At 71.2% G+C, this 44,374-nt stretch carries 35 protein-coding genes; 18 read left to right on the top strand and 17 right to left on the bottom strand.

The genetic code is table 11. The features are described 5' to 3' along the window. The 4 genes from AC08OV_RS00985 to AC08OV_RS00970 all read right to left on the bottom strand — a co-directional run. On the bottom strand, positions 1 to 1,096 hold a 1,096-nt coding region (locus AC08OV_RS00985), incomplete at its 3' end, for a SulP family inorganic anion transporter (RefSeq protein ID WP_476619145.1). A 459-nt stretch (positions 1,097 to 1,555) separates the two neighbouring features. Continuing rightward, positions 1,556 to 2,125 carry a hypothetical protein gene (locus AC08OV_RS00980; protein WP_462186637.1) on the bottom strand — a complete coding sequence of 190 codons (570 nt, stop codon included), beginning with the start codon at positions 2,123 to 2,125 and terminating at the stop codon, positions 1,556 to 1,558. Positions 2,126 to 2,232: 107 nt separating this feature from the next. Continuing rightward, entirely contained in the window at positions 2,233 to 2,427 is a 195-nt protein-coding gene (locus tag AC08OV_RS00975) for a hypothetical protein (RefSeq protein ID WP_476615457.1), read from the bottom strand. Positions 2,428 to 2,496: 69 nt separating this feature from the next. Further along, the gene (locus AC08OV_RS00970; RefSeq protein WP_476615458.1) at positions 2,497 to 3,381 is read right to left on the bottom strand and encodes an LLM class F420-dependent oxidoreductase; all 885 of its coding nucleotides are present in this window, start codon (positions 3,379 to 3,381) and stop codon (positions 2,497 to 2,499) included. 604 nt (positions 3,382 to 3,985) lie between these two features. Here AC08OV_RS00970 and AC08OV_RS00965 point away from each other — a divergent pair. Together AC08OV_RS00965 and aat are read left to right on the top strand one after the other, a co-directional pair. Beyond that, complete coding sequence (locus tag AC08OV_RS00965; RefSeq protein WP_476615459.1) at positions 3,986 to 6,367, top strand: putative bifunctional diguanylate cyclase/phosphodiesterase; 2,382 nt, start codon at positions 3,986 to 3,988, stop codon at positions 6,365 to 6,367. Then, the gene (gene aat, locus AC08OV_RS00960) at positions 6,358 to 7,236 is read left to right on the top strand and encodes a leucyl/phenylalanyl-tRNA--protein transferase (RefSeq protein ID WP_476619144.1); all 879 of its coding nucleotides are present in this window, start codon (positions 6,358 to 6,360) and stop codon (positions 7,234 to 7,236) included. The genes AC08OV_RS00965 and aat overlap by 10 nt, the downstream gene beginning before the upstream one ends. Before the next feature lie 46 nt (positions 7,237 to 7,282). Here the strand turns inward: aat and AC08OV_RS00955 are convergent, their stop codons facing one another. Next, a complete protein-coding gene (locus tag AC08OV_RS00955) occupies positions 7,283 to 8,596 on the bottom strand; it encodes an aminotransferase class I/II-fold pyridoxal phosphate-dependent enzyme (RefSeq protein ID WP_476615138.1) in 1,314 nt (437 codons plus the stop codon). 583 nt (positions 8,597 to 9,179) lie between these two features. Here AC08OV_RS00955 and AC08OV_RS00950 point away from each other — a divergent pair. Beyond that, on the top strand, positions 9,180 to 9,917 hold the full coding sequence (locus AC08OV_RS00950) for a class I SAM-dependent methyltransferase (RefSeq protein WP_462186638.1): 738 nt from the start codon (positions 9,180 to 9,182) through the stop codon (positions 9,915 to 9,917). Positions 9,918 to 9,964: 47 nt separating this feature from the next. Here the strand turns inward: AC08OV_RS00950 and AC08OV_RS00945 are convergent, their stop codons facing one another. Continuing rightward, positions 9,965 to 13,348, bottom strand: a complete 3,384-nt coding sequence (locus AC08OV_RS00945) for a UvrD-helicase domain-containing protein (RefSeq protein ID WP_476615137.1) — start codon at positions 13,346 to 13,348, stop codon at positions 9,965 to 9,967. Between the two features lie 322 nt (positions 13,349 to 13,670). Between AC08OV_RS00945 and AC08OV_RS00940 the strand changes: the two genes are divergently transcribed. Next, positions 13,671 to 18,779 (top strand): AAA domain-containing protein, encoded by a 5,109-nt coding sequence (locus tag AC08OV_RS00940; protein ID WP_476619143.1) that lies wholly within the window; start codon positions 13,671 to 13,673, stop codon positions 18,777 to 18,779. On the opposite strand, the gene AC08OV_RS00935 is transcribed toward AC08OV_RS00940, so the two are convergent. After that, positions 18,716 to 20,032 carry an acetamidase/formamidase family protein gene (locus AC08OV_RS00935; RefSeq protein WP_476614240.1) on the bottom strand — a complete coding sequence of 439 codons (1,317 nt, stop codon included), beginning with the start codon at positions 20,030 to 20,032 and terminating at the stop codon, positions 18,716 to 18,718. The genes AC08OV_RS00940 and AC08OV_RS00935 overlap by 64 nt on opposite strands. Before the next feature lie 386 nt (positions 20,033 to 20,418). Between AC08OV_RS00935 and AC08OV_RS00930 the strand changes: the two genes are divergently transcribed. Then, positions 20,419 to 21,453: a thiamine-phosphate kinase gene (locus tag AC08OV_RS00930; RefSeq protein WP_476614241.1), complete on the top strand. Its 1,035-nt coding sequence runs from the start codon at positions 20,419 to 20,421 to the stop codon at positions 21,451 to 21,453. Between the two features lie 438 nt (positions 21,454 to 21,891). Further along, entirely contained in the window at positions 21,892 to 25,653 is a 3,762-nt protein-coding gene (locus AC08OV_RS00925; protein WP_476614242.1) for a multifunctional oxoglutarate decarboxylase/oxoglutarate dehydrogenase thiamine pyrophosphate-binding subunit/dihydrolipoyllysine-residue succinyltransferase subunit, read from the top strand. A gap of 171 nt (positions 25,654 to 25,824) precedes the next feature. Here AC08OV_RS00925 and AC08OV_RS00920 read toward each other — a convergent pair whose 3' ends face one another. Then, positions 25,825 to 26,805 (bottom strand): zinc-binding dehydrogenase, encoded by a 981-nt coding sequence (locus AC08OV_RS00920; protein ID WP_476619142.1) that lies wholly within the window; start codon positions 26,803 to 26,805, stop codon positions 25,825 to 25,827. 190 nt (positions 26,806 to 26,995) lie between these two features. Between AC08OV_RS00920 and AC08OV_RS00915 the strand changes: the two genes are divergently transcribed. Then, on the top strand, positions 26,996 to 27,241 hold the full coding sequence (locus tag AC08OV_RS00915) for a hypothetical protein (RefSeq protein ID WP_462186625.1): 246 nt from the start codon (positions 26,996 to 26,998) through the stop codon (positions 27,239 to 27,241). 195 nt (positions 27,242 to 27,436) lie between these two features. On the opposite strand, the gene AC08OV_RS00910 is transcribed toward AC08OV_RS00915, so the two are convergent. Beyond that, positions 27,437 to 28,663: an NAD(P)-dependent malic enzyme gene (locus AC08OV_RS00910; RefSeq protein ID WP_476615125.1), complete on the bottom strand. Its 1,227-nt coding sequence runs from the start codon at positions 28,661 to 28,663 to the stop codon at positions 27,437 to 27,439. Between the two features lie 954 nt (positions 28,664 to 29,617). Between AC08OV_RS00910 and AC08OV_RS00905 the strand changes: the two genes are divergently transcribed. The 4 genes from AC08OV_RS00905 to AC08OV_RS00890 all read left to right on the top strand — a co-directional run bounded on the left by AC08OV_RS00905 (position 29,618) and on the right by AC08OV_RS00890 (position 32,637). Then, on the top strand, positions 29,618 to 30,241 hold the full coding sequence (locus AC08OV_RS00905; protein WP_476615130.1) for a dTDP-4-dehydrorhamnose 3,5-epimerase family protein: 624 nt from the start codon (positions 29,618 to 29,620) through the stop codon (positions 30,239 to 30,241). Further along, a complete protein-coding gene (locus tag AC08OV_RS00900) occupies positions 30,238 to 30,792 on the top strand; it encodes an N-acetyltransferase family protein (RefSeq protein ID WP_476615126.1) in 555 nt (184 codons plus the stop codon). The genes AC08OV_RS00905 and AC08OV_RS00900 overlap by 4 nt, the downstream gene beginning before the upstream one ends. Positions 30,793 to 31,087: 295 nt before the next feature. Further along, a complete protein-coding gene (locus AC08OV_RS00895) occupies positions 31,088 to 31,624 on the top strand; it encodes an ATP-binding protein (protein WP_476591624.1) in 537 nt (178 codons plus the stop codon). Next, a complete protein-coding gene (locus AC08OV_RS00890; RefSeq protein WP_476615127.1) occupies positions 31,621 to 32,637 on the top strand; it encodes an RNA polymerase sigma factor SigF in 1,017 nt (338 codons plus the stop codon). The genes AC08OV_RS00895 and AC08OV_RS00890 overlap by 4 nt, the downstream gene beginning before the upstream one ends. 9 nt (positions 32,638 to 32,646) lie before the next feature. Here the strand turns inward: AC08OV_RS00890 and AC08OV_RS00885 are convergent, their stop codons facing one another. Then, entirely contained in the window at positions 32,647 to 33,108 is a 462-nt protein-coding gene (locus tag AC08OV_RS00885) for a hypothetical protein (RefSeq protein WP_476615128.1), read from the bottom strand. Positions 33,109 to 33,296: 188 nt separating this feature from the next. Here AC08OV_RS00885 and AC08OV_RS00880 point away from each other — a divergent pair, with 188 nt between their 5' ends. Beyond that, positions 33,297 to 34,304: a diacylglycerol/lipid kinase family protein gene (locus tag AC08OV_RS00880; protein ID WP_476619141.1), complete on the top strand. Its 1,008-nt coding sequence runs from the start codon at positions 33,297 to 33,299 to the stop codon at positions 34,302 to 34,304. Between the two features lie 27 nt (positions 34,305 to 34,331). On the opposite strand, the gene AC08OV_RS00875 is transcribed toward AC08OV_RS00880, so the two are convergent. Further along, on the bottom strand, positions 34,332 to 35,105 hold the full coding sequence (locus AC08OV_RS00875; protein ID WP_476615353.1) for a glycerophosphodiester phosphodiesterase: 774 nt from the start codon (positions 35,103 to 35,105) through the stop codon (positions 34,332 to 34,334). 558 nt (positions 35,106 to 35,663) lie between these two features. Between AC08OV_RS00875 and AC08OV_RS00870 the strand changes: the two genes are divergently transcribed. Next, positions 35,664 to 35,912, top strand: a complete 249-nt coding sequence (locus AC08OV_RS00870) for a WhiB family transcriptional regulator (protein ID WP_011438134.1) — start codon at positions 35,664 to 35,666, stop codon at positions 35,910 to 35,912. 434 nt (positions 35,913 to 36,346) lie between these two features. On the opposite strand, the gene AC08OV_RS00865 is transcribed toward AC08OV_RS00870, so the two are convergent. Continuing rightward, the gene (locus AC08OV_RS00865) at positions 36,347 to 37,810 is read right to left on the bottom strand and encodes a sensor histidine kinase (RefSeq protein ID WP_476615355.1); all 1,464 of its coding nucleotides are present in this window, start codon (positions 37,808 to 37,810) and stop codon (positions 36,347 to 36,349) included. A 100-nt stretch (positions 37,811 to 37,910) separates the two neighbouring features. On the opposite strand from AC08OV_RS00865, the gene AC08OV_RS00860 reads away from it, so the two are divergent. The 3 genes from AC08OV_RS00860 (at position 37,911) to bioB (ending at position 41,129) form a co-directional block, all read left to right on the top strand. Beyond that, complete coding sequence (locus AC08OV_RS00860; protein WP_476615352.1) at positions 37,911 to 39,077, top strand: 8-amino-7-oxononanoate synthase; 1,167 nt, start codon at positions 37,911 to 37,913, stop codon at positions 39,075 to 39,077. 30 nt (positions 39,078 to 39,107) lie between these two features. Continuing rightward, positions 39,108 to 39,824, top strand: a complete 717-nt coding sequence (bioD, locus tag AC08OV_RS00855) for a dethiobiotin synthase (protein WP_476615351.1) — start codon at positions 39,108 to 39,110, stop codon at positions 39,822 to 39,824. Positions 39,825 to 40,046: 222 nt separating this feature from the next. Continuing rightward, on the top strand, positions 40,047 to 41,129 hold the full coding sequence (bioB, locus tag AC08OV_RS00850; RefSeq protein ID WP_476616182.1) for a biotin synthase BioB: 1,083 nt from the start codon (positions 40,047 to 40,049) through the stop codon (positions 41,127 to 41,129). A 114-nt stretch (positions 41,130 to 41,243) separates the two neighbouring features. Here the strand turns inward: bioB and bsaP are convergent, their stop codons facing one another. Together bsaP and AC08OV_RS00840 are read right to left on the bottom strand one after the other, a co-directional pair. After that, positions 41,244 to 41,429 carry a biotin synthase auxiliary protein BsaP gene (bsaP, locus tag AC08OV_RS00845; protein ID WP_076806814.1) on the bottom strand — a complete coding sequence of 62 codons (186 nt, stop codon included), beginning with the start codon at positions 41,427 to 41,429 and terminating at the stop codon, positions 41,244 to 41,246. Between the two features lie 68 nt (positions 41,430 to 41,497). Continuing rightward, positions 41,498 to 41,728, bottom strand: a complete 231-nt coding sequence (locus AC08OV_RS00840) for a biotin/lipoyl-binding carrier protein (RefSeq protein WP_476616183.1) — start codon at positions 41,726 to 41,728, stop codon at positions 41,498 to 41,500. A 118-nt stretch (positions 41,729 to 41,846) separates the two neighbouring features. Between AC08OV_RS00840 and AC08OV_RS00835 the strand changes: the two genes are divergently transcribed. Continuing rightward, the gene (locus AC08OV_RS00835; RefSeq protein ID WP_476619140.1) at positions 41,847 to 42,593 is read left to right on the top strand and encodes a DUF5317 domain-containing protein; all 747 of its coding nucleotides are present in this window, start codon (positions 41,847 to 41,849) and stop codon (positions 42,591 to 42,593) included. After that, positions 42,593 to 42,667, top strand: coding sequence for a 50S ribosomal protein bL37 (locus AC08OV_RS00830; RefSeq protein WP_369807823.1), 75 nt, complete (start codon positions 42,593 to 42,595; stop codon positions 42,665 to 42,667). The genes AC08OV_RS00835 and AC08OV_RS00830 overlap by 1 nt, the downstream gene beginning before the upstream one ends. Before the next feature lie 123 nt (positions 42,668 to 42,790). Here the strand turns inward: AC08OV_RS00830 and rsrA are convergent, their stop codons facing one another. The 3 genes from rsrA to AC08OV_RS00815 all read right to left on the bottom strand — a co-directional run. Beyond that, positions 42,791 to 43,075, bottom strand: coding sequence for a mycothiol system anti-sigma-R factor (gene rsrA / locus AC08OV_RS00825; RefSeq protein WP_011438142.1), 285 nt, complete (start codon positions 43,073 to 43,075; stop codon positions 42,791 to 42,793). Continuing rightward, positions 43,072 to 43,878 carry a sigma-70 family RNA polymerase sigma factor gene (locus tag AC08OV_RS00820; RefSeq protein WP_462186217.1) on the bottom strand — a complete coding sequence of 269 codons (807 nt, stop codon included), beginning with the start codon at positions 43,876 to 43,878 and terminating at the stop codon, positions 43,072 to 43,074. The genes rsrA and AC08OV_RS00820 overlap by 4 nt, the downstream gene beginning before the upstream one ends. Positions 43,879 to 43,940: 62 nt before the next feature. After that, positions 43,941 to 44,374: alpha/beta family hydrolase (locus AC08OV_RS00815; protein ID WP_476619139.1), on the bottom strand; the 434-nt coding region annotated here is incomplete at its 5' end.

Here is a 44,374-nt window from a genome sequence, read left to right as displayed (position 1 = left end):
TGACCACCATGACCAGGGTCTCGCTGCGCGGCACACTCCGTAGTACCCGCGGGCTGATACTCGCCCAGTCGAACGTGCTGATCGACACCATGATCATGACGGCGACGAGCGCCGCCATCGGGATGATGGAGACGACGTCACCGAGCGCGGTGACAAGGATCAGCAGGAACAGGCCCGCGCTGAAGGTGGACAGTCTCGTCCGTCCCCCGGACTTCACATTGATGATCGATTGCCCGATCATGGCGCAGCCCGCCATGCCGCCAAGGAAACCGGTGCCGATGTTCGCCAGTCCCTGGCCGCGGCACTCGGCGTCCTTGTCTGATCGGGTGTCGGTCATGTCGTCCACGATCTGCGCGGTCAGCAACGACTCCAGCAGACCCACCGCGGCAAGCGTGAACGCGTAGGGCGCGACGATGCGAAACGTTTCGAACGTGAACGGCACGTCGGGTAGCCTCAGGACGGGCAACACATCCGGGAGATCTCCCATGTCGCCCACGGTCGGTACCTCGATGTGGCAGACCGTCGCGACCACCGCGATGCCGATGATGGCGACCAGCGGTGCTGGCACGACATGAGTGATCCGGGGGAAGAGGTAGATCACCGCCAGACCGGCGGCGATCATTGAATAGACCACCCAGGTCTCACCCGCAATATGAGGAAGCTGCGCGAGAAAGATGAGGATCGCGAGCGCGTTGACGAATCCGACCATGACCGGACGCGGCACGAAACGCATCAGCCGGCCTGCCCCGACCAGCCCGAGAATTATCTGTACGACGCCGGTCACGACCGTCGTCGCGAAGAGGTACTCGACCCCGTGATCCCGGACGAGCGGCACCATGACGAGCGCCATCGACGCTGTTGCCGCCGAGATCATCGCTGGGCGACCGCCCGCGATCGCAATGATCACTGCCATCGAGAACGAAGCGTAAAGACCCACCTTGGGATCCACCCCGGCGATGACCGAGAACGAGATCGCCTCAGGAATCAGGGCCAGGGCGACCACCAGACCAGCCAGCAGATCCGCGGTGGGACCCGCCAGCCATGCCGCTTTGAAACGTCCCCAGACTGCGTCCCGACTAAAGCCAAAAAACGGCACGATTACTCCTCGCCTGCAAGGGGGCACTCGTCGGCAGGCGAAGCCGGATGATGGCGGGTTGCCGACCAGGGCAGTGGGGATCGGTTCCGTTGGCGACGTGACTCCATCCACATACATCCAACTCTAACGTAACGGTAGGGTTGGCCGAATTGTCGGCTCGCACGACGTCGCGGACACCGACACCCTCGACCTGCCCGCAGCACGCCGGGCCGTCATCGACGCCCCGCCGTCTCTCCACCGATCCGGCCGCCTTCTCACACCAGCAGCCGAGTTTGGTCGCGGGTTGCCGGAGAACGAGACGTGGGTAGAGTCCCTCGCCGTCCTCGACCGCCCGGTGACTGCCAAGCCCCGGCTGGAGCGCCTGTTCGCCGAAGAATCCATCTTCGAGTGAGCGGCTACTCGGCCCCCAGACCAATCACTGCCTCCGACGACCTGTCGGCCTTCGACAGCGGTGAGCCCTCACTCGACGACTGGCTGCGCCGACGCGCTCTGGGTAACCAGGAGGGGAGTCCGGCTGAAGCTGCCGTGCCAGACAGCCTGGGCACCACTGTCGCCGATCCGGTAGACCTGCACGACCGAACCGGCGGCGGCGACAAGGCTGAGCACGGCGAGAACCGCCACGAGCAGCGTCCGGCCGGAACCGGTCGCGGTGCGCGCCGGAGCTGTTTCCGTTCCGGTGGCGGCCGAGCGGCGTGCAAGCACCCACGGCACCACGGCCGCGACGAACAGCCCGGCGGCCCAGGGCAGCAGGGTGTCGCCGAGTTCGGCGTGCCGGCGGACCAGCTCGTTCGAGGGCACGCGTGCCTCGAGCCACTCCCCCGCATGGGTGGTGAGCGGCACGCTCACCAGCGCGACCAGAGCAACTAGCGGGGTGATGACGCCCAGCCGGCGCCGCGCCGCCGGCCACACCGCGGACAACACCACCAGCATCGCCGCCAGCGGCACGAGGATGACAACCACATGCACGAGCAAGACGTGCGCCGGCAGTCCGTTGATCTCCGTTGGCCCCACGGTCGCCCCGATCGTCATCTCGCGATGTCCGCACCACGAGCCGTCACAGACAGAGAAATCCACCCCGGATTACGACAGAGGTAGTAGAAATATTACTGCTACCAGAAATATTACTGCTACCTCTGTCATAGACGAAACGGGGCGGCTAGGTACGCACCGCGCCCAGGGCGAGGCCTGAACGCCGGGGTGCCGGGGGCCGGGGCGGTCTCCCGCAGGGTGCGATAGACCTCGTCGAACTCGCGCACCGCCCGGACGCGCCGGTGCGGCGCGAGCATCCGGTGCAGCAGCCACCGCCGCTCGGCTGTGCGCGCGGAGTTCACCCTGGCATCCAGCCGGGCCGTCGGTGGCCCCCGGTGCCGGGCCGGCCGACGGGCCGGCCACCCAGAGGGTCAGGAGATCTCGGCGAGCCCGGCGACCCGCGGAATCACCTTTTCACCGAGTATGTGCAGAGGCTCGACGTGCCAGACGTCGCGCACGCCACCGAGAACCGCCTGGACACCGAGTTCGGCCAGGTCGTTCAGCTCGTCGAGAATCCTCTCCACATTCTCCCCCCTCGCTCCGACGTCAAAGGAGAAGACCACGGTCTTGAGGATGTCGTCGTAGTTCCGACCCTCGCGTTCACAGTGTTCGCGCAGCACCTGGAGCTTGCGCGCCAGATCGGGACCGGGAAAGAGGTTGCACGCCTGTGCGTACCGGGCGACGAGACGCAGCGTCTTCTTTTCGCCACCCCCACCGATCAGGATGGGTGGATGCGGCCGCGTCAGCGGCCGCGGCGAATTCAGTGGACGGGCCAACTGGTAGTACCGGCCGGAGAAGGGGCTCTCGTCACCGCTCCACATCCGCAGGCAGATCTGCAGCGTCTCCTCGAGCCGTTCGAACCGCTCGGCCAGCGGCGGGAACGGCAGACCGAGACCGACCGCCTCCTGTTCGTACCAGGCGGCGCCGATGCCCAGCCAGGCTCGCCCGCCGGAGAGCACGTCCAGCGTCGCGACGATCTTCGCCAGGGCGCCGGGCTCCCGGTAGACCGTCCCGGTGACCAGGGTCAGCAGCTTCGCGCGGCGGCTGTGGGCGGCCAGGAAACCCAGCGTCGGGTACGCCTCCAGCATATCGTTCTCGGCCGGACCGACCATCGCGATCTGGAAGAAGTGGTCCATGACGGCCAGGTAGTCGAATCCGACCGTGTCCGCCACGCGGACCACCTCGGCCAGATCCTCCCCGAGCCGCCCGGAACCGTGCGGGGAGGTGAAGTCGGGTAGTTGCAGACCGATCCGCATGTGCGCTCCTCCCCCGCCTCCAGCGCGGGAAGTGGGACATGACCGACATTTTCCTACCATGTCTCGCGACGGCAGCCTCCCGCCGCAGTGACCACGATCGGGCCGCCCTGACGTGATGAGTCGACGACACGGCCACGCCTGCGCACGGTCACCCCACCTGAACCCAACGCCACACCAGCAAATCGCGACAAATTTTTGCATATAAATGACAAGAGACCAAGATGTACGAGAATGTAGGCATGCCCGGCCAAGCCTCCGTCATGATGGTCACATGAGGCCCGAGTGGCGGGACCTCCGGGGTGTCCGTACCCTTTCCCTCGACGGAGGTAGCCCTGTCCCTCCCGCACGACCGGTCGCCACCGGCGGTGGTCGATTACCGGGCCTGCGGGGTCGGCACCATGGCCGCACCGGAGAGGGGCCGGAGGGGGAGCCGCCACCATCGCCCGCCCACGGCACACCCATGAAAGATCATCTTTTTCGGCGAACCGGCCGGCAAGGCGGCCGCCGGTGCCGCGGGTGTCGTCGCCGCGGCACCGGGCGATGGCCGTCGGCACGATGCCGGGCACGTGCGCAGGCTCCCACCACTCTGCGGGGGGATGACCGGTTGACCGCCTCTCCCCCTCCCCCGCGCCGGTTCCGTCTGATCCGGGCCGCCCAGCTCGTCCTGATCGTCGCCACGGTCTACCTGTCCGTCTCCGCGTTCGTCACCGTGCCCCGCATCGGCAACGAGACCGGGTCGCTGCGTTACGGCGTCGCCCTCGGCTCGGGCCTGATCTGCCTGTCGCGGGCGGTGTTGATCCGCGGCGAACGCCTGCCCTGGGCGCTGCTCGGCACCGGGCTCGTCAGCTACGGATGCGCGACGATCTACTACAACACGGCGGTCGCCGGCCGGCAGGACGACGACCTCGGGCCGTCGCTGGCCGATCTCGGCTGGCTGCTCTTCTATCCGGCGTGCTATGTCGCCGTCATCCTCCTGCTACGCAGAAGAGTGCTCCGGCTGCACACGAGCGTCTGGATGGACGCGCTCGTCGGCCTGCTCGGCGTAGCCGCGCTGACCAGCGGCATCGGCGTGGCGATGGCGAACTCGTATCCGCGCTACAGCGCGTGGACGATGACGGTGAACCTGATCTATCCGCTCGCCGACCTGCTGCTGATCCTGCTGATCGTCACAGTGTTCAGTCTGCTGGGCTGGCATCCCGGCCGGATGTGGTGGCTGCTGGGCATCGGGCTGGTGGGCTTCGCGATAGCCGACTCGCTCCTACTGGTCAGCGTCACCACGGACAGGGACCCCGGGTCCGGCCTCCTCAGCACGCTGTGGCTGTTCTCGGTGCTCATGCCGGCCCTGGCCGCCTGGCAGCGACCGCGCTGGCACCCACCGGCCAAGATGTCCGGCTGGGGCGTCATCGCGGTCCCGCTGGTGCTCACCGTGATCGCGCTCGGTCTGCTCGTCCTCGGCGCCGCGGTCCAGCTGCCAAAGATCACCGTTGGGCTCGCCGCGGCCACGGTGCTGACGGCACTGGCCCGCGCCGCGTTCACCTTCATCGAGGTCCAGCAGCTCGCCGAGAGCAAAGCGCTGGCCCGCACCGACGAGCTGACGGGCCTGGCGAACCGGCGTGGCTTCATCGAACGGCTGACGAAGGCCGAGCAGCACGCCACCGGGGTGGACACCTTCGCACTCCTCCTGCTGGACCTTGACCGGTTTAAGGAGATCAACGACTCGCTGGGGCATCAGGTGGGCGACGCGCTGCTGGCGCAGGTCGGAACCCGTATCTCCGACGCCCTGCGTCCCGGCGACCTGCATGCCCGCCTGGGCGGCGACGAGTTCGCGGTCCTGCTCGAACACTCGGACATCGAGGCCGCGAAACGCGTCGCCGACCGGGTGCTGGCCGTGCTCGACGATCCCTTCGACGTCGGCGGGGTGACCCTGCACGTCGGCGCGAGCATCGGCGCCGCCGTGTACCCCGACCACGCCGAGGACGCCCACACCCTGCTGCAGCGCGCCGATGTGGCCATGTATGCCGCGAAGTCGGGCCGCACCGGCGTGGAGTCCTACCGTCCCGGGTCCGACGTGAACAGCCTCGTCCGCCTCGACATGATCGAGTCCCTACGCGCGGCGCTCGGCACCGGCCAGCTGGAGGTGCACTACCAGGTCAAGGTCGACCTCGATTCCGGGCAGGCGAACGCCGTAGAGGCCCTGGTCCGCTGGCGGCATCCCCGCCGCGGCCTGCTCGGGCCAGAGGAGTTCGTCCCCCTGGCCGAACAGGCCGGTTTCATCCGGATGCTGACCATCGAGGTGCTGGAGACCGCCCTGGGCCAGTGCCGGCAGTGGCACTCCGCCGGATTCGACGTCGCGGTGGCGGTGAACCTGTCCGCCTCGGACCTGCTGGACCGTGGCTTTCCCGAACAGGTCAGCGGCATGCTCTCCGGCTTCGGGCTGAGCCCGACGGCACTCGAGCTGGAGATCACCGAGACCACGTTGATGCTCGACCGGGTCCGCACGGCCGCCGTACTCGGGGAGCTGCGCGACCTGGGGATCGGAATCGCCGTCGACGACTACGGCACCGGGTACTCCTCCCTGGCCAGGCTCTGGGAGCTGCCCGTCGACGTGCTGAAGCTGGACAAATCATTCATCCAACGCATGGAGGTCGACGGCCGGGCCGAGGCGATCGTCCGTTCGACGGTTGGACTCGCCCACGCGCTCGGCCTGCGCATCGTCGTCGAGGGCGTGGAGACCGCCGGGGCGATGCGGATGCTGCGGGATTTCGGCTGCGACCTGGCTCAGGGCTATTTCCTCGGCCATCCGGGCCCATCCGAGCAGGTGACCGAGCAACTGCGGCGACGGGCGCCGTCGGCTGGCATGATCGATCCGGAGACGATCGGCCGGACGGAGGAATGTCCCGGCGATCTCTCCCCGACGATGGAGAGTGCCGTGCTGAACGCCCCAGTCACCCCGGATCGGACGCCGGCGGTCAAGTCGTGGCGCTGACGGCGCCGCCCCGCGATCTCGGCCCCACCGTATGGGACGGGCTCTCGCTGCTGACCAGCCCACGCCAGGCCCCGGTCGCCGTCGGCGGTGAGCTGGATCCGGCGACGTTGATCGGCGCCTACCGGGCCGGTGCCTTCCCTTGGCCGGCGAGCGAGGCCGACGGCGGCGGCGAGGCTCACGGGGACGACGAGAGCGGCGGGACCCGCGGGGGCGGGGGGTGGCTGCGCGAGATCCTGCGGGCGGCGGTGGCCGCCCGACGCATCCCCCATCTGCCCCCGCACCGCCCCGGTGGGCTGGACCTGCCCTGGTGGAGCCCCGACCCCCGGGCAGTGATCCCGATCGGCCGGCTGCGGGTCAACCGGACACTGCGCAAGCGGCTACGTAACTGTGGGTGGACCACCACCGTCGACGAGCGCTTCGTCGACGTCGTCCGTGGCTGCCGCCGCGGCGGCACCTCCGAGTGGATCACTCCCCAACTGGTCGAGGGCTACGCCGAGCTGCACGCCCTGGGCTGGGCGCACAGCATCGAGGTCTGGGAGGGCGACGAGCTGGTCGGCGGCATGTACGGAGTGGGCGTCGGCGGCGTGTTCGTCGGTGAATCGATGTTCCGTACCCGGACCGACGCCTCCAAAGTAGCTCTGGCCGACTTCGACGCCCGGTTCACCGCGGCCGGCGGGATGCTGCTGGACGTGCAAATCGCGACCCCGCATCTGATCGACCTGGGTGCGGTGGAGATTCCGCGGGCCGATTTCCTCGCCGTTCTGGCCCGCGTCCGGGATGCCGACGTCCGCCTCAACCGGGACCGGTACCCGGTCGCCCGCCTTGCCCCGCATGGCGCCTCCGGCGCAATGCGGGGACCCCTGGCCTAGGGCGCCGTCCGGGGTCTCCGTCACCTCACCTCCGGCGAGCTGGGGTTCAGTCGCCGGCGCGGGCCTGCGGGACCGATACCAGGGGAAACCGCTCGACCGCCTCGGCCAGGACGGCCAGCAGATGATCGATCTCGACGTCGGTGTTGGCCGCGGTGACCTGGATGCGCACCCCGACCTGCTCGCGGGGAACGACCGGGAACGGCACCACACTCGCGAAGATCCCCCGTTCGAACAGAAACCGGCCCAACGGCTCGGCCTGCGCGGCGTCGACCAGGGGAAGCTCTATGATCGGAAAGCCGCTGGCGTTGAGCGTGAACAGGCCGAGCCCGCGCAGGCCGTCGAGGAACCGGCTGGTCAGGCGGTACAGCCGGGCACGGATGGCGTCCCCGCGTTCCGCGTTGACCCGCAGCCCGACCAGCCCGGTCGCCAGGGACGCCACCGGCGACGGGCCGGAGAAGACGTACGGGCCCGCGGTGGACTTCAGATACTCCTTCACCTCCGTGGGGCAGGCGACGAAGGCGAGCAGCGACGAATACGCCTTCGAGAAACCGCCGACCAGGACGAGATCGTCGTAGGTCTCGCCGAGATGGCGGACGATTCCGTTGCCGCGGCTGCCGTAGGGGCTCGACGCGGCGGCATCACGCTCGCCGACGACACCGAACCCGTGGGCGTCGTCGACGTAGAGCAGGGCGTCGTGCGCACGGGTGAGCGCCGCGAGTTCGGCGAGCGGCGGGCCGTTTCCGGTCATGCTGTGGACGCCGTCGACGCACACCACCCGGGGGTGGGGGCTCGCCCGCAGCCGGCGTTCCAGCCGGTCGAGCCGGTCCTCGCGGAAGCGCGCCACGACGGCGCCGTGGGCCGCGGCCACGACCGCGCCGTCATGCGCCGTCTGATGGGCGTGCACCTCGACGAAGAGGGCCCCCTTGCCCACGAGGGCGGGCAGCACCGACAGCTGGATGTGGGTGATGGTCGGGAGCAGCAGCGCGTCCTCGGCACCGAGGAGAGCGGCGAGCGTGCGCTCGATGTCGTCGTACATCTGCGGGCTGGCGATCAGCCTCGACCAGCTCGGGTGGGTGCCCCAGCGGTCCAGGTACTCCGGGACCGCCTCGATGATCTCCCGGTCGAGATCGAGGCCAAGGTAGTTGCACGACGCGAAATCGGCGAGCCAGTGATCACCGATCCGTATCCGGCGGCCGTCGATCTCGTCCACCGTCGCGTCGTAAAAGGGCGCGTGGCGGCGCAGGCGGTCCAGTTCGGCCCGCATCCCCATAGGCTGATCAAGAACGTGTCGCCAGGCCGGAGATAACGCCCCCGAGACGGGAGGCGAAGGCAAGTCGGGACTTTCATAGATCTGCGGCATCCCCGCGGCCTAGTCGCCCATGCCCTGAGCCGCGGCGATCGGCCAGGCGGGCGGAATAATCACTAATATCCCGGAAAGTCCAAATGGTCCAGTTTCTCGGAAGATAGTCGGGCCTGCCAGCGGAACCGGGTGCGCTACCACCATCACCAGTCCTCAGGATCGCCGGGAACACACGTCGCCGGGTTCAGGGAACGAAGAAGTACCAACGGGCCAAAGGAGCATCCAACACGTAAACAATAAACCTCGGAACCTGGATAATTCCACAACAAGCGCGATATGTTCCTGCTCTGCGCATCGGAGCCGGGAGACCGGGCGGACGTCGGGGCCACTCCGGACCGGGGGTCCACGCCACGCCACGGCCGAGGCGGATCCGACTGGCGGCCCGGGCGGCTCCCGCCGCCCGCCGAAGGCCCGCAGCCGTGGTGTTATCGTCCCCAGCATGTCTGACACGGCGGCATCCGCGGCGACCTCCACCGCGTCCACGGCTGCGGCTTCCACGGCTCCCCCCGCGGGCTCGAGGCAGGCCCCGACGCCCTCCGCGGCGGCCACTCCCCGCCAGCGGACCAAGGAGGAGGGTCCGCTGGTGCGCGCCCTGCCCTATTCCGGGTTCGGACTGTCGCGCTCGAAGACGCTGTTCCTCGCGCACCGCAAGGAGCCCGTCGACCCGGCCGGCTTCTACTCGCTGATCGCCGCGGACTCCGTGCGCCAGCTGATGCGGTACACCTCCCTGACCGGCCAGCTCGTCCTCGACGTCGGCGGCGGCCCAGGTTACTTCCGCTCAGCCTTCCTCGACGCCGGCGCCCGGTATGTGTGGGTCGAGCCGGACGTCTCGGAGATGGAGGCCGGTGGCCTCGAGGTTCCCGGCCGGGTCCGGGGCAGCGCCTTGGACCTACCGTTCCTCTCCGGAAGCGTTGATCTCTGCTACACGTCAAACGTGCTCGAACACGTTCCCGACCCATGGCGGATGTGCTCCGAGCTGGCCCGGGTGACCCGCCCCGGCGGGCTCATCTTCCTGAGCTACACGAACTGGCTGTCCCCTTGGGGCGGCCACGAGACCGCACCCTGGCACTATCTGGGTGGCGACCGGGCGGCGGCAAGGTTCGAACGCCGCAAGGGCAAGGCGCCGAAGAACATCTACGGCAAGACTCTGTTCCCGGTGTCGGTGGCCGACACCCTCGCCTGGGCGAAGCGGCGGCCCGACGTCGAGATCCTCGACGCGATGCCGCGCTATCTACCCGACTGGGCGAAGGTGATTCTCAGGATTCCCGGTGCCCGCGAGATTGTGACCTGGAACCTCGCGATGGTGTTGCGCAAGCGCTGAGCCGCCGGGCCGCGCGAGTGCCGGCCCGGTGGCTCCGGCCCAGCGGCTCAGAGGAGTCGCAGCTGCTTGCCCGGTGCCGGCCGGCGCGGCCGACGCCGCCCGCCCTCGGCCGGGACGCCCTCGGCCGGGGCAGAGGACAGCAAAGCCGGCCTGATATCCGCAAGAAACGGTGAGGGACGGGTCGTCACGACCGACCCGGCGCGCCGCCGGCTGGCCGCCGAGGTGAGGACCAACCGATGCCTGGCCCGGGTGACGCCGACGAAGAAGAGCCGGCGCTCCTCCGCCTCGGCGTCCTTCGTGCCGGCGTCGGCGGTTCCGCCGACGCCACCGCCCGGCGCCTCACCGCCCGGAATCCCACCGGCCGGACCGAACCGCATCGGCAGCAGCCCGTCCTCACAACCGACGATGATGACCAGGCCGTATTCCAGGCCCTTGCTCGCGTGCAGGGTCAGCAGCGAGATCCGGTCCGCCCTCGGGTCCAGCCCGTCGACCTCGGCGGCGAGCGTGACCGACGTGAGGAAACCCGCCAGGTCGTTGCCGGCCGCTGCGGCGGCCGGTGCGAGCAGCTCCACCGCCAGGCGCAGCTCGGCCTCGGTCGGCACCCGCCCGCCGGAGAAGCCGGGGAACCCGTCGGACGGCACGGCGCCGAGCTCGCTTCTCCTCGCCTCGGCAAGATCGGTGGCCCGTGCCGCCGCGTCGCGCAGTAGACCCGATACCGGACGCGGGACGCCGGGACCCGACGGACCCGTGGTCGTCAGGTCCTGCAGCAGGGCGAGCAGGCCGGCGACCGCGGGAGCGTCCGCGAGCGGGAGATGAGAGCGCCGCTGGAACGGGAAACCGCGGGTGGCCAGCGCTTCCATGATCGGCTCGGCCTGGCGGGCGGTCCGGTAGAGCACGGCGATGTCCGCGAAGGAGAACCCCGCGTCGACCGATCCGTCCACCCCCGAGTCCAACGCGTGGAACGAGGTACCGCCGAGCGCCGCGTCGATCGTGCCGACGACGGCGATCGCCTCCTCGGCCTCACTGCGGTAGCGCCGCAGCAGCACCGGGCCGTCGCCCTCGGCGCCCCGCACGGCGGTCAGGGTCCGGTCCGGGACCAGACTCGCGGGCGCGATCACATCGAGCGCCGTCCGCACGATGGTGCGGGTGGATCGGTAGCCGCGGGTCAGGGCGACCGGGCGGGCACTCGGGTAGTCCTGCTCGAACCGCAGGAAGAACCGGACGTCCGCACCCCGGAAGCTGTAGATAGCCTGGTCCGGGTCGCCGATCACGCACAGGTTGGCCGTGGGGGGACACAACAGCCCCAGCAGGCGGTACTGGAGTTCGTCGGTGTCCTGGTACTCGTCGACCCAGACGTGGCGCCACCGCCGCTGGTAGTGCTCGGCGAGATCCGGGGACGACTGCAGCAGGGTCAGCGGCAGGGTGATCAGATCGTCGAGGTCGACCATGTCCCGATCGCGCAGCGCGGCGTCGTAACGGGCGAGCGCCCCGACCAGGTCGTGGTCGCGGATCGCCTCGCCGAGCGCTCGGTGCCGCTTGAGCTCGGCGACACCGGCCGCCACCCGCCGGCGCATCCGGGCGTCGCCCTCACCGTGCAGCGCCGCGGCGATTAGCTCCACGCGCACCGCGTCGTCCGCTACCTGGACCTGCGGGCCCCGGGCGAGTTTCGCGTGCTGCTCACGGATGATCGTGAGCCCGAGGCCGTGGAAGGTCGTCGCGAGCACCCGTCCGGCGGCGTCACCCAGCAGGCCGGCGAGCCGTTCGGCGAGCTCCCCGGCCGCACGCCGGGTGAAGGTGACCGCCAGGCACTCCCCGGCCGGCACCCCGTGCTCAGCGACCCGGTGTGCGATCGCGTGGACCAGCGTACGGGTCTTGCCCGTTCCCGGTCCGGCGAGGACGAGCAGCGGACCGGACAGGTGCGAGGCGGCCAGCCGCTGCTCGGGATCCAGCCCGTCGAGTACCGACGGGGTCTCGCCGGAAACCGGCGTGAACAGCTGGCTGCCGGCCACCGCGGCGTCCCCCGGCACCACCGTGGCGTCCCCCGGCACCACCGTGGCATCAGAGGCCGGGCGCGCCCGCGCCGCGAGCGCCTCGTCGAGGGAGGGTCCCGTATCGATCCGGTCCTGCCCACCGGCCGCGCCGGATCCCAGGTCGAACAGGGTGCCACCGTCCCGGGCGAGCTCCCGGGGCTCGAACAACCGGATGACGCCGTACTCGCCGTCGAATCCGGCCTGCCTGATCACCTCCCCGCGGCGCAGGCGACTGATTGCCTCGACCAGCTCCGGCGATCCGGCCTCGGCGATGTCCGTGAGCGGTACGTCGCCGAGGATGTCGAGCTCCGGGCCCAGACGGGAGACCAACGACGTCACCTGACCCGCGACCGCCTTGCTCTTCGGACCCACGCCGAGGACCTCCCCGACGACCTCCGGCAGCGGAACCAGCGAGGTGACGCCGGGCGCCGTGACGGGGCGGTGGCCGGGCCGCCGGTCGGCCAGCGCCTCGACCCGGTTGAGGACCCCGACGGTGAGGCCACCGCCGCAGGTGGGGCAGCGTCCGCCGACCTCCCGGGTCTGGTCCGGCGTGAGGACCACCCCACACTTGCGATGCCCGTCGAGGTGGTACTTGCCCTCCTCCGGGAAGAACTCGACGGTCCCCGCGAAGCCCTCCCCGCCGCGCAGCGCGGCCTCGATGGAGAAGTAGTCGAGGTCGCAGGTGAACGCGGTCGCCTCCCGGCCGAGCATCGGCGGGGAGTGGGCGTCAGAGTTGCTCACCAGCCGGTAACGGTCGAGACCGGAGATCCGCCAGAACATCTCCGGGTCCGCCGAAAGCCCCGTCTCCAGGGCGAAGACCTCATCGGCGAGGTCGCCGTAGCAGTCCTCGACGGCGTCGAACCCGGACTTCGAACCGAGAACCGCGAACCAGGGCGTCCACACGTGCGCCGGGACCAGATAGCAGCCCGCCCCGCCACCAAGGGTGATCTCCAGCAGATCGCGGGAGTCCAGGCCCAGGATGGGACGCCCGTCCGCGGCGAGGTTGCCGATTCGGGCCAACGCCGCCGTGATCCGTCCGGCGGCCTCCCGATCGGGAGCGTAGAGAAGATGATGGACCTTACGGGTCCGGTCGCCCCTCTTGTAGATCGTCGAGATCTCACTGGAGATCATGAAGCGGGTCGCCGTCCGGCAGGAGGCCGGCAACGTGCGCAGCACCTCATGCTCGAGATCGGACCGCAGCCGGAACAGGCCGGGCTCGGCCGGGACCAGCTTCGTCGCGATCTCCTGGGACCAGGCCGGATGGGTGAAGTCGCCGGTGCCGACGACGGCGATGCCCTTGCGTGCCGCCCACCAGGCCAGGTGCTCCAGATCGCAGTCACGACTGCAGGCACGCGAGTACCGGGAGTGAATGTGCACATCAGTGTAGAACCGTGACCTCACGGATGCGTATGTTGCCGCACCCGCCTCGCCGTGCCGTCGGCGGCACGCCGAACCCGCACCCGGCGCACCCGAACCCGCACCCGGCGCACCCCGCGGACGGGCTACCCCCTCCTGTCGCTCCGCCGGAGAGGGGGACGTCATTATGCGTAGGATGCCGGCATCCTGCCGACCTCGCGGACGTGGCGTCACAGATCGGTGGCCCCGCGGATCGGGCGAGCGGATCGGGAGAACAGCGCCGACGGGAGGAAAGTCACGTGGCGACAACCGACGGATGTCGTTTCCCTCCCGGCGCGGGCGCCGGGATCTCCAGAGCGAGGTCCTGATGACGACGGAGACCGCCGGCCCCGAGCGGCATGCCGCCCTCGCCGACCGCTGTCACCGGCTGGTGCGGTTCCTCCATGAGGTCGCGGCGGCCCGGTCGGGCCGGATCCGGACCATCGAGGAGCATCCGCTCACGGTGTGGCTCGCTAGCATCCCGGCCGGCGTGCCGCTGTCCGAGCACGCCGGGGCCGGCGAGGTGCTGCTGACCGCCCCCGCCGCCACCGTCCTGCCCCCACCGCCGCCACCGCCCGCGATCCTCGACGGCCAGATCGTGCTGCCCGACGCGGCCGGCGCCGATCCCGACCAGCCGCCGGTGTGGAACGGCGCCGCCGCCGAGCAGACCGCCGCCGAGCAGACCGCCGCCGCGGCGGCCTACCAGGCCTGGTTGCCGCGATGGCAGCTCTGGGCGACACGCGCGCGCGTTGACGCGGAGCGGCGCAATCTGCACAACACGCTGCACGCGGTCGCGGCCCGGGTCGCCCAGGAGGGTGACGCGCTGGAACTCGTGCTGGCGACCGGCCTGCTGACCTGGCAGCCACCGGGCGGCCCCACCGTCCGCGAGCACCTGCTGACCACCCGACTGACCTGCGACATCGACCCGGTCACCTCCGACATCAGGGTGCGGGTCCCGGCGGGAGCCACGACGCGCCTCGCCGACGGCCCGCTGCTCGACGGCATCGCCGGCTTCCGCCGGGAACGGACGAACGCGCTGCACGAGCGCCTGCGGGGACGACCGTCGGCGCCACTGGGCCCGGACGACATCCGGTTGCTGCGGGACTGGCTGGCGCTGGCGCTCGACGTGCCGACGGACGGCTTCGAACCCGACCTCGCGCCGCCCGCGCCGCCGCCGCCCGACAGCGCGTCACGCCCGCGGGTGACCTTCGCCCCGGCCCTCGTCCTGCGCACCCGTGACCAAGCCGCCCTGCTGACCTACTACGAGCGGATGCTCGACGTCCTGCGGGGTGACGGACCTCCGCCGCTCGGCCTCGTCCAGCTGGTGGAGACCCTCGGCGCCGCCGACCGGCTGGCCTGGCTCGAGGCGGAGGGGGCGACGAGCGGCGCCGAGCTCGGTGCGGACCCGCTGCTCCCGCTCCCGGCCAGTCCCGAGCAGGCCCGGGTGCTGGAACGGCTTCGCCACGACAACGGCGTCGTCGTCGAGGGCCCGCCCGGCACCGGCAAGACGCACACGATCGCCAACCTGGTCTGCGCCCTGCTGGCGGAGGGGCAACGGGTTCTGGTCACCAGCCAGAAGTCGCAAGCCCTGCGGGTCCTGCGGGAGAAACTGCCCCCGGACCTGCAGCGGCTGTGCGTGTCGTTCACCGACACCGAGGAGGCACGCGGCGCTCCGGTCGACCAGGCCGAGAACGCGGGGGCGGGCCTGGACGGCCGGCCCGACCCGGTCTTCGACCCCGCCCCGGCCGGGGCTGAAGACGGAGCGGACGAGCTCGGCGGCATCGGCGTGGGTTCCCCCGAGCTCGCCGCGAGCGTGAGCGCCCTGGCCGCGGAGAAGGCCACCTATCACCCCGAGGCGCTCGACCGGCGGATCGCGCGGGCCGCCGCGCGTCGGCGGGAGGCGATCCGCGCCCGCGATGTCCTGGCGGACCGGGCCCGCGCCCTGCGGTTGGCCGAGCACACGGTGCATCCGGACAGCGAGGTGGCTCCGGGCTGGGGCGGGACGCGGGCGAGCATCGCGGCGCGGGTCCGGGCCGAGGCCGACGCGTCGCGGTGGCTGCCGCGGCCCGTGCCCCGGGCCACCGCGACCACCGCGACCACCGCGACCACCGCAGCCACCACGACGACGGGGTCCGGGCCTGTCGGGCCTGCGCCGGTTCCCCCGCCGTTGACCGGCGCCGAGGCACTGGAGCTCCACGCCCTGCTGCGATCCGGTCAGATGCGATCTGGTCAGGACGCCGGCGCGGACCGGTCCGCCAGCCCGGTGGTCGAGATGAGCCGGTTCCTACCCGCCGAGCGGTTCGCGGACCTGGTGGCCGCCGCCCGCGCGGCCGACGAGGCGGTCCGCCTTGCCCGCGCGGCCGTCCGTCCCGCGACCCGAAGTCTCCTCGACACGCTCGCCGCCGTCGATCCCGCGGTGGTCTCCCTCGATCCGCTACAGCAGGCGGTCGCCAGGCTCTCCCGCACACTCGAGGAGCTCGACGGGCGCGGGCAGCGGTCGCACAGACGGCACTGGGTTCCGGCGGCCCTCGACGACGCCCTCGCCGGCCGGGACCGGGTCCTCTGGGCGAAGGTGGCCGCGGCCACGCCGATGATCGCCGAAGCGACACGGCACGTGACCGAGCTCGGTCTGCACGCGGTCGCCCTTCCGACCTCCGCGTCCCCGGACGGCTCCGCCTCGGCGGCCGACGCCGGCTCCCCGGCGGATCCGGGCTTCGACCCCGCCGCTCTGCTCGCCCGGGGGGAGGCACTGCGCGAGCACCTCGACGCCGGGGGCGAGCTGCGGCGCAGGTTCCGGCCGAAGGTCCAGAAGGAGGCGGACGCGCTGCTGACCCGGACGCTGGTGGACGGCGTCGCGCCGACCACCCCGGAGCTGCTCGATCTCGTGCTCGTCCGGCTCCGGGCGGAGGTCGCGGTCGAGGCCGCGACCCGCGGGTGGGCCCTGGTCGGGATCGCGCCGCGGCCCACCGATCCCTTCGAGGTACGCCTGTCCCGACTGGTTGAGGCGCAGGAGGCCGTCACCGAGATCCAGGCGGTCGTGGCGGCGCGGGACCGGGTCGTGGCGATCCTGGAGGACATCGTGCCCGGCCGGGCACCGGCGGTGGACTCCGCCGAGCGCGTCCGGGATCTCGCGGCCGTCATGGCCGCGCTGCGCCCGATGGCAGCCGCCGCCGACGCCGAGCAGGCGCTGGGGGAACTGCGGGAGGGCTACGCCGAGCTTGCCACCGCGGCGGGCGCGCCGTCCGAGGTCGCCGAGCTGGCCGGCGCGGTGGCGGCCCGCAATGTGGCCGCGTACACGCGGACCCGGGCCGCGCTCGCCACCACCATGGCTGCCCGGGAGGTGGCGCTGCGCCGGGACGAGCTGCTCGGCCGGCTGCGCGCGGCGCATCCCGACCTCGCCGATCTTCTCGTCTCGACGGCCGGCGCGACCCGGCCCAATGGAGCTGAGATCTGGCCGGCCAGGCTCGCGGCGTTCACGACCGCCTGGTCCTGGGCGGTGGCCGCGAGCTGGCTGACCGCCACGGCCGCCGGCGCCGCCACGGCCGCCGGCGCCGGCGCGGCTCCCGGCGGCCCGGCTGGACCACCCGTCGATCTGGACGCCGAGCTGGACGCGGCGGAGGACATGGTCGCCGCGGCCACCGCGGAGCTGGCCGGCGCCCGCGCGTGGAAACACTGCCTCGAACGGATGGGCGCCGAGCAGTCGGCCGCACTGCGCGCCTATGCCGACGCGGTGGCGGCCAGCGGCACCTTCGGCGGCCGCCACGCCGAACGTTTCCGCCAGGCCGCCCGGGAGGCGATGGAGATCGCCCAGACGGCGGTGCCGGCCTGGGTCATGCCGATCCGGGAGGTGCTGTCGACGATCCCGGCAGTGCGCGACAGCTTCGACGTCGTGATCGTCGACGAAGGCAGTCAGGCCGGGCTCGACAGCCTGTTCCTGCTCTGGCTCGCCCCACGGGTGATCGTCGTGGGCGACGACCGGCAGTGCACGCCGCCGGTGGAGGTCACGGACGAGCTCGACCGGGTCTTCGACCGGCTGGAGGCCCTGCTGCCGGAGGTGCCGGCGTGGCTGCGCGTCGGGTTCACCCCCCGGTCTAGCCTGTTCACGCTGTTGCGGACCCGCTTCGGCGAGGTGATCCGGCTGCGGGAGCACTTCCGGTGCATGCCGGAAATCATCGAGTGGTCGTCGGCCATGTTCTACCGGGACGCGCCGCTGCTTCCCCTGCGCCAGTTCGGCGCCGACCGGCTGCCGCCGCTGGTCGCCCGGTTCGTTCCCCATGGTTTCACCACAGACGCGGGCCTCGGTCCACGCAATCCGGCCGAGGCCGATGCCCTGGTCGCGCAGGTGCTCTCCTGCGCCGAGGATCCCCGGTACGCCCGGCTCTCCTTCGGCGTCGTCGTCCCGCAGGGCACCGCGCAGGCGGCGCTGATCCGCGACCAGCTGGCCGACCGGATGTCCGCCGCCGAGCACCAGCGTCGACGGCTGCGGGTGGGCGTCCCCGCCGACTTCCAGGGCGACGAGCGCGACGTCGTCTTCCTGTCCCTGGTGGTGGCGCCCGACTCGCGCATCACCCCGCTGACCCGACTGGAGTACCAGCGGCGGTTCAACGTCGCGGCCTCCCGGGCCCGCGACCAGGTCTGGCTGTTCCACTCCGTACCGGTTACCGATCTTGACCCCCGCGATCTGCGGCACAACTATCTGAGCTACGTGCTGTCCACGACGCACCCGGCGACCGCCGGCCGCGGCGAGGAGCCCCCGGCGCTCGCCGAGGTGCCGGCCAACCGTCCGCATCCGGCCTTCGGATCCCTGTTCGAACAGCGGGTCTTCCGGGAGATCGCCGGCCGCGGCTACCTGGTCACCCCGCAGGTGGAGGTCAACGGTCGGCGGGTCGACCTGGTCGTCTCCGGCGGTCGGGCCCGGCTCGCCGTCGAGTGCGACGGGGACGTCGGCTCCGGTCCGGACGAGATCGCGCACGAGTTCGCCCGGGAGCGCGAGCTGCGCCGGGCGGGCTGGCGGTTCTGGCGGGTCCGCCAGTCCGAGTTCGAGCTCGACACCGACGCCGCGTTGGCCTCGTTGTGGCCGCGGCTGGCGAGGGCCGGCATCGCGCCCGTGAACACCGGGGCGCGACGACCGCGGGACGATGCCGCCATCGGCCTCCCCCGCGTCGAACACTCCACCGTCCGGGCGAGCGCCGACGAGGCGCTGCACCGGTGGCGGCCCATCGCCCTATCCGATCTGGAGGGCCTCGACGACGCACCGCCGGACGCCGATCCGCACGATCCGGCCCGTGATCCGGCCCCTGCCCCCCGGCGAGGCGCGGGCGCGGCCCTGGGCGCCGGTGGGGGCGACCGCTCCCCGCGGGCCGAACGGGTCGGTCAGGCCGGCGGCCCGGCCACCCCGCCCGGTTCGAACGGCGCCGGCAGGACGTCGGGACCGTGATCGTCGTGGGGATGCCTCGACGCCTGCTCCGGCGTCTTCTCCGCGGCGTGTCCCGGATCCGTCGGGTCCTCGGTCTCCGAGTCGCCCACGCCGGCGATCCGCACGAGTCCGGGTCGCGGCAGTCGCGGCTTCACGGTCGGCAGTTCGGTGAAATCCGCCCGGCGGATGCGGCAGAACGCGCTCTGGGTTCCGGTGCCGAGCTGGCACGCCCCGAAGTCGGCTGCGGCGGACAGGTAGGCAAGCGCCTCGGTCCGGTCGAGCCCGACCCGGCTCTGTAGGAAGACCACCGCCGACCGCGCCGCGCGGCGGACGGACTCGGCGAGGTCAACGTCGAGCCCCAGGGTGACCCAGGCCGTGTCGGTCTCGATGAACGGTTCCCGCAGCGCGCCGAGAACCGACCGGGCCGCCGTGTCACGCAGCACGGTCAGCCGCAGCGTCGCCCGCAGCGGGCCATCCAGGGCGGTGGCACCGATCTTCCCGTCTCCGAGGGCGTAATGCGGATCGCCGACGGCGAACAACGCGCCGCTCACCTGGACCGGCAGGAACAGCCGCGCGCCCGCGCCGAGTTCCCGGCAGTCCAGGGCGCCGCCGTGCGGACCGATCGAGGTGGAGGGGACAATCTCGATCGTAGTGTCCACGCCGACCGCCATGATTCCCAGGAACGGCGCCAACGGAAACCGGGTCCTGCTGCCGTTCACACTGGTCAGGGCGCCGAACAGGCGGCCCCGCCGGCGCTCCACAGCGCAGAAGGTGGTAACGGTGCGGAAGCGTTGCCAATGGCGGGCGTCGGCGTCCGAGTCCGGTGGCCCCCCCGCGGGGAACTCCCCGGCGAGCAGGCCCGCGCCATGGCGGGTCGAGACGATCCCATACCGTGCGCGGGGATGCAGCGAGACCATCTCAACCCGCAGCATGTCCCCCGGTTCCGCGCCCCGGACGAACACCGGTCCGGTGACGATGTGGGTGCCGTCCACCCCGAACCGGTGCGGGATACCCGAAGCGGCGATCGCCCGGGCGTCGGCCAGCACCTCCGACGGCGCGACCCCAAAACCGGCGAAGAAGGCGTCGGGATCGCGCCCCTGGTCGCAGAGGATCCCCTCCTGGCTGACCGTATCGAAGGTGACCGTGGCGCCGGAGTCGACACTGAGAACCGGCCTGGTCAGGGCGTTCGGCAGCTCACCCCATCTGATGGTCTCGGGGGTGGAGGGCAGGTAGTGCCTTCCCTCGATCCTTCCTCGGCCAGGCTGCAGCGCCACCCGGCCCTACCTGGACCGATGCCTGGTCAGCGGACCTCCGCTGGGCCGAATCGCCTGGGCGCGCGGCTGACCGGCCCCACGGATCACGGCAGGCCGCGGACGACATACACGCGGACAGGTCTGGCTTCGCACGCGCGTCAGATTTCCAGTGACATATGTCGGGAAGGTGACGCGGACGTTGCGATCACGGTCATTCCGCTGTTTCCGGGTACCCGGTGCGGTCAGGGCCGCGTCCACCCGTCGGTGCCGCCTCCGGCCGGGGGTCCCGGGTCCGGCCGGTCGGTCCGGCCGGTCGGTCCGGCCAGTCGGTCCGGGAGTCGGCGGGGTCGGGAAACTCCGACGAGGATGAAATATCCAGATCAGTAGGGTATTGGAGGATATGGCGAGTGGGAAGTCACGGGAAACCCCCGGCGGGCGCAACGCTGCGTGATCTGGGTGAGTTCGGCTTGATCGAGGCTGTGACGGCGCGTTTCTCCCATGGACGGGACGTGCTGGTCGGCCCCGGGGACGATGCGGCGGTGCTGGCCGCCCCGGACGGTCGGGTGGTCGTCACCACCGACCTGCTGCTCGAAGGACGCCACTTCCGCCGGGACTGGTCGTCCGCGGTGGATGTCGGGCACAAGGCCGCCGCGCAGAACCTCGCCGACGTGGCGTCGATGGGGGCGAGGCCCACCGGCCTGTTCCTCGGATTCGCCGCACCCGGCGACCTCGCGGTCGACTGGGCCCTGGCGATGGCCGACGGAATGGCCGAGGAATGCGCGTATGCCGGTGCCTCCGTGTCCGGCGGGGACGTCAGCTCCGCGGATTCGATCATGCTCGGGGTGACCGCGCTCGGTGACCTGCAGGGCCGGCCGCCGGTCCTGCGCTCGGGCGCCCGGCCCGGTGATGCCGTGGTGCTCGCTGGTCGTCTCGGGTGGGCCCAGGCGGGGCTGGCCCTACTCACGGCGGGTTCGGCAGCCGGCGACTCCCGATGGGTCGACGACCCGCGATGGAAGGAGCTGATCGCGGCGCATCGCCGGCCCCGGCCACCCTACGCGCTCGGGCCGGTGCTCGCCGCCGCGGGCGCGCACGCCATGTGCGACGTCTCGGACGGTCTCGTGGCGGATCTCGGCCACATCGCCGTGGCATCGGGGGTGTCCATCAATCTCGCGCCGGAAGCCTTCCTGATCGACGAGGCGATGCGGTCGGCCGGGGCCGCCCTTGATGTGGACCCGTTGCGCTGGGTACTCGACGGCGGCGAGGATCACGCGCTGGTCGCCTGCCTTCCCCCAGGAGTGACCCCGCCGGCCGGGTGCGTAATGATCGGTTCGGTCCTGAGCGGCGCGGGACCGGTCGGCGCGGGGGTGACAGTGGACGGGGAGCGTCCCGTAGGCAGCGGCGGGTGGGACCACTACGGACAGTCCGTGACGGACGCACTCTGACCCCGGGCAAACCAAGGGACAACGACACCAAGGGAGAAAGGGCACCAAGGAGCAGAAACATCAAGAGGAAGACGCCGGCCCGCCAGGTCGCCTCACGGGCGTAGGTCGCTCGAAGCGACATTTATTGGGTCCGGGGGCCATGATGCGGGCCGGCGTCACCGAGCATAACCGACGGCCCGCCCAGGAGTATCCCCACCGTGCGGTGAACGATCGAACGATCTCACTCTCGCCCTGATTGGCTGTAGCTGCCGGCCGTTCCCGGCGCCGGTCCGCGTATCCCGGAGAACACGCCGAGCAAGCTACTCGTAACCGATCGGAGGACAGATCGGGGGGAGCAGGTCGAACCAGGATGCCCAGAGCGGGTAGGATGGGGAGACGGTGGCGGAAGGGCCTTTCGGAGGCCGAGAAGCGAGACCGTGGATAGAGGCGAATGGCCCCGTGACAGCACCAACGGTACCTGCGTCAGGACCTGACTTCGGACCCAACGAATGGCTGGTCTTCGAGATCTACCAGCAGTTTCTCGAAGATCCGCAGAGCGTATCGCCGGAGTGGCGCGAGTTCCTCTCCGATTACCACCCCGGCACGCCGCCCGCCTCCGCGGGCGCAGCCGAGCAGGCCGCCACGGCGGCCCCTAACGGAGAGGTCTCGCCGGATGGTGAGGTCTTCCACACTACGCCTGTTCCGGTGAAGCCGAGCGAGGCCGTCCCGTCGGTTCCGCCCGCCGCGTCTGTTCCGGCCGCCGCGACCGCGCCGGTCCCGGCGTCGGCGCAGCCCGCCGGGCCCCCGAAGCAGGCGGCACCCGCCGACCGGCAGGTTCCGGAGGCGGCCACGCCGCTGCGCGGCGCCGCCGCCCGCGTGGTCAGCAACATGGAGACCTCGCTGCACGTCCCGACGGCGACCTCGGTGCGGGCGGTGCCGGCCAAGCTGCTCGCGGACAACCGCATCGTGATCAACCGGCACCTGGCCCGCTCCAGCGGCGGCAAGGCGTCCTTCACGCACATCATCGGCTACGCGATGGTCAAGGCGCTGGCCGCGCATCCCGTCATGAACGCCTCCTACACGGAGGTGGGCGGCAAGCCGGCCATCGTCCAGCCTGAGCACGTCAACCTGGGCCTCGCCATCGACCTGGTGACCCCGAAGGGCCGCCAGCTCGTCGTCGCCGCCGTCAAGAAGGCCGAGACGCTGGACTTCACCCAGTTCTGGCAGGCCTACGAGGACCTCGTGCGCCGGGCTCGGGCGAACAAGCTGACCACCGACGACTTCACCGGCGTCACCATCAGCCTGACCAACCCCGGCGGCATCGGCACCGTGCACTCGGTGCCCCGCCTGATGGAGGGCCAGGGCACGATCATCGGCGTCGGGGCGATGGAGTACCCGGCCGAGTTCTCCGGCGCGTCGGCGAACACCCTGGCGAAGCTCGCGATCTCCAAGATCATCACACTGACCAGCACCTACGACCACCGCATCATCCAGGGCGCCCAGTCGGGTGAGTACCTGCGCCGGATGCACCAGCTGCTCCTCGGCGAGGACGGCTTCTACGACGAGATCTTCCAGTCGCTGCGGGTGCCCTACGAGCCCGTGCGCTGGGTCACCGACATGCCGGTCGTGCACGAGGGCGACCTCGACCACAACGCCCGGGTGCTGGAACTGATCCACGCCTACCGGGTGCGCGGCCACCTCATGGCGGACACGAACCCGCTCGAGTTCGCCATCCGCAGCCATCCCGATCTCGACATCATCAGCCACGGGCTGACCCTGTGGGACCTCGACCGCGAGTTCGCCGTCGGCGGCTTCGCCGGGCACCGGACGATGTCCCTGCGCGACGTCCTGGGGGTCCTGCGCGACTCGTACTGCCGTCGGATCGGCATCGAGTACATGCACATCCAGGAGCCGGACGAGCGCGCCTGGATCCAGGCCCGGGTCGAGCGGGCCGCGGAGCGGCCGGACCCGGCCGAGCAGCTGCACGTGCTGGAGCGGCTCGGGGCCGCGGAGGCGTTCGAATCGTTCTTGCAGACCAAGTACGTCGGCCAGCGCCGGTTCTCCCTCGAGGGCGCCGAGTCGACGATCCCCGCCCTCGACGAAGTTCTCTCGCGCGCCGCCGGCGCGGGGATGGACGAGGTCGTCATCGGCATGGCCCATCGCGGCCGGCTGAACGTGCTCGCCAACATCGTCGGCAAGTCCTACCGGCAGATCTTCGCCGAGTTCGAGGGCTACCTCGACCCGCAGACCGCGCACGGCTCCGGCGACGTCAAGTACCACCTCGGCGCCGAGGGCGTCTACACCGGCCAGGACGGCCGCACGGTACCGGTCTCGGTGGTCGCGAACCCGTCGCACCTCGAGGCGGTCGACCCGGTCACCGAGGGCGTCGTCCGCGCCAAGCAGGACATCCTGGACAAGGGCTCGACGGGTTTCACCGTCCTGCCGGTACTCGTCCACGGCGATGCCGCGTTCGCCGGTCAGGGGGTCGTCGCCGAGACCCTCAACCTGTCCCAGCTGCGCGGATACCGCACCGGCGGCACCGTGCACCTGGTCATCAACAACCAGGTCGGATTCACCACCTCGCCGGACTCCGGCCGGTCGTCGGTGTACGCCACCGACGTCGCCCGGATGGTCCAGGCACCGATCTTCCACGTGAACGGGGACGACCCGGAGGCGTGTGTCCGGGTCGCGGCGCTGGCGTTCGAGTACCGCCAGGCGTTCCACAAGGACGTCGTCATCGACCTGGTCTGCTACCGGCGGCGCGGGCACAACGAGATGGACGAGCCCTCGTTCACCCAGCCGTTGATGTACGACACCATCGCCAGCAAGCGTTCGGTGCGCAAGCTCTACACCGAGGCGCTGATCGGCCGCGGGGACATCACCCGCGAGGAGGCCGAGCAAGCGATGAAGAGCTACCGCGCGGAGCTCGAGAAGGCCTTCGCGCAGACCCGGGACACCACCCCGGCGGGCTCGTCGCCGCAGCCACGCATCATCACCACCCCGGAGGAGGCCGCCGCGGCGGCCGCGGTGAGCACCGCCGTGTCCGACGAGGCCGTGAAGAAGGTCATCGAGACCCAGGTCAACCTGCCGGAGGGCTTCACCGTCCATCCACGGCTGCGTCCCCAGGTCGAGCGGCGGGCCCAGATGGTGAAGACCGGCTCGATCGACTGGGCGCTGGCGGAGACCTTGGCCTTCGGAACGCTCCTACTCGACGGCCGCTCGGTGCGGCTGACCGGTCAGGACAGCCGGCGGGGCACCTTCGGCCAGCGGCACGCCGTGCTGGTCGACCGGCACAGCGCCGCGGACCACACCCCGCTGCGGACCCTGCGCTACGGCCTCGACGGCACCATCGTGAACGACGGTGTCGGCACCTTCTACGTCTACGACTCGCTGTTGAGCGAGTTCGCGGCGATGGGCTTCGAGTACGGCTACGCGGTCGCCCGGCCGGACATGCTGGTGCTCTGGGAGGCGCAGTTCGGCGACTTCGCCAACGGCGCCCAGTCGATCATTGACGAGTTCATCACCGCCGGTGAGGCCAAGTGGGGCCAGCGGTCGGCAGTCACCCTGCTGCTGCCGCACGGCTACGAGGGTCAGGGTCCCGACCACTCCTCCGCCCGCATCGAGCGCTTCCTGTCGCTGTGCGCGGACAACAACATGACGGTCTCCGCACCCTCGTCCCCCGCCAGCTACTTCCACCTGCTGCGCCGGCAGGCCCTCTCGCCGGTCCGGCGCCCGTTGGTGGTCTTCACCCCCAAGTCGATGCTGCGGCTGAAGGCCGCGACGTCCACCGTGGCGGAGCTGACCGGCAGCGGCTGGCAGCCGGTGATTGACGACGGGTCCGTGACGGACCCGTCGGCCGTGCGCCGGGTACTGCTCACGGGCGGCAAGGTCTACTACGATCTCGCCGCCGCCCGGGGGAAGCACGATGACGCCGAGCGGTTCGCCCTGCTGCGCGTCGAACAGCTCTACCCGACGCCCGGACCGGAGCTCGCGCAGGTCCTGGAGCGTTACCCGAACGTGACGGACATTGTCTGGCTCCAGGAGGAGCCAGCGAACCAGGGCGCCTACCCGCACATGGCCCTCAACCTGACCGAGTTCCTGCCCGGCGGCATCCGGCTGCGTCGCATCTCCCGGCGCGCCGCCGCGGCCCCGGCCTCGGGGTCGTCGAAGGTGCACGAGCGCGAGCAGCAGGCCCTGGTCGAGGCGGCGTTCGAGAACTGAGCGCGCGGCTGGCGGGGCGTGCCCGATCCGAGGACCGGGTCCCGCCCCGCCAGTGGTGTTCCCGGGCCGCCGTGCCCGGCAGCGCCACCGGCGTGCGGCGGCCGGTCCGGCTCGCCACCTGGCTGGCCCGCCCAGCCCCGAGCCAGGAGTCCCCGCATCGCACCAAAGAGGCTAGGCGGGGGGGCGGAGTATCAGCTTGCCGAAGAACTCACCGCCGAGCAGCTGCTCGAAGGCGGCCCGGGCATCGGCCAGCGGGCGCACCTCGTGGATCAGCGGCCGCACCCCGGTCCGTTCCGCGAACGCGACGAGGTCGACCAGCTCGTCCCGGCTCCCCATGGTGGAACCGATCACCGACAGCTGGAGGAAGAAGATCCGGGTGAGGTCCGCCGGCGGGTTCGGACCACTGGTGGCGCCCGAGACCACGATGCGCCCGCCGGGGCGCAATGCCTTCACCGAGTGACCCCAGGTGGCGGCGCCGACGGTCTCGATGACCGCGTCGACCCGGCGCGGCAGCCGGGCACCGGGTTCGAGAACCTCGTCGGCGCCGAGGGCGGCCACCCGCTTCCGCTTGGTCTCGTCCCGCGAGGTCACGAAGACGGTGTGCCCGGCGGCCTTGGCGATCAACAGCGCCGCGGTGGCCACCCCCCCACCGGCTCCCTGGATGAGCACGGTGCCGCCGCCCCCGGCGGGCAGCCCCGCCCGGGAGACGACCATCCGGTAGGCAGTGAGCCAGGCGGTCGGCAGGCAGGCGGCCTCCTCCCACGACAACCCGGCGGGCTTCGGGATCAGGTTGCGCCGCGGCACGGCGACCCGCTCGGCAAGGGTTCCCGGGTACAGCTCGGACAACAGGGTCCGCTTCGGGTCCAGCGTCTCGTCCCCCCCGCCCGCTGCCGGATCACCGATCACGCTGTGGACGATGACCTCCTGCCCGTCGGGGGTCACCCCGGCGGCGTCACAGCCGAGAATCATCGGGAGCCGATCCGCCGGCAGGCCCACTCCACGCAGGCTGAACAGGTCGTGATGGTTGAGCGAGGCGGCCCGCACCGTGACGGTGACCCACCCGTCGAGCGGCGCGGGTTCGGGCTGCTCCCCGATGGCCAGGCCGTCGAGCGGAGAATCGGGGTGGAGGGACACGGCCGCGGCGGCTAGCACCCTTCGAACCTACGGCTACCGGCGTGCAGACGCGAGCGAGGCCGACCGGCGCGGATCCGCTCAGGACAACCGACAGGCGACGCCACGGACGAAGGGGACCATCCGGGCCGGCAACCGCGCCTGCCACGCCGGTGTGCTGAACTCGACACCGTGGGAACAACAAGGGTGGACGTCCAATGGTAAACGGGCCGTGGTGACCCACGAGGACATGCCCGACTCGCCGCGCAGAAACGGGTCGAGCCGGCGGCTGGGCTGGCGCCGCCGACACCCCGCGCCCATCCCGGAGGCACCCGCGACGGTCATCGTGGACGGCATACCGGTCATCACGGTGGCTCCCGCCGACTTCGTGTGCTGCTCGTACAAGGGATGTGGGACCCTGCGCCCGCTCGCGGAGGCGGCGGAGAACCGGCCCTGCCCGGGATGCGGCCGGGTCTGAGAGCACGCGGTCTCGCAAACGGCCCGGGAACGCGGCTCAGGGACCCGCAGCGGGACGCGGGGCCTCGACCGTCTAGGGGGGAGACCCCGCGTGGCACGGGCCCCGTGGAGACGAGCAGGGACCCCGGAGAAGGTGCACCGGGATCCCTGGACGTCCTTGGCCGGCACGCCGACGATCAGCCGGCGCCGGCCCTCGTCAGCGGCGGGCCACCCCGTCCGCCCGCGCGGCCGCGGCCGTCGCCGCGGCAACGGCCGGGGCGACCCGGTCGTCGAACACGCTCGGGATGATGAGATCCTCGGCCAGCTCGTCCGCGATCACCCCGGCGAGCGCCCTCGCGGCGGCGAGCTTCATGCCCTCCGTCACGCGGCTGGCCCGGACGTCGAGCGCTCCCCGGAAGATTCCGGGGAAGGCGAGGACGTTGTTGATCTGGTTCGGGTAGTCGCTGCGACCGGTCGCCACGATCCGCGCGTACTTGTGGGCGACCGCCGGGTCGATCTCGGGATCGGGGTTGGCCATCGCGAAAATGATCGCCTCTGGCGCCAGGGTGGCGACCGCTTCCTCCGGGACCTGCCCGGCGGACAGCCCGAGGAAGACGTCGGCGCCGGCGAGCACGTCGGTGATGGACCCGGTCAGGCCGGCACGGTTGGTCTCGGCGGCGAGCGCGGCCTTGCTCGGGGTGAGGTTGTCCCGACCGGCGTAGAGGATGCCGCGGCTGTCACCGACCGCGATGTCCCCGATGCCGGCGGCCAGCAGGATGCGGGCCACGGCGGCGCCGGCGGCACCCGCGCCGGACACCACGGCACGCAGATCACCGAGGGTGCGTCCGGTGAGCTTCGCCGCATTCTCCAGCGCGGCCAGCGCGACGATGGCTGTTCCGTGCTGGTCGTCGTGGAAGACCGGAATGTCGACGCGGTCCTGCAGGAGGCGCTCGATGGCGAAGCAGCGCGGTGCCGAGATGTCCTCGAGGTTGATCCCGCCGAAGCTCGGGGCGAGGCGCGCGACGGTGTCGACGATCTCCTCGACGTCCGTGCAGGCGAGGGCCAGTGGCACCGCGTCCACGCCAGCGAAGTGCTTGAACAGCGCGGCCTTGCCCTCCATCACCGGCAGGGAGGCCGCGGGGCCGATGTCACCGAGGCCGAGCACAGCCGTCCCATCGGTGACCACGGCGACGGTATTCGACCGCCAAGTGTAGTCGTCGGCGAGGGCCGGAGTCTCGGCGATGGCGGTACACACCCGCGCGACTCCGGGCGTGTAGGCCAGGGACAGGTCTTCCCGATTGTTCAGTGGAGCGGTGACGTCGATGCCGATCTTCCCTCCGCGGTGCAGGGCGAACGCGGGATCGTCGTCGGACGGCCGCGGGCTGAGCCCGGCGAGGCCCGACGTGGTGGAACCGAGAGTCGGCTGGTCAGTGGTTGCGGTCACGGAGGTTGCTCCTCGAACGAGCCGCCGGCGGACCCCGCGGCGATCGCGGTCTCACCTGGGCGGCGGCTACAACGTGCTCATATTCCCGTGCGGTGCGTGTTTCGCGGAAAAACAAGCCTGAGCGGTACCGCCTCATCGTGTAAGGCGGGCGATCGACCGGGTGTTGCCCGGGGTTGCTTCCAATATGACACGCGCGGCCGTCTCCGCCCCCGACGGCGCTTCGCCGTCGGCGAACCGACAACGAACGTATCGGCAACGGAAACGAAACATACCACCATGGAGAGGATGTCGGCACCCGAGGGAAGCATCACGTGATCAGAATCTGGGGTCTCCCCCCGGATACCGGCAAACCACCGACACGCCCGCCCGGACCCAAGAAGTAATCCGTGCACAGCGGCACTTTCTGTCGTACTCGGACGATGCCCATTCCGGCAATGACGGTAGCACTCCTGACGATTTCCGTCGGTGGCCGGAACGACGACTCCGGTGCCCCGGCGACGGCGACCCCCGGCATCCTCCGCCGACGGCGCCGTCCCTGGCCAGCTGCCCTAGGAGGTGCGCGACAAGGGCACTCCGACGGTGTGGCGACCAACAGTTCGGACGGTGTGGCGACCGACAGTTCGTACGTACTGAACGAATTTCGTCGACACCGACGGAAGAACCATCGTCAGCATGGATATCGACCTGGCCCGGTCGCTCGCCGGCCGCCCGGCGGGCGAAGGCGCAGCGCGCCCAGATCGCCTTCGGCTCAGCCCCGCCATGACCCGCGTCCGGTTGTTACGACATATCGCTATGTCCTCTTTCACCGACACCAAGGAGCGGGAGAAGCGGGTGGAATTTGTCACCTACTTCACCGCGGCCCCTCCGTCACGGCCGGAGTCCGGGGCCGGCTCGGGTCCGACGCGTGGTCCGGCGTCCTGGGAGGCGCGGGAGCGAACCGGTACCTTCGCACACGTGGAGATCAGCGAACTATCGGTTCCGGACGCCTGGGTGTTCACCCCACGTCAGCACTCCGACAGCCGCGGGACCTTCCTGGAGTGGTTCCGCTCGGACGCTCTCGCCGAGGCGGTGGGACATCCGCTCACCCTGTCGCAGGCCAACCACAGCGTGAGCCGGGCCGGCACGCTGCGCGGAGTGCACTACGCGCAGGTCCCCCCCAGTCAGGCGAAGTACGTGACGTGCGTGCACGGCCGGGTGCTGGACTGCGTCGTCGACATCAGGGTCGGCTCACCGACCTACGGGACGTTCGCGGCGGTCGTCCTCGACGACGTCGACCGGCGGGGCCTGTATGTCGCGGAGGGTCTCGGGCACGCCTTCATGGCGCTCACCGACGACGCCGCGATCTCCTACCTGTGCTCGACCCCGTACACCCCCGGGCGCGAGTACGGGGTCCACCCACTCGATCCCGATCTCGCGCTGCCCTGGCCTGACGATCTCGTACCGTTGCTGTCCGACAAGGACACCGCGGCGCCGTCGCTCAAGGAGGCGGAGGCGGCTAGCCTGCTGCCCGACTATCGCGCCTGCCGGGCCCTGTACGCCGAACTCCGCTCGGCGAGCGCCGCCGGGGACATCCGGTGATCCGGGTGGCCGGCCCCAGAGACGTCAAGGTCGTCCACCACCTGGTCACCGAACTCTCCGCGTACGAGAAGGAGCCGGCCGCCGTCGCCATGACGCCCGCCGATCTCGACACGGCCCTGTTCGGACCGGTGCCGGCCGCCCACTGCCTGGTGGCCACCGCAGACCACCCTGCCGGCGACTCCACCCCACCACAGGTCGTCGGCTTCGCGCTCTGGCACCCGACCTTCTCCACCTGGACCGGCCAGACCGGGATGTACCTCGTTGATCTGTTCGTCCAGCCGGGCCACCGCCGCCGTGGTCACGGGCAGGCCCTGCTCACCACTCTCGCGGCGATCTGCGCCGACCGCGGCTACCGGCGCATGGAATGGGCGGTACTGGACTGGAACGCCCCGGCGCAGGCGTTCTACCGCTCCCTCGGCGCGAGGCCGGTCGAGGGCTGGACGACCTGGCGCATGGGCGCCGGCGCCATCACCGCACTGGCCGGCGTCGGTGCCGGCAGCGCTGCGGCCGGCACCGCCAGAGCCGGCACCGCCAGAGCCGGCACTACCTGAGCCGGCACTACCTGAGCCGGCGACGGCCAGACAGGCCGGATGCAGCAGCTTACGATCACCCGACCTGCGGTACCCATCGGCGGCTGGGTACGGTGGAGTCGGTGGCCGCCGCCCGGCCGCCGACGGAGCGGAAACCATCCGCCCATGCGGGACGTCATGGTCGGGAGCGGAATACTCGACCCGTCGACGGGTGGGAGAGGAACCGCCGAGAATATCATCATCTGATCGACCTTGGTCGGCAGGACACCCGCGAGGCGCCGTCCTCGCACGACGCAGGCTCTTTGGGGGTAGGAACGTGGATCCGACGCCTTCGACCGGCGGCGCGGAGAGCTCCGACACCATCGACAGCCAAACCGCCCACTCAGGCGGCCTACGCGACGTGGTTGCGCTCACCCTGCCCGCCGCGAGCGCCTACCTCACCGTCCTGCGCACGGCGACGGCCTCGCTGGCGGCCCGCCTCGACTTCACTCTCGACGACATCGAGGATCTCCGGATCGCCGTGGACGAGGCGTGCGCCCTGCTGCTCGTCTCGGCCGTGCCGGGTTCCTCGCTGGACTGCACGTTCACCCTCTCGCCGGGGGTAATGCACGTCTTGGTGACGGTCGAGAGCCTGGACGGCGAGCAGCCCTCCGAGGACACCTTTGCCTGGACCGTGCTCAAGGCGCTGGCGGGCGACGTGCAGACCTCGACGGGCCCGGGGTCGCGGGTGAGCATTGCCCTGCAGAAGCGCAGGGGCGTGCGCGCCAGTCTCGGTGAGCCTCCGGCCGGCCACGTCCGGGGGTCGGGTGCGTCCAGAGAGACTCCACTGGGCGACACGGTAGGTACGTCGTGACGTCGACCGGGAGAACTCCGACCCCACCGCGCACGGTACCTGATCACGACGTATCCGGTCGCGACGCATCTGATCATGACCCGGTGTCCACGGTGGACCCGGTAGCGGCGTTGAGTCAACGGGGATCCGTGCTCGACGACCACCCGGGAATCGACAGCGATCTCGGCCCCGAGGTGACGACCCAGGCGCTACCGAACCCGGCGGTGGACGGTACGGCGATCGACGGGGAGAGCGATCGGCCCGACCGCGCGCATTCGCCCGACCGGGCCTTGGCCCGCACCCTGTTCGTCCGCCTCGCCGAGCTACCCGAGGACGATCCCGAACGCTCCGCCGTCCGCGATCAGCTCGTCCGGATGCACCTGCCGCTGGTGGAGTACCTCGCCCGCCGTTTCCGCAACCGGGGCGAGCCGCTCGACGACCTCATCCAGGTGGCCACCATCGGATTGATCAAATCGGTGGACCGGTTCGATCCGGAACGTGGGGTGGAGTTCTCGACCTACGCCACCCCGACCATTGTCGGTGAGATCAAGCGGCACTTCCGGGACAAAGGCTGGGCCATCCGGGTCCCCCGCCGCCTTCAGGAGCTCAAACTCTCCCTGACGAAGGCGACCTCCGAGCTCTCCCAGACGCTGGGCCGCTCCCCCACGGTGAGTGAGATCGCCCGGCATCTGCAGATGAGCGAAGAGGACGTCCTCGAGGGGCTGGAGTCGGCGAACGCCTACTCGGCGGTCTCCCTCGACGCGCCGGACTCCGGCGACGACGAGGCACCCGCCGTCGCGGACACCCTCGGCGTCCAGGACGAGTCCCTGGAGGGCGTCGAGTACCGCGAGTCCCTCAAGCCGCTGTTGGAGAAGCTCCCGCCGCGGGAGAAGCGCATCCTGCTGCTGCGGTTCTTCGGCAACATGACCCAGTCCCAGATCGCGACCGAGCTCGGCATCTCCCAGATGCATGTGTCCCGGCTCCTGGCTCGGACGCTGGCCCAGCTGCGGCGCGGCCTGCTCGAGGACGGCTGAGCGGACCCGTCACCCGGTCCCGCCGCCGCGCCGAGGCGGGACCGCCGGCCCAAGCCCACCGGCCAGCAGCAACGCGACGACGATGACAAGGGGCACGACGAGCAGCGGGATGCCGTAGCCGTAGCGGCCGGACTGCACCAGCCCCCACGCCACCGGCAGGCACAGGATCTGCACGACCAGGGTGGGCGAGCGGAAGGATGCGCCGTTGCGCAGCACGCCTCCCGCGAGGACCGCCACACCGAGCCCGCCGACCATGGCGAGCACCCCACCGCTCTCGGCACGACCCACGTCGTCGATGTCCGGCCCGAAGCCGCGCAGCACCTGCAGGATTCCGAGGGCCAGCAGGGTCAGCGCCTCGATGGCGAGCAGGACGGACGCCACCCGAGTGGGCACGGACGCCGCGCGAGCAGCCTGCCGCAGTGTGCCGAAGCGGCCGGCCGCCGGCTGATCGGGATGACTCGTGGATCCCATATCCCCGACACTACGTTTCCGGGGCCGTCGGCGTTCCCGGGGCCGTCGGCCAGTGCCCCCGGGGACCCTCCGGACGGTGTCCACCGCGCCATCACCCGTCGCACTTCGCGAGGTGTCCGCCGGATTCCAACGGTGTGAGAGTTTTCCCAGCCGGCGACCCGGATGACCAGGCGGACTACGGTGGAGGCATGCGAGGGCTGTTGGTCGTCAACCCCGTCGCCACTGCTACGACCGAACGTGTTCGTGACGTCCTCGCCAGCGCGCTCGCCGCGGACCTCGCCCTGGAGACTGTGGTCACCAAGGGGCGGGCGCACGGGGTGGAGCTGGGGGCCAGAGCGGTCGAACTCGGCGTCGACGTGGTGATTGCGCTCGGTGGGGACGGTACCGTCAACGAGATCATCAACGGACTGCTCCAGAACGGTCCAGTACCGGGCGGCCCAGCGTTCGCCGTGGTCCCGGGTGGCAGCACCAACGTCTTCGCCCGCGCGCTAGGCTACTCTGCGTCACCGGTGGAGGCGACCGGCGAGCTGCTGCGCGCGCTCCGCGAGGGCCGCACCCGGCGGATCAGCCTCGGCCAGGCTCAGTACGGCGACGAACGGCGCTGGTTCACGTTCTGTTTCGGCATCGGTCTGGATGCCCAGGTCGTCGCGCGGGTCGAAGAGAAGCGTGGCGAGGGCAGGCGCAACACCGCCGGCCTGTTCCTGCGGACCGCGGCGGGTCAGATCCTCCACGGCACCGACCGCCGCGGTTCGCCCATCACCCTGACGACCACCGACGCCGGCTCGGCCCCCGACCCCGGGAGCACCGGCCCCGGGAGCACCGGCCCCGGGAGCACCGGCCCAGCGGGCAGGCGGGCCGAGGAGCACATCGCCTTCTGCATCGTCTGCAACACCCGCCCGTGGACCTACCTCAACTCCCGTCCCGTCCTCGCCTGCCCGGACGCGTCCTTCGACACCGGTCTGGACCTCCTCGCGCTGCGGCGGGTGCGGTTGCCCAGCGTGCTGTGGGCCGCCTCGCGGATACTCACCGACGGCGAGGGTCCGCGCGGTCGCAACGTGGTGCGCCGCCACGACACGTCGTCGATTCGCTTCTCCACGGACACACCCCTGCCGGTGCAGATGGACGGCGAGTATCTCGGGATGTTCTCCGAGGTGCTGCTGACCCACCATCCGCACGCGCTGCGCGTCGTCGCCTGACGGCTGCCCGCCCGGGAGAATGTCCGCTCAGGCGTCGAGCGCCGTGGTGGGGGTCCCGTCCGGCCGGGACAGTGCCTGGCGGATCTCCACGGGGTCGTCGCAGATCGCCCCGGTGACGCCCGCGTCGCGGATCCGCCGGGCGTCCTCGACGCTGGTCACCGTCCAGGTGATCAGCCGGACGCCGGCCTCGCGCGCCCGTCCAGCCGCGTCGGAGGTGCCGAGCACCGCGCTGGTGTGCACATGCAGTTCGGTGTGGCCCGCCGACCGTGCGTAGGCGAGGCCGCCGCTCACCGACATCCGGGGCATGGTGAGGAACGCCGTCGTGACCGCGAGGCCGGCGTCACGCACCGCCTCGATGGCGAACCAGTCGAACGACGACACCGTGATGCCGCCGGCACCGGCGTCGAGGTCGGCGGCGTCCGGCCGGCGGCCGGCCCATCCCCGGGCCCGCAGCGTCTCGGCGAGCCGGCGCGCGGTCTGCTCCCGGGGTGCGTCGAAGTCCGGCTGCCCGGGCTGGTTCTTGATCTCACAGATGAGCCGACCGCGACCATCCCACACGTCAAGGATCTCATCGAGCAGGGGAATGCCCCGGGCCCGCAGCGCCGCCGTGGTCTGCCGGATCACCGCCCGGCCGGCGGGGCGGGACAGCCGCGCGTCGTGCACGCAGACCAGGTCGCCGTCCGCGCTGCGCCGCACGTCGACCTCGACACCGTCGGCGCCCACCCGCAACGCGGCATCCACCGCCTCGACCGTGTTCTCCGGGCCGGGAACCCTGCTGCCACGATGACCGAGAACCTCCATGCTCCAACCCTGCCATCTCCGGCGGCGCGAGCGGGTCAGATCGGGCCGGGATGACGGCGCACACCGGCGCCGGAGCAGCCCTCAGACAGCCCTCGGGCAGCCCCCGGACAGCACAGAACGGATCCATGACCGACTGGCCTGACATCGGCGGCTTGATCGCCGAGGATCCGGGCCGCCCACCGGCCGCACCGGTAACGATCGGTGCGACGGAGTGTGACATCCCCTGGCAATCGGGGCTCCCGTGACACGTCGGCCAGCTAAGGAGACGGTCGCCCCCCGTGGTCCGCCTGTGTCCCTGCCGGACAAGTGCAGGCCAGCCAGGCTGTGAAGAGGCTTGCAGGTTCTTGCGCCGTTGCCTGTTCGGGTGGGAGGGTGGCGAATGTCCGAGGTGGATGCACGTGCACCCGGGCTCACCGACACCCGGCAACCCGCTCTACGGCCCGCCGCCGAGGCCGAGCAGACATCCTGCTCAATTTATTTTCACCTCGGCACAACCGTAGCGGCTCACAAAGCGTCTCATGTGCAGTGTGGCCCGAGACGAGAGAGGGAGTTGTACGCATGGACTGGCGCCACAGAGCGCTCTGCCGTGACGAGGATCCCGAGCTCTTCTTCCCGATCGGTACAACCGGTCCGGCGGAACGCCAGGTCGAAGAGGCAAAGGCCGTTTGCGCGCGGTGCGCAGTCACGAGTGACTGCCTCAACTGGGCACTGGACACCGGGCAGGACTCCGGTGTCTGGGGCGGGATGAGCGAGGACGAACGCCGGGCGCTTAAGCGCCAGGTCCGACTCCGGGTTCGAACCGCCTGACCGCAAGACCGTCCCCGACGGCGGGCCGACAGCGCCCGAGGAACCGGCACCACGTCCCGGGTCCGAACAACAACACCCGCTCGCGGCAGGCCCTGCCCGCCGGAACCGGCACCACCGGATCCACCGGCGGACCACAGTGGTCGCCGCATGAGATCATGCCACAACCCGTACCGCAGCACGGGGGTAGCTGGCAGCAGCATCGGCCGTTCTGTCCGCGCGCCCGCCGCAGCAATGCGGCGCGACGCGGACGGGGCGGCCGTAATGTTTTCTGCCCCCGACCGCGCCTCCCGGCGATCGGGCCCGCTCAGGCGAACCACCGCCCGGGACGCTCCCGACCCGGGCCCCCACGAGCACGCCACATCGGCACGACGGCACGACGGCCATGGACGAGGGACACATCTTGGGGGATACCCCCTCCCGGGCACCCTAAACACTCAACTTTCAGAAAGTGGGATCGACAGGAGCGCCTCCGTCCCGCACTCTGGACCGGCTTGGAGCCGGATAGTGCCGTGCATCTCGCCCAGCACCAGCTGGCGGACGATCTGCAACCCCAGCCTTGGCGAGTGCTCGAGCTGGAAGTCCTCGGGCAGCCCGGCACCGTCGTCGGCCACGACAACATCAAGCCGGTCTGCCAGGCGGCTGACCCGGATCTCGATGGAACCCGCCGAACCGTCGAACGCATGTTCTACAGCATTCTGTAGAAGTTCGGAAAGCACAAGAGCCAACGGGGTGGCGAGTTCGCCGGGAAGCCGCCCGAACGACCCGGTCCGGCGGGTGTTCGCCCGAGCCCCGGTGGAGGCCAGATCCACCGTGACCGAGGTGATCTGGTCGGCGATCTCGTCGAACGGCACGCTCTCCCCCAGGCTCTGGGACAGCGTCTCGTGCACGACCGCGATCGAGGTGACCCGGCGCACCGACTCTCGCAGCGCCGAGCGCGCCTCGTCGGCCTTCGTCCGCCGCATCTGCAACCGCAGCAGGGCGGCTACGGTCTGTAGATTGTTCTTGACCCTGTGATGAATCTCACGGATCGTCGCGTCCTTACTCAGCAGCAGCGCCTCGCGGCGACGCAGCTCGGAGACGTCCCGGACGAGTACCAGCACCTCCCGGGTCGCCCCGGGGAAGAGCGGGATCGCCCGCAGGAGCACCACCGTGCTCCCGACCGCGGCTTCCACCTCCACCGGCCGACGCCGGCCGAGCGCGTGCCAGACCGCCGGGGTCGCGGCGGACAGGTTCAGCGCCCGGTGCACGGAGCGGAGGTCCTCGCCCGTGACATTGCCGGTGTAGCCGAGCCTGCGGTACGCCGAGAGCGCGTTCGGGCTCGCGAAGATCACCTTTCCGGCGCCGTCGAGCCGCATCATGCCATCGCCCACCCGGGGGGACTCGGGAAGCTCCGCCGAGCTGCCGCGGAACGGAAAGGCGCCCTCGGCGATCATCAGGGCCAGGTTGTTGGCACCCTGCAGATAAGCCGACTCCAGCGCGCTCGGCGTCCGGGTGGTCGCGAGGTTGGTGTCCCGGGCGAGGACGGCGATCACCTCGTCACCCCGCCGGACCGGGATCGCCTCGGTCCGCACCGGGACCCCGCCGTCCCACTCGGGCTCGCCCTCCCGCGCGATCCGGTGTTCCCGCCAGGCGTTCTGGACCACCCAGCGATTGATCACGACGCTGCCGACCTCGTCGTTGTGGTACGCGGTCGGACCGGTGGTGGGACGGACCTGGGCCACGACGAGGAATTCGGCTCCGCTGGCGTGGCCGCCCCGACTGGCCCCCGAGCCGGAGCGGACAGGCACGAGCAGCAACAGATCAGCGAAGGAGAGGTCGGCGAGCAGAGCCCAGTCCGCGACGAGCGCGTGCAGGTGGTCGATGTCGTCGTCGCTGAGATCCGTGCTCGCGCGCAGCATGTCGGCGAGGGTTCCCACGGCTCGCAGACTGCCAGACCGGCTGGGTTCGTGAGGTGGCGGGCACCCCATCACAGTGGTCGATACCCGTACGCTGGCCGTTGTGACCGTCGATGATGCCGCGGCGGCCGCGCCGCTCGCCTGGCTCGCGGGCCACGCCCGGGCCCGGGTCGCCGCCGGGCTGCGCCGCGAGCTACGCCCGCGGGGCGGCCCGGACAAGCCGGGCGCGGGCGTGCTCGTCGATCTCGCGGGCAACGACTACCTCGGGCTCGGTCGTCATCCGGTGGTCGTCGACGGCGGGATCCGCGCCCTGCGCGCCTGGGGTGCCGGGGCCACCGGGAGCCGGCTCGTGACCGGGACGACCGCGTTGCACGGGGAGCTGGAGAACGCGCTCGCCGCGCACGCCGGATTCGCCTCGGCCCTGGTCTTCTCCTCCGGCTACACGGCGAACCTCGCGGTGGTCACCGCCCTGGCCGGCCCCGGCGACCTGGTCGTCTCGGACGCGCTGAACCACGCCTCGATCGTGGACGCCTGCCGGCTGTCCCGGGCGGACGTCGTCGTGACGCCGCATGCCGATGTGGCCGCGGTCGCGGCGGCCCTCGCTGGACGCCCCTGGCGGCGGGCACTCGTCGTGACCGAGTCGGTGTTCTCCGCGGACGGCGATCTCGCCCCGCTGACCGAACTGCACGCGGCCGCCCGGGCCCACGGAGCGGTCCTGGTCGTCGACGAGGCCCATGCGCTCGGGGTGGTCGGGCCCGCCGGTCGTGGGGCACTCGCCGCCACAGGCCTCGCCGGGAAGCCGGATGTGGTGGCGACGGCCACCCTGTCCAAGGCGCTGGGCAGCCAGGGCGGTGCGGTGCTGGGCGGGGTGGCCGTGCGCGATCACCTCATCGACACCGCCCGCAGCTTCATCTTCGACACCGGCCTCGCCCCGGCGAACGTGGGCGCCGCGCTGGCCGCCCTGGAGTTTCTGGGGGCCCACCCGGAGCTGCCCAGCACCGTCCGGCGCCGGGCCCGTCAGCTCGCCGACCTGACCGGCGCGCCGGATCCCGCCGGGGCCGCCGTCTCGGTGATCATTGGGGATCCCGAACCCGCGACCGCGGCCGCGGCGACCTGCCGCGGGCACGGGGTGGCCGTCGGCTGCTTCCGGCCACCGACGGTGCCGGTCGGGACCAGCCGGCTGCGCCTCGCCGCCCGGGCCGATCTCACCGATGCCGACCTCGCGATCGTCACCGACGCGCTGGCCGCCGCCGGGGTCCTGGCCCGATGACGGTCCTAGCCCGATGACGGTCCTAGCCCGATGACGGTCCTGGTGGTGACCGGGACCGGCACCGGGGTCGGCAAGACGGTGGTGACGGCCGCGGTCGGCGCGCTCGCGCACGACCGACGCCGCGCGGTCGCGGTGGTGAAACCGGCCCAGACCGGTGTCGGCCCCGGCGAGCTGGGTGACGTCGACCTCGTCCGCGATCTGACCGGGATTACCGACGTCCACGAGCTGGCCCGCTACCCCGACCCGCTCGCTCCGGCCACCGCCGCCCGCAGGTCCGGGCACCGGGCCGTCGACCTCGACGAGCTCGCCGCCCGGATCGGCACACTCGCCGACAGCCGCGATCTCGTCCTCGTCGAGGGCGCCGGCGGCCTGCTGGTCCGCTACGACGCGGGCGGCGCCACCCTCGCCGACCTGGCCCGGGTGCTGCGGGCGCCAGTGCTCGTCGTGACCGCCGCGGGCCTAGGCGCTCTGAACGACACGGCGCTGACCCTGGAGGCGCTGGCGCACCGCGGCCTGGACCTCGTCGGTGTGGTGGTCGGGTCCTGGCCGGCCGAACCGGACCTGGCCTGCCGGTGCAACCTCACCGACCTGGAAAGCCTGGCCGCCCGGCCGCTGGCCGGCGTCCTCCCGGCGGGAGCCGGCCTGCTGGCCCAGCCCGAGTTCCTGGCCGTGGCGCGTGCCTCGCTGCAACCGGCACTGGGCGGCACGTTCCATGCCCAGGAGTTCAGGGCTCGCTACGAGACATAACCACCATGCTCGATGGTGTTCGGGGCTCGATGGTGTTCGGGAATCCGGCCCCACATCCGCGCGCCGGTTCGACAATGGGTGCGCATGCACCTGGGTGCATGCGCATCAGTCCCGACCACGATACCCACCGCCACCACGCGCCCACCGCCACCACGCGCCCACCGCCACCACGCATCCACCGCACCCGCCGACCCTCGTCTGGAGACCCCTGTGACTGCATCCGTGACCACGTCCGTGACCGGATCCGTGACCGCGCACCCCACCGCACCTGCACCTGCACCGGCGTCGCCGCGGCCGCCGGCGGACCAGGACGGTGCCGGCATCCTCACCGTGGCACGGCGCGAGGTCCTCGAGGGCGGACAAGGGCTGGACGAGGCCGGCGTGCTCGCCGTGCTCCGGCTCCCGGACGAGACGCTGACCGATCTGCTCGCCCTGGCCCACGAGGTGCGGATGCGCTGGTGTGGTCCGGAGGTCGAGGTGGAGGGGATCGTCAGCCTCAAGACCGGCGGATGCCCGGAAGACTGTCACTTCTGCTCGCAGTCCGGCAAGTTCGACTCGCCGGTACGGTCCGCCTGGCTGGACGTGCCCTCGCTCGTTGACGCCGCTCGGCAGACCGCGGCGACAGGCGCCACCGAGTTCTGCATCGTCGCGGCCGTGCGGGGCCCGGACGCCCGGCTCATGGCGCAGGTGCGGGAGGGGATCGTCGCCATCCGTGCGGCGGTCGACATCAACGTCGCCTGCTCCCTGGGCATGCTGACCTCCGCGCAGGTCGACGAACTCGTGGCGATGGGTGTGCACCGTTACAACCACAACCTGGAGACGGCCCGCTCGCACTTCCCGAACGTGGTCACCACCCACAACTGGGAGGAGCGGTGGGAGACCTGTGAGATGGTGCGGGCCGCGGGGATGGAGCTGTGCTGCGGCGCCATTCTGGGCGTCGGCGAGAGCCTCGAGCAGCGTGCCGAACTCGCCGCCCAGCTTGCGGCCCTGGAGCCCGACGAGGTTCCGCTGAACTTCCTCAACCCGCGGCCGGGGACGCCCTTCGGGGATCTTCCGCTGGTCGAGCCGCGTGACGCGCTGCGCGCGATCGCGGCGTTCCGCCTCGCCATGCCGCGCACGATCCTGCGCTACTCCGGCGGACGCGAGATCACCCTGGGTGATCTCGACGTGCAGGGGATGCTCGGTGGTATCAACGCCATGATCGTCGGGAACTATCTGACGACGCTGGGCCGCTCCGCGGAGGCCGACCTGAAGATGCTGGCCGAGCTGAGCATGCCGATCAAGTCCCTGCAGGCCACCCTCTAAGCCCCCGTCCGTTCCGCTTCAGCGCTGGTTCGTGCCCGGCTGGCCGGACCCGCCGGCACTCGGCCGGGGCCAGGATCGCGGTCGGCGTGACGACGGTGGACGTGACCGACGAGCTCAGACCGAGAGCAGCCCATGCTCCGCGCACCGGGCCGACCAACCCACCGGGGTGACCTGGACGACCATCCGCCGCCGGCAGGCTCGACAGTAGCGGGGTGGCTCCAGCTCGCGGGCCCGCCGGCACGCCTCGTGGCTGCCCACACTGGCCAGCTGACCGCAACGGTCACAAAACGCGGCGTCCATAATGGGCAGCTTAGGACATCGCCTGAGGCATCGGATCCCTCAGCCGCTATCCCGCCGGACAAGGACGATCAGGCGGTGGAGAGCGGCTCGACCACGGCGATCAGGTCACCGTCCTGGACGACGTCGCCCTCCTGCACCGCGATCCGGGCGACCGTCCCGCCGTCCTCGCTGATCACGGGGATCTCCATCTTCATGGAGTCGAGGATCACCAGGGCGTCACCAGCGCTCACCGGGTCTCCCACACCGACGACGACCTTCCAGACGTTGGCCACCATCTCAGCGCGGACTTCCTCGGCCATCAGGCTCCCTTCAGCGGCGGTAAATCTGGCAAGAGCGTAGTGTGCCGAGGCTGTCCGACCAACGTCCCTGGGCCCCGGATGTATCCGGGCCGGCACGCTGGGACGACGCGACCGCCCGGTGCTGGGACTGTCGCTCATAACGCCGCACACTACGCATGTGCTCGTACTTCTGGTGCTGACCCTGCTATGCGGTCTGGGCGTCGGCCTCGCCCACGGCGGAACTCTCGGTGCCCTCGCCCGCATCCATGTCTCCCGACCATGGCTGCTCGCCGCGGCGGTCCTGGTGCTCGCGATCGGCCGACTCGTGCCCGCCTTGCACGGCCCGGCGTGGATCGCGGCCGCCGTGGTCACAGCCCTGTTCGCCAGCGCGAACAACCGCCTGCCCGGACTCGGTCTCCTGGTCACCGGTCTCATCTCCAACGCCGCCGTCATCACCGCGAACGGCGGCCAGATGCCGGTGTCGCGGTGGGGGGCCGACCGCGCCGGTGTACCGATCTCCGACATCCTGGCCTCGGCATTTCACACGCCGGCCGGGGACGGTACGACCCTGCGCCTGCTCAGTGACATCATCCCGCTGCCCCTGCCCTGGACGCCCGCGGTCGTCAGCGTCGGCGACGTGGCGATCGCCGCGGCGCTGGGACTGTTCGGAGCGATAGCCCCCGTGCGGGCGTGGCGCACGTTGCAGGCCCGCCGCCATGCCAGGGCGGTGCAGTCCCCGGCCCGCGGGAACCTCGGCGATGGCTCGCCGGACGGGTTCGGCGACGCCGACGAGGACGAGGGCCTCGACGGACCCGCCGGTAACCTCCCGTCGGCGCGGACTGGCACGATGACTGCACGTCGAAGCGGAACGGAGGAAGATTCCTGATGGCGAAGAAGAAGCGCAAGCGGCGCGCACGGGCGAAGAACAAGGCCAACCACGGCAAGCGCCCGAACACCTGAGCCACCCGGCGGGCCGTGGCTGCCACGGCCCGCCCCCAGGCAGCCCGATGCTCCACCCGACCCCAGCTGCTCCACCCGACCCCAGCTACTCCACCCGACCCCAGCTACTCCACCCGACCCCAGCTACTCCGGCCGGTACTCGGCGGCGTCGATCTCCACCCGGGCGGCCCGCAGCCGGGCGAGCAGGCTCGCCCGCAGCGACTCGGGCGCCCGCTCCCCGCCGCACTTGCGGGCGACGAGCATCTTCACCTCGTGCTCCACCCCGAACTCGCGCAGGCAGGGAGAGCATTCGTCAAGGTGGGCCCGAATCAGATTCTGCTGCCCGCCCTCACACTCACCGTCGAGATACAGAAAGACCGCGTCGAGTACTTTCCGGCAATCGATCTCGTGTGGACCGCCGCAGCTCACGACGCACCGCCCTCGCCATCGGCGGAACCGGCCGCCACGAGCCCACGGTCCAAGGCATACTTCTCCAAGGACTTCCGCAGACCCCGGCGACCGCGGTGCAACCGGGACATCACGGTCCCGATCGGCGTACCCATGATCTCCGCGATCTCCTTGTAGGCGAAGCCCTCGACGTCGGCGAGGTACACCGCCATGCGGAAGTCCTCGGGCAGTGCCTGCAGGGCGTCCTTGATGTCGCTGTCCGGCAGGTGTTCCAACGCCTCGGTCTCCGCGCTCTTGAGCCCGCTGGACGTATGCGACCCCGCCTCGGCGAGCTGCCAGTCCTCCACCTGTTCCGTGGGGCTCTGCAGCGGCTGGCGCTGCCGCTTGCGGTACGTGTTGATGAACGTGTTCGTCAGAATCCGGTAGAGCCAGGCCTTAAGATTCGTGCCCGCCTGAAACTGGTGGAAGGCCGCGAACGCCTTGACGAAGGTCTCCTGCACGAGATCCTCCGCGTCGGCGGGATTACGGGTCATGCGCAGGGCTGCCGCATACAACTGGTCGAGGTAGGGAAGGGCGTCCTGCTCGAAACGGGCGCCTCGCTCCTCGGTGGTCTCGTCGACCAGGATCACTTCCTCACCGTCATGCTCCCCGGCGGCCCGCCCCGCGTCCACCACACCTGACCGGGCGACATGCGACCGTCCTTCCAGAGCGGACGATACCCCGGCCAAAGCCGGGGCGCGCATCGGCGCGACGCTCGGCAAAGGCCAGGCGGCGGCGGTCCGCGACTGCGCGGACCGCCGGCCGGTGCTGCTCCCAGGAGTCATGAAGCCTCCACGACGTCGTCGGGCTGCCGGTTAACTGTCGGCTGACTGCCCGCACAACCGGGTCAGCCCGCGGATGATTCCCGCAGCCGGCCCCGCAGCCAGAATGCGCCGGCCCGGGCCGCTTCGGCCACGGCCTCGCCGGGCGGACGCACATCCTGTCGGCGGGTCCGGAAGGAGTGGTCGGCTCCCGCGACGAGATGGACCTCGCGGCCGAGCTCCGGATCGGGCACCGGTCGCCCGAAGGAGTCCCGCTCGCCCTGGACGACGAGCACCGGGACGCCCGCGCCGTCAAGTTCGTCCTGCCTCGACGGCCTGGTTCTGCCTGCCGGTGTGGTTCCCGGTGGCTGGAGCGGGAAGCCGAGGGCGAGCACGCCGCACGCCTCGAGCCCGGCCGCGACCCGCACGGCTACCCGCGATCCCATCGAGGCGCCGGCGAAGGCCAACAGGCGCGGTGGGCCCAGCGCCCCGACCGCGGCGATCGCGACCGCGTCGAGCC

The organism is Frankia sp. CeTa3Moorea (assembly GCF_978021225.1).
This window is presented reverse-complemented; position numbering and strand designations above follow the sequence as displayed.

What these genes read in the sequence shown, in the direction of transcription:
- AC08OV_RS00875 (WP_476615353.1), bottom strand. Translation starts at nt 35,105, where the DNA reads ATGGAGGTTCTCGGTCATCGTGGCAGCAGGGTTCCCGGCCCGGAGAAC.
- AC08OV_RS00880 (WP_476619141.1), top strand. Translation starts at nt 33,297, where the DNA reads ATGCGAGGGCTGTTGGTCGTCAACCCCGTCGCCACTGCTACGACCGAA.
- AC08OV_RS00980 (WP_462186637.1), bottom strand. Translation starts at nt 2,125, where the DNA reads ATGACGATCGGGGCGACCGTGGGGCCAACGGAGATCAACGGACTGCCG.
- bsaP (WP_076806814.1), bottom strand. Translation starts at nt 41,429, where the DNA reads ATGGACGCCGCGTTTTGTGACCGTTGCGGTCAGCTGGCCAGTGTGGGC.
- AC08OV_RS00865 (WP_476615355.1), bottom strand. Translation starts at nt 37,810, where the DNA reads ATGCTGCGCGCGAGCACGGATCTCAGCGACGACGACATCGACCACCTG.
- AC08OV_RS00840 (WP_476616183.1), bottom strand. Translation starts at nt 41,728, where the DNA reads ATGGCCGAGGAAGTCCGCGCTGAGATGGTGGCCAACGTCTGGAAGGTC.
- AC08OV_RS00885 (WP_476615128.1), bottom strand. Translation starts at nt 33,108, where the DNA reads ATGGGATCCACGAGTCATCCCGATCAGCCGGCGGCCGGCCGCTTCGGC.
- AC08OV_RS00970 (WP_476615458.1), bottom strand. Translation starts at nt 3,381, where the DNA reads ATGCGGATCGGTCTGCAACTACCCGACTTCACCTCCCCGCACGGTTCC.
- bioD (WP_476615351.1), top strand. Translation starts at nt 39,108, where the DNA reads ATGACGGTCCTGGTGGTGACCGGGACCGGCACCGGGGTCGGCAAGACG.
- AC08OV_RS00820 (WP_462186217.1), bottom strand. Translation starts at nt 43,878, where the DNA reads ATGACTCCTGGGAGCAGCACCGGCCGGCGGTCCGCGCAGTCGCGGACC.
- AC08OV_RS00955 (WP_476615138.1), bottom strand. Translation starts at nt 8,596, where the DNA reads ATGCCGCAGATCTATGAAAGTCCCGACTTGCCTTCGCCTCCCGTCTCG.
- AC08OV_RS00940 (WP_476619143.1), top strand. Translation starts at nt 13,671, where the DNA reads ATGACGACGGAGACCGCCGGCCCCGAGCGGCATGCCGCCCTCGCCGAC.
- AC08OV_RS00870 (WP_011438134.1), top strand. Translation starts at nt 35,664, where the DNA reads ATGGACTGGCGCCACAGAGCGCTCTGCCGTGACGAGGATCCCGAGCTC.